The organism is Streptomyces griseiscabiei (assembly GCF_020010925.1).
Taxonomy (GTDB): domain Bacteria; phylum Actinomycetota; class Actinomycetes; order Streptomycetales; family Streptomycetaceae; genus Streptomyces; species Streptomyces griseiscabiei.
In genome coordinates, this window is record NZ_JAGJBZ010000002.1 from 920,085 (window position 1) to 977,755 (window position 57,671).

Sequence of the window (57,671 nt, forward strand, 5' to 3'; positions counted from 1 at the left end):
CCATGCGAATAGTTCGCTGGGGGGCGGCTCTGGGGCTCGGTGCGCTGTGGTGGTGGGGTGTGCTGCGACTCGCGTTGGTGCCGGACGCCGGCGCGGTGGAGGGGGCGGTCGCGGCAGGGGGGTGGGGGCTCAGCCTCCTGCCTGTCCACTGCGTGCCGAAGCGACGGGTGCCGGGACGGCAGGGGGGCGCGTCAGGGGGCGCGGGGGGTGGTCCTGTTCCGGGGGGCGCGGTGGGGGCCGCGGTCACCAGGGCATGGCCACCCCGCCGTTCGGGCGGAGGATCTGGCCCGTCGTGAACGCCGAGGCGTCGCAGGCGAGGTGCAGCACCGCGTGGGCGATGTCGTCCGGCTCGCCGACCCGGCTCAGTGGTGAGAGCCGGGCCATGAGCGACTCCGTGCGCGCCTGGGCCGCGTCGTCGTTGCGGTCGGTCATGGGGGTGCGGATCCAGCCCGGGGCCACGGCGTTGACCCGGATGCCGTGCGGGCCGGCCTCGGTCGCCAGGGTCTTCGTCAGCTGGACCACCGCCGCCTTGGTCACGCCGTAGCAGAGCAGTCCCGGGCCGCCGGTGTCGACGGCGCCGGAGGCCATGGTGACGATGCTGCCGCGCGTCCCGTCGGCGATCATCCGGCGGGCCGCCTCCTGGCAGGCGTGGAGAACGCCTTTGAAGTTGACGTTCCATACCCGTTCCAGGTCCTCGTCGCGGGTCTCCAGGACCGGGCTGCTGTGCATGATGCCGGCGATCGCCGCCATCACGTGCAGCTGTTCGCAGGCCGCCACCGCCCTTGTGAGCTGGGTCCGGTCGGTCACGTCGAGGTGGTGGGTGTGCGCGGTGCCGTTGCCGGCCTTGATCAGGGTCGCCGTCTCGTGCAGGCCCTGCGCGTCGCGGTCCGCGCAGTGCACCGTCGCGCCCGCCTCGGCGAGCAGGACGGCCGACGCGCGGCCGATACCGCTCGCGGCGCCGGTGACGAACGCGGTGCGGCCGGTGAGGTCGTACGCCGGGATGGGCATGAGGCGACGGTACGAGCGTTTCTGACGGTCCGTCAATTGGGTGTGCGGCGTTGAACTCCCGGGTTCGGGCGGGGTGTTCCCGGGGTTCCGGGATTTGGCGCCGGGCCCGGCTGGCAGGTGGGGCACCAGTAGGTGGGGCGTGCGCGCGAGCCGTCGCCCTGGTCGGCCGCGCGGACGGGGGTGTGGCAGCGCAGACAGGGGCGGCGGGCTCGGCCGTACACGAACAGGTCGTGGTGGCGGTGGCCCGTCGTGCTGCGGACCGGGCGGTCACGGTTGGCTTCGAGGAGCTTCTTGGCGAGGGCGGGCAGCCGGGCGGCGGTGTCCTCGGGGAGGGCGCCGACCGGCAGCCACGGAGTGACCTGGAGCAGGAAGCAGAGTTCGCTCTTGTAGACATTGCCGACGCCGGCGAGATTGCGCTGGTCGAGCAGGGCCTCGCCGAGGGGGCGCACGGGGTCGCTCAGGAGGTTCGTCAGGGCCCGGTCGGGGTCCCAGTCCGGGCCGAGCAGGTCGGGGCCGAGGTGGCCCACGGCCCGGTGTTCGTCGGTGGTGCGGATCAGCTCCAGTACGGGGAGGCGGTAGCCGACGGCCGTGCGGTCGGCGGTGCCGAGGATCGCGCGGATCTGGTGGGCGGGGCCGCCGCGCCAGCGCTCGTCGTTGCCGTACACCTTCCAGGAGCCGTCCATCCGGAGATGGGAGTGGAGGGTCAGGCCGCCTTCGATGCGGGTGAGGAGGTGTTTGCCGCGGGGGGTGACGTCCAGGACGGTACGGCCGGTGAGGTCGGCCGTGGCGTATTTCGGGACGCGCAGGTCGGAGCGGGACAGGACCTTGCCGGCGAGGGCGGTGTGGAGTCGCCTCGCCGTCTGCCAGACGGTGTCGCCTTCGGGCATGGGTCAAGGGTGGCACGTTGGGGGGTGGTGGGGGTGGGCGGCTGATGGGGCGGGGCGGGCGGTTGTCGTGCGGGTGCGGGTGCGGCTGCGGGTCCTTCCGTGACTCATGCTCGGATACGGAGGCCGCGCGGGGTGGCGATGAAGCCCGCGCCTTCCAGGAGGGGGCCGTGGGGGGAGGTGAGGGCCGAGGTGCCGTTGACGCGTTCGACGGTGACGGTGCCGAGGGAGCCCGCGCGGGCCGCCGCGGAGAGGGCTTCGGCGGCCGGGCGGAGGCGGGGGTCGTCCAAGGGGCGGGCTTCCGGGTCGGCGGGCCAGGCCAGCAGGGTCTTGCCGCCGCGCTCCATGTAGAGGGTCAGCTCGCCGTCGACCAGGACGACGAGGGAGCCCGCCTTGCGGCCCGGTTTGTGTCCGGCCTCGGTGGGCGGTTCGGGCCAGGGGAGGGCGGCCCCGTAGGCGTTCGCGGGGTCGGCGGCGGCCAGGACCACGGCTCGGGGGGAGGGGGCGGGACGAGAGGAGGCGACGGGGCCGGGAGAGCCGTCCCAGGGGGCCCGGGGCGTGCCGGGGCCGTCCGGGAAGCCGGTCGGGGTGGGGGCGGGTAGGGGCTCGTCGCGGTCGCGGGCGGTGGACACCGCGCGGAGGCGGTCCACGGCGCCGTCCATCGCGAACTGGGCGGCTCCCAGGCCCTCGACGACATAGCCGCGGCGGGCCTGGCCGCTCTCCTCGAAGACGGACAGGACGCGGTAGACCGCGGAGAAGCCGCCCTCGACGCCTTCCGCTCCCACCGCGCCCCGGGTCACCACGCCGTGGCGGTCGAGGAGGGTGCGGGCCCGGGCGTGGGCGCGGACGGTGGGGTCGGGCTCGTGGGCGGGCAGCAGGGACCAGCGGCCGGCGACCGTGGGCGGGCCCGTACGGGACTGGGGGCGCGCGGCGGCGGTCAGGGAGCCGTACCGGCCGCGCGGGATCGTGCGCTTGGCGCGGTGGGCGGTGGAGCCCGCGGTGCGGCCCGAGCCGAGGAGGGAGCGCATGGGGGCGAGGGTGTCGTTGGTGAGCCGGCCGGACCAGGCCAGATCCCAGACGGCGTCGGCCAGTTGGGGATCGGTGGCGTCGGGGTGGGTGGTCGCGCGGACCTGGTCGGCGATCTGGCGGAAGAACAGGCCGTAGCCGCCGGAGAGGGCGCTCAGGACCGACTCGTGCAGCGCCGTCGGCTCCAGCGGGTGCGCGGGCGGGAGGAGGAGCGGGGCCGAGTCCGCCAGATACAGGGAGACCCAGCCGTCCTTGCCGGGGAGGGCGCCGGCGCCGGCCCAGACGACCTCGCCCGCCGCGGTGAGTTCGTCGAGCATCGCCGGGTTGTAGTGGGCGACCCGGGAGGGCAGGACCAGCTTCTCCAGGGCGGAGGCGGGGACCGAGGCTCCCTGCAGCTGTTCGATCGCGCGGACCAGTCCGTCGACACCGCGCAGCCCGTGGCCGCCGCCGACGTGCTGCCACTGCGGCAGGAACTGCGCGAGCGCGGCGGGCGGCACCGGCTCCAGCTCATGCCGCAGAGCCGCCAGCGAGCGGCGTCGCAGCCGGCGCAGCACGGCCGCGTCGCACCATTCCTGGCCGATGCCCGCCGGGTGGAACTCGCCCTGGACGACACGGCCGCTCGCCGCCAGGCGGTGGAGGGCGCCGTCCGTGACGGCCACGCCGAGGCCGAAGCGGGCGGCGGCCGTGGCCGAGGTGAACGGGCCGTGCGTACGGGCGTACCGGGCCAGGAGGTCACCCAGGGGGTCCCTCACCGGCTCGGTGAAGGCCTCCGGGACACCGACGGGCAGGGCAGTGCCGAGCGCGTCGCGCAGCCGGCCCGCGTCCTCGATCGCCGCCCAGTGGTCGGTGCCGGCGATCCGGACCCGGATGGCACGGCGGGTCCCGGACAGCTCCGGCGCCCACTGCGGCTCGGCGCCGCGCTCGGCCAACTCGGCGTCCGTGAGCGGGCCGAGGAGCCGGAGCAGGTCGGCGACGCCTTCGGCGTCCTTGACGCGGCGGTCCTCGGTGAGCCACCGCAGCTCCCGCTCCAGCTCGGTCAGCACCTCGGCGTCGAGCAGCTCCCGCAGCTCCGCCTGGCCCAGCAGCTCCGCCAGCAGCCGGGAGTCCAGCGACAGGGCGGCGGCCCGGCGCTCGGCGAGCGGGGAGTCGCCCTCGTACAGGAACTGGGCGACATAGCCGAAGAGGAGGGAGCGGGCGAAGGGGGAGGGCTCGGGGGTGGTGACCTCGACGAGGCGGACCTTGCGGGACTCGATGTCGCCCATCAGCTCGGTGAGGCCCGGGACGTCGAAGACGTCCTGGAGGCACTCGCGGACCGCCTCCAGGACGATCGGGAAGGAACCGAACTCGCTCGCGACCTGGAGGAGCTGCGCCGCGCGCTGACGCTGCTGCCACAGAGGCGTGCGCTTGCCGGGGCTGCGGCGGGGGAGCAGGAGCGCACGGGCGGCGCACTCGCGGAAGCGGGACGCGAACAGCGCCGAGCCGCCCACCTGGTCGGTGACGATCTGGTCGACCTCGCCCTTGTCGAAGGCGACGTCCGCCGCGCCGACCGGGGCCTGCTCGGTGTCGTACTCCGTGCCCGCCTTCACGGGCTCCATGTCGAGGAGGTCCAGGCCCATCAGATCGGCGTCGGGCAGGCGCAGCACGATGCCGTCGTCGGCGTGCATGGCCTGGGCCTCCATGCCGTACCGCTCGGAGAGCCTCGCGCCGAGGGCGAGGGCCCAGGGGGCGTGGACCTGGGCGCCGAAGGGGGAGTGGACGACGATCCGCCAGTCGCCCAGCTCGTCGCGGAAGCGTTCGACGACGATCGTGCGGTCGTCGGGGACATGGCCGCAGGCCTCGCGCTGTTCGGCCAGATAGGACAGGACATTGTCCGCGGCCCAGGCGTCCAGCCCGGCGGCCAGCAGCCGCAGCCTCGCGTCCTCCGGGGACAGGGCGCCCACCTCGCGCAGGAACGCGCCGACCGCACGGCCCAGTTCGAGGGGGCGGCCGAGCTGGTCGCCCTTCCAGAACGGCAGCCGGCCCGGGACGCCGGGCGCGGGGGAGACCAGCACCCGGTCACGGGTGATGTCCTCGATGCGCCAGGAGCTGGTGCCCAGGGTGAAGACATCGCCGACCCGGGACTCGTACACCATCTCCTCGTCCAGCTCGCCGACCCGGCCGCCGCCCTTCTTGGGGTCGGAGCCCGCGAGGAAGACGCCGAAGAGGCCGCGGTCCGGGATCGTGCCCCCGGAGGTGACCGCGAGGCGCTGGGCGCCCGGCCGTCCGGTGATCGTGCCCGCGACGCGGTCCCACACCACGCGCGGGCGCAGCTCCGCGAAGGCGTCGGACGGATAGCGGCCCGCGAGCATGTCGAGGACGGCCGTGAACGCGGACTCGGGGAGCGCGGCGAAGGGGGCGGCGCGCCGGACGGTGGCGAGGAGGTCGTCGAACTGCCATGTGTCCATCGAGGTCATCGCGACGATCTGCTGCGCCAGGACGTCCAGGGGGTTGCCCGGGACCCGCAGGGACTCGATGGAGCCGCTGCGCATCCGCTCGGTGACCACGGCCGACTGGACCAGATCGCCGCGGTACTTGGGGAACACCACACCCGTGGAGACCGCGCCCACCTGATGCCCCGCGCGGCCCACACGCTGCAGGCCGGAGGCGACCGAGGGCGGTGACTCCACCTGGACGACGAGGTCCACCGCTCCCATGTCGATGCCCAGTTCGAGACTGGAGGTGGCGACCACGGCCGGCAGTCGGCCCGCCTTCAGGTCCTCCTCGACCAGGGCGCGCTGCTCCTTGGAGACCGAGCCGTGGTGGGCGCGGGCGAGGACGGGGGGCGCTCCCTGGGCCGCGCCCGAGCCGCCCATCAGCTCCGCCGGGGCGTGGTGCTCGTCCAGCGGTACGCCGGTGGCCCGCTCGTACGCGATCTCGTTCAGCCGGTTGCACAGCCGCTCGGCGAGGCGGCGGGAGTTGGCGAACACGATCGTGGAACGGTGGGCCTGGACGAGGTCGGCGATCCGCTCCTCGACGTGCGGCCAGATCGACGGACGTTCCGCGCCCTCGTTGCCGTCGGTGGCCGGGGAGCCGCCCAGCTCGCCCAGGTCCTCCACCGGTACGACGACGGAGAGGTCGAACTCCTTGCCGGACGGGGGCTGGACGATCTCCACCCGGCGGTGGGGGGAGAGATAGCGCGCGACCTCGTCGACGGGGCGCACGGTGGCGGACAGGCCGATGCGGCGGGCCGGCCTCGGCAGCAGCTCGTCGAGCCGCTCCAGGGTGAGGGCGAGATGGGCGCCGCGCTTGGTGCCCGCGACCGCGTGCACCTCGTCCAGGATCACCGTCTCCACGCCGGTGAGCGCGTCGCGTGTGGCCGACGTCAGCATCAGGAACAGCGACTCGGGGGTGGTGATCAGGATGTCCGGCGGGCGGGTGGCCAGGGCGCGGCGCTCGGCGGGCGGGGTGTCGCCGGAGCGGATGCCCACCTTCACCTCGGGCTCGGGCAGCCCCAGCCGCACCGATTCCTGGCGGATACCGGTCAGCGGACTGCGCAGGTTCCGCTCCACGTCCACCGCGAGCGCTTTCAGCGGAGACACGTACAACACCCGGCAGCGCTTCCTCGGGTCGGCCGGGGGCGGGGTCGACGTCAGCTGGTCCAGCGCGGCGAGGAACGCGGCCAGCGTCTTGCCGGAGCCGGTCGGGGCGACCACCAGCACGTCCGAGCCCTCGCCGATCGCCCGCCACGCACCGGCCTGGGCCGCGGTGGGCGCGGAGAAGGCCCCCGTGAACCAGCCGCGGGTCGCGGGGGAGAAGCCGTCGAGGGCCCGATCTGCGGAGCTGACCATGCCCCCATCCTGCACCCGACCACTGACAACGGCCCGGACCTGCGGAGACGGTTCGGGGAGGGGAGGGGAGGGGGAAGGGGGAGGGGAGGCGGGCGTCGGGGCGGGGGCCGGGGCCGGGGTGGGGGCCGAGGGCGCGGGAGGCCGGGGAGCCGGAGGCCGGCCGGTCTCGGCCGTTCGCCGGTGGACGCAGAATGGAGGCATGGCGGGTTCGGCGGAGCGGGCGAGGCACTGGCGGTACGCGGAGCTGCCCGGTGTCGATCTGCTGCGGGCGAGCTATGTCGAGAAGAGGTTCGTGCGGCACACCCACGAGAACTTCGTCATCGCGGCCATCGCCGACGGCGTCGAGGTGTTCCACCACGGCGGCGCCGATCAGTACGCGGGCCCGGGCACCCTCGCCCTGGTCAACCCCGACACCCCGCACACCGGCCGGGCCGGTGTACCCGAGGGCTGGCGGTACGGCGCGGTCTACCCGTCGCGGGACGTGGTGGCCGAGATCGCCGCCGAGACCACCACGATCCGCGGCACTCCCGGCTTCGTGACCCCCGTGCTGGAGGACCCGTACGCGGCGGGCCTCGTCCATCAGGTGCTGCGGGCCGTCGACGAGGGCAACGCGCTGGCCGCGGACACGCTGCTGCGGGTGGCCGTGACCCGTCTGCTGCGGCTGAACGGCGGACCACTGCCCCAGCGTGCCGTCCGCACGGCCGGCGGCCCCGTCGCGGCACGCGCGCGTGCCGTGCTCGAGGAACGGATGGCAGACCCCCCGACCCTGGAGCGGCTCGCCGCCGACCTCGGCACCAGCCCCTTCGCCCTGCTGCGGGCCTTCCGTACGGCCTACGGCATGCCGCCGCACACCTGGCTGACCGACGCCCGGGTCCGCCGGGCCCGCGCTCTGCTCGACACGGGCACGGCTCCCGCCGAAGCCGCCGTCGCCGTCGGCTTCACGGACCAGCCGCACCTCAACCGTCACTTCAGCCGGATCGTGGGCGTGCCGCCGGGGGCGTACCAGCGGGAACGTCTGGACGGATCCGGTGACGGCCGGGCGGGGACGGGCGTGGGCGAGGGGGAGGGGGACGTGAGTGGGCGCGCGGGCGGCGCACGCGGGTAGCGAGGGCGGCGTGTGGGGGCGCAAGAACGTACAAGACCCAGAAGTGCGGCTGCTCGTACCGTCCACGGCGTGGTGACTGAACAGACAGGTCTCGTGGAGACCGCGGAGACACATGACGGCGGCGGTACGAAACCCGACGGAGCCGTTGTCCGGGACGCCCTGGGGGTCGGGGTGGCGGTCGGACTGTCCGGCTTCGCCTTCGGGGTGACCTCGGCCGGCAGCGGGCTGAGTCTGCTGCAGACCTGCGCGCTGAGCCTCCTGGTGTTCACCGGGGCCTCCCAGTTCGCCCTGGTGGGCGCGCTCGCGGCCGGCGGCAACCCGTTCACGGCGGCGGCCGGGGCCTTCTTCCTGGGCGTGCGCAACGCGTTCTACGGGCTGCGTCTCTCCCAGTTGCTGGCCCTCCCGCGCGCGGTGCGGCCGTTCGCCGCCCAGTGGGTCATCGACGAGACCACGGTCGTCGCGCTCGGCCAGCCCACGCGACGTGCCGCCCGCCTCGGCTTCACCGTGACCGGCCTCAGCCTCTATGTGCTGTGGAACCTCACCACGCTGCTCGGCGCGCTCGGGGCCGAGGCCATCGGCGACACCGGCGCCTGGGGGCTCGACGCGGCGGGGCCCGCCGTCTTCCTGGCCCTCCTCGCGCCGATGCTGCGGACCACCGCGGAGCGGGCCGTGGCGGGCATCGCCGTCGTCCTGGGGCTCGGACTGCTGCCCGTACTGCCCGCCGGAGTCCCGGTCCTCGTCGCCGGGGTGGCCGCTCCGGTCGTCCTCTGGGCGGAGGGGCGTCGCGGGGCGGCGGACAAGCGGCCGGACGGTGATGGGCGGGCCGACGGCCGGAGGGACGACCGAGAGTCCGGAAAGTTCGGAGAGTCCGGAAAGTTCAGAAAGTTTGGAGAGTCCGGAGAAGCCGGAGAGGGCGAGGAGGGGCGATGAACGTCTGGATCGCGATCGGTGTCACCGCCGTCGGCTGCTACGCCGTCAAGCTCATCGGCCTGTCGGTCCCGGAGGGCGTCCTGGAGCGCCCGCTCGTGCGGCGGCTCGCCGCCCTGCTGCCCGTGGCGCTGCTGGCCGCCCTCACGGCCCAGCAGACGTTCGCCGACGGGCACGAGCTGGTGCTGGACGCGAGGGCGGCGGGGCTCGCCGCGGCCGGCGTGGCGTTGCTCCTGCGTGCGCCCTTCCTGGCTGTCGTGGCCGCGGCGGTGGTGGTCACGGCGGGGGTGCGGGCGCTGACGGGCTGACGTCGGGCCTACTCCGCCGCCGGCCGCCACGCGCGCGTGACGGCCGGCCGATCGGCCTCAGTCGATCGGGCGGCCGTACGCCCGCAACGTCCGCAGCGCCTCGATCGTCACGATCGGGCGGCTCTCCATGGCGGTGCTCGGAGCCCACTGGCGCCAGCGGATCGGCCAGCCGCCGTCCTCCGTCTGCTCGCCTGCCAGGAAGTCGAGGGAGCGGGAGATCTCCTCGTCGGTGAACCACGCGCGCGCGAGGGACTCGGGGGTGTGCGCGAAGTCGTGCGGGTAGTGGTGCTCGCCCGGCGCGTAACCGTCGGACACGGGGTAGTCGTTCGGGCGCCCCGGATCGAGCGTGGCCAGCCGGTGTTCGCGCACCAGGCGGCCCAGCCGGTCGGCGGCCGCCTGCGCGCGCGGGCGGTCGGGCACGGACTCCAGGAACGCCACGGCGGCGTGGATCTCGTAGGGGTGCGACTTCTCCAGGGACTCGACGGCCTGCCAGCAGAAGTCGGTGGCCCGGAACAGCCACGCGTGCCACACCTGGTTGCGGTGCAGCAGGCCCACCACGGGCCCGGTGGCCAGCAGATCGCTGGGCGGGTCGTCGACGATCGGCACGAACGGGGCCGCCGGATAGCCGCGTTGGGCGGGGTGGACCGCGGGAAGCGCGCCGTCCGGGGTCGACACCGACGTCAGATAGCGGCACACGCGCTCCACCCGCTGTCCGCCGCAGCGCCCGATCGAGTCCAGGACGCGCAGCGCGTGCCCGGTGTGCAGCGGCTGGCTCACGGGACCGCGCAGATCGGGTTCGAGCGCGTGGCCGTACCCCTCGTCGGTGTTGCGGTAGGCGGCCAGCGCGGTCTCCACCGCGTCGGCGCTCCCGTCCAGGAAGTGGTACGCGAAGCGGCGCTGCTCCAGCACGCGCGCGGTGAGCCAGACGAACTGTTCGGCGCGAGCCAGCGGGGTGTGCGCCGGGGACGACGAGGGGAGTGGGGATGCTCCGGTTTCGGCCATGGTTCCGACCGTAGGGCGGAAAGCGGTATCGGCAAGCGGTCCCGGCCAGGCCCACCCCCTGGGGCGGGATACTGGACTCATGCGGTTGACGGTCTTCTGGCAGCGGATGGCGGATCACTTCGGTGAGGGGTACGCCGACACCTTCGCGCGCGATCATGTGATGTCCGGCCTCGGCGAGCGGACGGTGCACGAGGCGCTGGACGCCGGCTGGGAGGCCAAGGACATCTGGCGCGTGGTGTGCACGACCATGGGCGTACCGGCCGAAAACCGCTGAAAAGTCCGGGACTTCATCGCGTGGACGCCGGTAGTTGGACCGGAAGATCCGGGGGCGGCGACTGATTGTCGGTGGCGTGGGCGAGACTTGGTCCGTGGCACCCAGAGACGAGACCGAGCGGTTCGACCACCCGGCGTCCCCGTCCGGCACGGCACCGCCCCCCGGCCCCCCGGCCGCCCCGGGGCCCGGTGCCGTGCCGAACGGCCGCATGCCCCGCTGGCTGCCGCGCGCGATGGTGCTCGCGCTCTCCCTCGTCGCCGTGTTCCAGCTGGGCAGTTGGGCGTTCCATCAGCTCATCGGGCTGCTGGTCAACATCCTCATCGCGTTCTTCCTGGCGCTCGCGATCGAGCCCGCGGTGAGCTGGATGGCCTCCAAGGGGTTGCGCAGGGGGTTCGCCACCTTCCTGGTCTTCCTGATCACGCTGATCGGGGCCGCCGGGTTCGTCACCCTGCTCGGGTCGATGCTCGCCGGCCAGATCATCAAGATGGTCGAGGACTTCCCGGCGTATCTCGACTCCGTCATCAGCTGGATCAACACGAGCTTCCACACGGAACTGAAGCGGGTCGACATCCAGGAGGGGCTGCTGCGCTCCGACTGGCTGCAGAAGTACGTGCAGAACAGCGCCACGGGTGTGCTCGACGTCTCCGCGCAGGTGCTGGGCGGCCTGTTCCAGCTGCTGACGATCGCGCTGTTCTCGTTCTACTTCGCCGCCGACGGGCCGCGGCTGCGGCGCGCGCTGTGCTCCGTGCTGCCGCCCGCCAAGCAGGCCGAGGTGCTGCGCGCGTGGGAGATCGCCGTCGACAAGACCGGCGGATATCTGTACTCCCGCGGTCTGATGGCGCTGATCTCCGGTGTCGCGCACTACATCCTGCTGGAGTACCTCGACGTGCCCTACGCGCCCGCGCTCGCGGTGTGGGTCGGGCTGGTCTCGCAGTTCATCCCCACGATCGGCACCTATCTGGCGGGTGCCCTGCCCATGCTGATCGCCTTCACCGTCAACCCCTGGTACGCGCTGTGGGTCCTGGTGTTCGTGGTCCTGTACCAGCAGTTCGAGAACTACGTGCTGCAGCCCAAGCTGACCGCCAAGACGGTGGACATCCACCCGGCCGTCGCCTTCGGGTCGGTCATCGCGGGCACCGCGCTCCTCGGCGCGGTGGGAGCGCTCATCGCCATCCCGGCCATTGCCACCTTGCAGGCATTCCTCGGGGCGTACGTGAAGCGGTACGACGTCACGGACGACCCCCGGGTGCACGGGCACCGCAGACGCGGCACGGGCAACCTCCTCGCCCGGGCGTGGGAGCGGCTGGAGCGGACGGTCGACCGGCGGCGGGGCCGGGGGGCCGGGGACGGACCGGGCCCCGAGGGCGGTGCCGGGCCCGAGAACGGCTCAGGCTCCGGGCCCGATGGCGGATCCTCGTAGCGCGCGGTCGCGGGACGGGGCCGGCCCGCCGGGTGTGGACCGTGCGGCGCGTGGGACCCGATCGTGGAAGTCCTCCGGATGTCCCGTGGTGTCGCTTGACACTAAAATCGAACATCCATTCTCATGGAGGCTCTGGTGAGGCCCTCGGCCGGAGTTCGAGAGGAGTTCGGCAGGGTTTTCGTGGAGAAGTGCCCGAGTTATCCACAGGCCGGGCGGGCGTCGGGGCCCATTGTCAGTGGCAGGCGTTAGCGTCTTTCACGTGAAGCGATCGACTCAAGCAAACCGGGTGGAACCCATGGCAGGAACCGACCGCGAGAAGGCGCTCGACGCCGCGCTCGCACAGATTGAACGGCAGTTCGGCAAGGGCGCGGTGATGCGCCTCGGCGAGCGGCCGAACGAGCCCATCGAGGTCATCCCCACCGGGTCGACCGCCCTCGACGTCGCCCTCGGTGTCGGCGGTCTGCCGCGCGGCCGAGTGGTGGAGGTGTACGGCCCGGAGTCCTCCGGCAAGACGACCCTGACCCTGCACGCGGTGGCGAACGCGCAGAAGGCCGGCGGCCAGGTGGCCTTCGTGGACGCCGAGCACGCCCTCGACCCCGAGTACGCGAAGAAGCTCGGTGTCGACATCGACAACCTGATCCTGTCGCAGCCGGACAACGGCGAGCAGGCCCTGGAGATCGTGGACATGCTGGTCCGCTCCGGTGCCCTCGACCTCATCGTCATCGACTCCGTCGCCGCGCTCGTCCCGCGTGCGGAGATCGAGGGCGAGATGGGCGACAGTCACGTGGGTCTGCAGGCCCGTCTGATGAGCCAGGCCCTGCGGAAGATCACCAGCGCGCTCAACCAGTCCAAGACCACCGCGATCTTCATCAACCAGCTCCGCGAGAAGATCGGCGTGATGTTCGGCTCCCCGGAGACCACGACCGGTGGCCGCGCGCTGAAGTTCTACGCCTCGGTGCGTCTCGACATCCGTCGTATCGAGACACTCAAGGACGGCACCGACGCCGTCGGCAACCGCACCCGTGTCAAGGTCGTCAAGAACAAGGTCGCGCCGCCCTTCAAGCAGGCCGAGTTCGACATCCTCTACGGCCAGGGCATCAGCCGCGAGGGCGGTCTGATCGACATGGGTGTGGAGCACGGCTTCGTCCGCAAGGCGGGTGCCTGGTACACGTACGAGGGCGACCAGCTCGGCCAGGGCAAGGAGAACGCCCGTAACTTCCTGAAGGACAACCCCGATCTCGCCAACGAGATCGAGAAGAAGATCAAGGAGAAGCTGGGCGTCGGTGTGCGCCCCGAGGAGCCCTCCGCCGAGCCGGGCGCGGATGCCTCGTCCCCGGCCACGGACGACGCCGCGAAGGCGGTGCCCGCCCCGGCCGCTGCCAAGGCCCCCGCCAAGACCAAGGCCGCGGCGGCGAAGAGCTAGTCCGTGACACGCAGAACGGACTGGGGCGAGTACGCACACCCCGGTACCCCCGGGGACCGGGGGCACGGAGGCACCGGCGGCCCGGGAGGATCCGCTGCGGACGGGCACAGGTACGGCTTCGGACCGTACGACGACGAGACACCGTCGTACGGCACGGGTGGTACGGGCGGCCCGGGTGGCACGGGTGGTGACAGGCGTGGCGGGCGGGGACGTCGGGGCGGCAGAAGGCGTGGCTTCGGGGAGTCGGGCGACGGCCCGGACGACGGGGGGCCGCAGGACGGGGGTTCGTCTTTCTCGTCGAGGGCCGAGAAAGGCGAGTCCTCAGGGGACCCGGCTGAGCGGGCGCGCGCGATCTGTCTGCGCCTGCTCACCGGGACCCCGCGCACCCGCAAGCAACTCGCGGACGCCCTGCGCAAGCGCGAGATCCCCGAGGACGTGGCGGACGAGGTGCTGTCGCGGTTCGAGGAGGTCGGGCTGATCAACGACGGCGCGTTCGCGGACGCCTGGGTGGAGTCCCGGCACCACGGCCGGGGCCTGGCGCGGCGGGCCCTCGCCCGGGAGCTGCGTACCAAGGGCGTCGACTCGACACTGATCGACGAGGCCGTCTCCCAGCTCGACTCCGAACAGGAGGAGAGCACGGCGCGCGAGCTGGTCGCCCGCAAGCTGCGCTCCACGCGGGGACTCGACCGGGAGAAGCGCCTCCGCCGGCTCGCCGGAATGCTCGCCCGCAAGGGCTACTCCGAGGGCATGGCCCTGCGAGTGGTTCGGCAGGCGCTGGAGGAGGAGGGGGAGGACACGGACGGGCTGGAGGACGACGGGTACTGAGTCGGCCGCCGCCGAGAGCCGGCGGGCGCCGAGCCGAGGGGGACGAGCGCGGGGACGGTTGCGGGGACGAGCGAGAGGGCTGGAAAGCGGGGGGATGAGGGCGGGAGACAGGAGCCCCTGCCGGATGACGGCGCCCGGGAGCCGCCGAGCGGCACGGACAGGGGTGAGGGGGCCGGGCTTCGGCGGAGTTCAGGGGGCCTGGCGCCGCCCGGGCCCGGGGGCGGCGACCTGGAGTCCGCTGGTCCGCCGGTGACTCTCTCCGTCCCGCCGGGGTGCGGGGCCGTCTGTGGCCTGCCGCAGGCTCACTGCCAGTCGGACGGGCGCTCCACGTGTTCCAGGCGCAGCACCTGTCCCGTGCGGCTGAAGCGGCGGATGCGGGGGAGGGGCGGGTAGTAGGCGTGGACGGAGATCGCGTGCTCCTCGGTGGACTCGTTGAGCACCTCGTGCACATGGTGGCGTCCGAAGGAGCGGCCCTTGCCGGCGGACAACCGCCGCTCGCGGTCGACGCCTTCGTTGAGTTCGAGGGTCTTCCAGCCGTCGGTGGGCAGCCGGGCGGCGAGCGAGTACTCCTTGAGCTCGCCCGCCGCGGTGACGAAGGCGCCCACCGAGTCGGCGTGGTCGTGCCAGCCGGTTCCGGTCCCGGGCGGCCAGCCGATGAGCCAGGCCTCGCTGCCGCCGGGGCCTTCGAGCCGCACCCAGGTGCGGCCCTCGGGGTCGAGGGGGAGCGAGGCGATCAGCTCGGCGTCGGCGGCGGCGCGACGGGCGAAGTCGAGCAGTTCCGCCTGCGTGGGGGCGGAGGCGGCCGACGCGGAGGCGGCGGGAACAACGGGGGACACAGACACGGGTACCGTCCTGAAGTGCGTTCGCTCGGGGGCACGCGATGGCACGGAGGCGGCGCGCGCGGAAGAAGAGGGATGCGAAGTCAGCAGGACGGACGACACACGCAGCCCGCGTAGCGGACGAGGTCCATATGGACCCTCCGCCACAGGCGCGTAGAGGTGTCGGTCACGGACCGGAGTAGACCATGACCGCGCGGAGGGGTCAACTGACCGTCACTATGTGGACACAGTGACGGTCACGAGGGCGTTTCGGCCGACCGGCCAGAGCCGTCAGCGCGAGCCCGAGGCCGCCGCCCCGGTCGCCTCGGACCGCTGCTCCACCCCGCCCAGCGCCGCTGCCGCCGCCGTGTACAGGTCGGCGGGGCGTACGCCGCTCAGGGCGGTGACGAGGTAGCCGTCGGGGCGGACGAGGAGGACGGTGTGCGCGCCCGCGCCCGGGTAGGCCTCCGCGACCAGCAGTTCGGCCGGGTGCGGCAGCGCGGCGACGGCGGCGGCGAGGCGCGGCATCAGCCCGGCGCTCATCCAGTGCTTGCGCTCCCACACCCCCGTCCCCGGCGCGATCAGCACCACCAGCAGCGCCCCGCGCCCGAGCCGGTCCCGCAGCGGTACGAAGGTGCCGTCCTCCGCGGTCACCTCCACATCCACGACCTGGGAGCCCGGCGGGGTGTCGACCGGAGTCTCTGCGGCGGCGGGTGGAGGCATCAGCGGGGAGTCGGCGTACGCCCCCGGCGCGCCCAGCGCTCCGCGCCCCAGATGGCCGTCGCTGAGCAGCGCGTCATGGCCCCGGGACGAGCCGGGGACGTACGCGCGCAGGCCCTTGCCACCGCGCAGCAGAGGAAGTACCTGGTCGGCGGCGCGCAATCGGGTGGCGACGACCGCGCGCCGCTCCGTCTGGTAGCTGTCGAGCAGGGCCTCGTGCGGGCCGTGGTGCCAGGCCAGCGCCAGTTTCCAGGCGAGGTTGTCGGCGTCCCGCAGTCCTTCGTCGAGTCCCTGGGTGCCGAGCGCCCCGAGCAGGTGCGCGGCGTCACCGGCGAGGAAGACCCGGCCGACCCGCCACCGCCGGGCGAGCCGGTGGTGCACGATGTGGACGCCGGTGTCCAGCAGGTCGTACGGGGGCGTGGAGCCGCCCGTCCAGCCGGCGAGGGTCTCGCGGACGCGGGCCACGAGGAGTTCGGGCGTGACGAGGTCCTTGCCCGGCGGCAGCAGCCAGTCCAGGCGCCAGACGCCCCCGTCGAGAGGCCGCGCGGTGATCTCCCCGCCGGACGGGCCCGCCGTGCGCCACGGCGGCATACGGTGCAGCAACGCTTCGCCGGGCCAGGGGAGTTCGGCGCGCAGGGCCGCCACGGCGTGCCGTTCCACCGCCGTACGGCCGGGGAAGCGGATGTCCTGGAGCTTGCGGACCGTCGAGCGCGGGCCGTCGCAGCCGACCAGGTAACTGCCGCGCCACCAGGTGCTCTTGGGGCCGCGGGTGTGGGCCGTGACGCCGGACTTCTCCTGCTCGATCGCGTCGAGACGGCTCTCCACGGCGACCTTGACGAGCCGTTCGCCGGCGATGGCCTCGCGGAGCGCGGCGGTCAGGACATGCTGCGCGATGTGCAGCGGGGGGAGGTCGGCGGAGCCCTCGACGAGGTCCTCGGGGCCGCCGCGGACGCCCTTCGCCCCGTCCCTGGGCGGGACCTCCGACTCGTCGAAGTCGGTTTCGCCGAAGCGGACCTGACGCATCACCTGCTTGCGCCGCATCGACCGCCATCCGGTCCAGCGGCAGCCGGCCGGGGAGAGGGGGACGCCGGACAATCGTTCCAGCAGGGCGGCCGTGTCCTCGTTCAGCACCACCGTCCGCGCGAGTCGCTGCTCGTCCTTGCCCGGTCCCTCGTCGAGGACCACGGACGGCACCTCCTGGCGCGCCAGCGCGAGGGCGAGCGTGAGCCCCACGGGCCCCGCTCCGACGATGATCACCGGGTCCACGGCGCGGCGCCCCCCGCCCGACGTGACGTCCCGGCGGACGTGGGTGAACAGGAAGTTGGAGCAGGGTGCACGATCACAGAACGTATGCAACCCATTGCCGGTGCTTGCGTCAAGTGACGGAGGGCAGTGGCGATCATGCCACTGCCCTCCGGGGAGCGAAACGGGGGACATCCTGGGCGGATGTCACCTGATCATCCGTCAGTTTCCGGAGCCCCCGCCGCCTCCGCCCGCGTCCCCGATGCCGATGCCACCGAAGGCGCCTCCCGCGCCGGTTGCCGCGGTGCCCTCGACTGCCGCCGGGCCGAGCACGGCGCCCGTCGACTTCTTGCCCCGCCGCAGCCGCTGCTCCAGCCAGCTCGCGAAGCTCGTGATGATGAAGTTCAGGACGATGTAGATGATCGCCACCACGACGAAGCTCTGGATGACGTTGGCGTAGACCGCGGCCAACGTCGCTCGCCCGCTGAGCAGTTCGGTGAAGCCGATCATCACGCCACCGAGCGCGGTGTCCTTCACGATGACCACGAGCTGGCTGACGATGGCCGGCAGCATCACGGTGACGGCCTGCGGCAGCAGGATGCTGCCCATCGTCTGGCCCTTGCGCAGACCGATCGCCTGGGCGGCCTCCGTCTGACCCTTGGGGAGGGCGAGGATGCCGGCCCGTACGACCTCGGCGAGGACCGAGGCGTTGTACAGCACCAGGCCGGTGACGACCGCGTAGAGCTGCCGATCCTCGGTGGTGACGTCCGTCGAGCGGGCGAAGACCTCGTTGGCGAACAGCATCAGCAGCAGGACGGGGATGGCCCGGAAGAACTCGACCACCGCACCGGCCGGGATGCGCACCCATCGGTGGTCGGAGAGGCGCGCGATGCCGAAGAGCGCACCGAGGGGAAGCGCGATCACGATCGAGAACGCCATGGCCTTGAGCGTGTTCGCGAGGCCCGGCAGCAGATACGTGGTCCACGCCTCGGAGGTGAAGAACGGCTTCCAGAGCTTCCACTCCAGCTGGTTCTTGCTGTCCAGCGCCTGCCAGAGCCACCATGCGAGCAGCGCCATCAGGATGACGAAGACCACCGTGAGGATCACGTTGCGCCGTTTGGCCCGAGGGCCGGGGGCGTCGTAGAGGACGGAACTCATCGCTTCACCGCCAGTCGCTTGCTCAGCCAGCCGAGGATCAGGCCGGTGGGCAGGGTCAGTACCACGAACCCGAAGGCGAAGATCGCGCCGATGAGCAGCGTCTGCGCCTCCTTCTCGATCATGCCCTTCATCAGGTAGGCGGCTTCAGCCACACCGATCGCGGCGGCCACGGTCGTGTTCTTCGTGAGCGCGATCAGGACGTTGGCCAGCGGGCCGATGACGGCGCGGAAGGCCTGCGGCAGCACGATGAGGCCGAGGACCTGGGTGAAGCTCAGTCCGATGGCACGTGCCGCCTCGGCCTGGCCCACGGGCACGGTGTTGATGCCGGAGCGCAGTGCCTCGCAGACGAACGCGGCGGTGTAGGCCACGAAGCCGAGAATGGCGAGCCGGAAGGCCTGGAGCTTGACGTCGCCGCCCGCGCCCATCGTCACCCGGAAGATGTCGGCGAGGCCGAGCGAGGTGAAGACGATGATGACGGTCAGTGGGATGTTCCGCACGACGTTCACGTAGATGGTGCCGAAGCCGCGCATCAGGGGTACGGGGCTGACCCGCATGGCGGCCAGCAGGGTCCCCCAGATCAGGGAGCCGATGGCTGAGAAGACGGTGAGCTTGACCGTCATCCAGAACGCACCCAAGAAGCTTGGGTCGTTGTAGTTTGAAAGGAAGTCGAACACTGTCTCCCGCGCTTCCGGGTGTGTGGCGTACGAGGCAGGCGCACCGCGCCGCCGCCTCTACCGCGCTCTGCGGCGGGCGGCGGCGCGACTACGAGAACCGCGCTGGGTGCGGGTACCCGCTTACTTGACGATGTCGCCGATCTTCGGGGCGGGCTCGTTCTTGTAGTTGGCCGGGCCGAAGTTCTCCTTGACCGCGGTCTCCCAGGCGCCGTCGCTGACCATCTTCTCCAGCGCCGTGTTGATCTTGTCCACGGTCGCGGAGTCGCCCTTCTTGACGCCGATGCCGTAGTTCTCGTTGCTGAGCTTCAGGCCGGCGAGCTTGAACTGGCCCTTGTAGTTCTCCTGGGCGGCGAAGCCCGCGAGGATCGAGTCGTCGGTGGTGACCGCGTCCACGGCACCGCTCTGCAGACCGGCGATGCACTCCGAGTAGCCGCCGTACTCCTTCAGCTGCGCGTCCGGAGCGATGTCCTTCTTGACGTTCTCGGCCGAGGTGGAACCGGTCACCGAGCAGAGGATCTTGCCGTTGAGGTCCGTGCCCTTGCTGATGTCCGAGTCGGCCTTCACCAGCAGGTCCTGGTGGGCCAGCAGGTACGGGCCGGCGAAGTCGACCTTCTCCAGACGCTCGTCGTTGATCGAGTAGGTGGCCGCGATGAACTTGACGTCGCCGCGGGACAGCGCGTTCTCACGGTCGGCGCTCTTGGTCTCGACGAACTCGATCTGGTCGGGCTCGTAGCCGAGCTCCTTGGCCACGTACGTCGCCACATCGACGTCGAAACCGGAGAAGGAACCGTCGGGGTTCTTCAGGCCGAGGCCTGGCTGGTCGTACTTGATACCGATCTTGATCTTGTCGCCGCCACCGGAACCGGAACCGGAGCCCGAGCTCTCGTTGCCGCTGTCGTCGCCGCCACAGGCGGTGGCGGTGAGGGCGAGGACGAGGGCGGTGGCCGCTGCGGCGGAGACCTTGCGGAGCTTCATGGTGAACATCCTTTGACTGGTGAAGAGATGCGGACCGTCATGGTGCGGGTGCCGGACGCCGCGCGGGCGTCGGCAGGGCCGTCAGTGGTGCAGGATCTTCGACAGGAAGTCCTTGGCCCGGTCGCTGCGGGGGTTGCTGAAGAACTGGTCCGGCACAGCCTCTTCGACGATCCGGCCGTCCGCCATGAAGACCACCCGATTGGCGGCGGACCGGGCGAAGCCCATCTCGTGGGTGACCACGACCATGGTCATGCCGTCCCGGGCGAGCTGCTGCATGACCTCCAGGACCTCGTTGATCATCTCGGGGTCGAGCGCCGAGGTCGGCTCGTCGAAGAGCATGACCTTGGGGTCCATGGCCAGCGCCCGTGCGATCGCGACACGCTGCTGCTGACCGCCGGAGAGCTGCGCCGGGTACTTGTCCGCCTGGGTGCCGACGCCGACCCGGTCGAGCAGGTTCCGGGCCTTCTCCTCGGCCTGCTTCTTGTCGGCCTTACGGACCTTGAGCTGCCCCAGCATCACGTTCTCGAGCACGGTCTTGTGCGCGAAGAGATTGAACGACTGGAACACCATGCCGACGTCCGCCCGCAGCCGTGCGAGCGCCTTGCCCTCCGCGGGCAGCGGCTTGCCGTCGATCGTGATGTCGCCGGAGTCGATCGACTCCAGCCGGTTGATGGTGCGGCACAGGGTGGACTTACCGGACCCGGAGGGTCCGATCACCACGACGACCTCGCCCCTGGTGATCGTCAGATCGATGTCCTGGAGTACGTGCAACGCGCCGAAGTGCTTGTTGACGCTCTTCAGGACGACCAGGTCGTCGGCCGCGGGCACCGCGTCCTTGACCACCGAAACTTCGGTCATCGCTTTGTGGCTCCGTCCTCCTCGGTTTCGGAGGACAGTAGTGACCGGCGACGACCAGCGTCATTACATCTGAGCGAGAATTGAGCATAACGATCTGGTAGCCGGACGGACACTGCACGTGACGGGCCCGGCCGGGGCGTTTCGGCTGGATAACGGAACCCGTTGGGAACTCGTACGGCCTTGACGGCGTCCTCACTCATCAGTGTGACTGCGAAGAGGCCGACGCGCGCGTCCCGAGATGCGAATCCGCGTAATGTGTGCCAGCCGAGGCGTACAGATGACCGAAACACGCCACTCGTCAAAGCGCGACCAGCGAACCGGAAGGGGCCGGAATGAGGCTGCTCCTCGTCGAGGACGACAACCATGTCGCCGCCGCCCTGTCCGCGGTCCTGGCCCGGCACGGCTTCGACGTCACGCACGCCCGCAGCGGCGAGGAGGCGCTCCAGGCGCTCGTCCCCGAGGGCAACGGCTTCGGGGTGGTCCTGCTCGACCTCGGTCTGCCCGACCAGGACGGCTACGAGGTCTGCGGCAAGATCCGCAAGCGCACCAGCACACCGGTGATCATGGTGACGGCCCGGTCCGACGTACGCTCCCGCATCCACGGCCTGAACCTCGGCGCCGACGACTACGTGGTCAAGCCGTACGACACCGGTGAGCTGCTCGCCCGTATCCACGCCGTCGCCCGGCGCCGGGCGCCCGACGAGGCCGCGGCCTCCGGTGACAGCGGGCTGCGCCTCGGGTCCGTGCTGATCGAGCTGCCCACGCGCCAGGTCAGCGTGGACGGCGCCGTCGTCCAGCTGACGCGCAAGGAGTTCGATCTGCTCGCGCTGCTGGCCCAGCGGCCCGGGGTGGTCTTCCGCCGGGAACAGATCATCAGTGAGGTGTGGCGGACCAGTTGGGAAGGGACCGGCCGCACCCTGGAAGTGCATGTCGCCTCGCTGCGGTCCAAGCTGCGGATGCCCGCCCTGATCGAGACGGTGCGCGGGGTCGGCTACCGGCTGGTCGCCCCGACGCCGTAGCGTGCCTCGCGTGCGCACTCGTCTTCTTCCGCTGCTCATCGTCCTGATGGCCGCCGTGCTGCTGGCCCTCGGCATCCCGCTGGCGGTGAGCCTCGCGGCGGCGCGGCAACAGGAGGTGGTCGTCGACCGCATCGACGACACGGCGCGCTTCGCGTCCCTGGCCCAGTTCGTCACCGCGCGGCCGAGCGGCTCCCGGGTGGACACGACGGACGGCCGCGGCGAGACCCTGCAGCGGGAGCTGGAGCAGTACTACAAGGTGTACGGCATCAAGGCCGGCGTCTTCTACCGGGAGAAGAGCCAGCCCGCCATGGCCAACGCTCCGCACGACTGGGGCCGGCCCACCGAGGGGGAGGGGCTCGCCGCCTTCGAGGAGGCGCTGCTGGGGCGCCGCCCGCACGACCCGAAGCAGGTGTGGCCGTGGCAGGAGGGCCGGCTCGTCGTCGCGTCGCCCGTCATCCACGACGGTGACGTCGTCGCCGCCGTCGTCACGGACTCGCCCACCGACCAGATGCGCTCCAAGATCCTGCGCGGCTGGCTGATCATCGCCGCGGGCGAGTCCGCCGCGATGCTGCTCGCCGTGGGCGCCGCGCTGCGGCTGACCGGCTGGGTCCTCAAGCCCGTCCGCGTCCTCGACGTCACCACCCACGCCATCGCCTCCGGACGCCTCAAGTCACGGGTCGCGGTGGCCAGCGGGCCGCCCGAACTACGGCGTTTGGCACGGTCGTTCAACGAGATGGCCGACAACGTCGAGGACGTGCTGGAGCAGCAGCGCGCCTTCGTCGCGGACGCCTCCCACCAACTCCGCAACCCGCTGGCCGCGTTGCTGCTGCGGATCGATCTGCTCGCGCTCGAACTGCCCGAGGCCAACGAGGAGATCGCCTCCGTCCGCACCGAGGGCAAGCGGCTCGCCTCGGTCCTCGACGATCTGCTCGACCTGGCGCTCGCCGAGCACGCGGACTCCGATCTGCGGCTGATCGACGTGGGCGAGCTGACCGCCGAGCGCGTCGCGTCCTGGTCGCCGCTGGCCGACGACAAGGGCGTGACACTGGCCGGCACCTGCCCGGCCACCACCGCCTGGGCCGATCCCATCGCCCTGTCCAGCGCCCTGGACGCGGTGATCGACAACGCGCTGAAGTTCACGCCCGCAGGCGAGACCGTCGAGGTCCGCGTCGCCTCCAACGGCGAGGCCTCCACGGTCGTCGTCACCGACGGCGGGCCCGGCCTCAGCGACGAGGAGCTGGAACGCGTCGGCGACCGCTTCTGGCGCAGCACCGCACACCAGAACATCAAGGGCTCGGGCCTCGGGCTCTCCATCTCCCGGGCGCTGATCGCGGCGGGCGGCGGCTCCATCGCGTACGCCCACCACGAGCCGCACGGGCTGCGGGTGACGGTGACGGTGCCGCGCTCGCGTCCGCCGAGCTGACGGCAGCCCTCCCGGAGGGCCGCGCCCCGCCCCGCCGGCTACGGCTTCACGGACAGGTAGTACGCCGCCGCGCCCTTGTGCAGCGGCAGCGGGTCCGTGTAGATCGCGGTGCGCAGATCCACCACCTGGGCCGCGTGGACGTCCTCGCCGATCTTGTCCCGGCTCTTCAGGACGACGCGGGTCAGCCACTCGACGAGCCGGGGGTTCACGTCCTCACGGGTGATGAGCAGATTGGCCACGGTGAGGGTCGGCACGGCGTCCGTGAGGATGGTCGGGTAGGCGTCGACGGGCATCACGGACGTCCGGTAGTGACTGAAGACACCGCCCTGGTCGTGCAGGTTCGTCACCAGATCGCCGCTGATCGGAACGAAGCCGAAGTCGTACCCCTGCTTCTCCGCGAGGTTGGTCAGCCCTCTCGTGGGGAGCCCGCCCGACCAGAAGAAGGCGTCGATCTTGCCGGTGCGCAGCGCATCGGGACTTGTCGCGATGGTGTCCGGCCGCGCGTCTATGTCCTTGTCGATGTCCAGTCCGTCGGCCGCCAGCAGACGTTCGGCGATCAGCCGCACGCCGGAGCCCTCGGGGCCGACGGCGACCCGTTTCCCCTTCAGCTCGGAGACGTTCCGGATGGTCGAGTCGGCGGGCACGACCAGCTGTACGTAGTCGTCGTACAGCCGCGCCACGCCCCGCAGCTTCTCGGCGCCGGGACGGCCCTCCTCGATGTACGTCTGCACGGCGTCGGCCGCGGCGATGGCGACGTCGGCCTCTCCGGTGGCCACCGCGCGGACGTTGGTCTGGGAGCCGTTGCTGTCCTGCAGGGCGACCTTCAGGCCCGGCATGTCCTCGACGATCGCGGTCCGCAGCTGGTTGCCGTACTGCTGGTAGACACCCCGGTCGGCCCCGGTCATGAACCTGATCGTTCCGCTCGGTGGCTCCTCGCGCGGCCACAGCCACCACGCGAGCAGCCCGAGGACCACCAGCGAGGCCACCGAGCCCAGCAGCACGTGCCGCTTGCCGATGCGGGGGAGTACCTGGACCATGCGACGAGATCCTGCCAGGTCACCGGACGGGCGGCCAGGGCCGGACCCATCCGGTGCGAGCTCGTGACCTCGCTGACGCCCTGTGGTCAGCGGCCGGTGGCCACCGCCGTGCGCAGACGCTCCAGCTCTCCGTACATGACCTCGCCCGGGCACTCCGTCGCCATCCAGTCACGGTGGCCGCTGATCTCGGCGACCTCCTTCTTGGTGCCGTTGACCGGGTTCGTGTAGGTGACGCGGGCCTGCGGGTCGACACCGTGCTGGCGGACCAGGACCTTCACCAGGCGGGTCAGCGCGGTGCGGGCGGCCTCCTTCGGACCCTGCTCGGTGAAGGTGCCCAGCAGCGCGATGCCGAGGTTGCCGGAGTTGAATCCGCCGACGTGGAAGGCGGTCACCACCTTGCCGTCGGCGTCGTGCGCGGGCAGACCGTCGTCACCGGAGTAGCGGCCCTCGTAGATACGGCCCGCCTCGTCGATGAGGAAGTGGTAGCCGATGTCGCCCCAGTCGTTGGTGACGGCGTGCAGCTGGTAGATCGCGCGGACCGTGGCGGCCGGGTCCGGGTCGTCGTTGGCCATGGCCGTGTGGTGCACGGTGATCGTCTGGAACGGGTAGAACGCGGTCGGCGAGTTCTCCGAGCCATCCGGCTTGAAGCGCAGCGACTCGTCGGCGCCCCAGGCGGCCCGAGTGAGGAACTGGACGCCCCGGACCCGGGTCGGGTCGCTCGGCACCCGCACTTTACGGTCCGGCCCGTGCGCGCAGTCGACGGCCAGTGAGCGCAGTCCGGTGGCGCCCTCGGGCGCCTTCAGCTCGTACCCGGCGGCCCCGCCGGCCGCGATCAGCGCACCGCCGCCGTTGGCCACCGAGCAGCCGCCGTCGCCGAGGGACTTCCAGTCGCCCCGGGCGCCGTCGGCGTCCGTCAGCCGGATGCCGCCGCCGGTGGTCTCGTCGGTGCCGCCCCAGCGGACGCCGATGTAGCCGATGGGGAAGGCCGCCTCGACGGGAGCCTCGCCGGTGGCGGCCTCGCTGCGGGTCTTCGGGAAGGTCTCGGTCGTCGTACCGGCCTTGGTGTCCGCGGTGCCGGAGTCCGTGGCGTCCGCGGCGCCGGAGTCGCCGGTGGTGGCCATCACGGTCGGGGTGATCACGGCACCGGCCGCGACCGCGCCGGCCGCGCCGATCACGGTACGGCGGGTCATCCGGGACTTGACGCGGTGGGTGGGGGAGGCGGGGGAGGTGGGGGGAACGCTCACGATGGGTCCTCAATCGTTCTGGGTGGTACGTGAAGGCGTTGATGCTGGAAAGCGTTGATGCTTGACAGCGCTGGTGCTCAAGGGGTGGTGCTTGAAGTCACAAGGAAGAGTACGGAGTGGAGTCACCGCTTCCGGCAGCGCCCCCCTTTACTGGCATGGAGTCAAAGGTCGGTCACGTACGGGGACTTGGGTGGGTCGGTAGGGTCGTCCGATGAGTACTTCTCCCGCTCGCCTGGTCCGCGAGTTCCATCGGGCCTTCGGCCTCGACGCCCGTACCGCGCCCACCGAGGTCTCGCCCCAACTGGCCGCCCACCGGGGTGAGCTGCTGGCCGAGGAGGCCGCCGAGGTCGCCGAGGTGGCGGTCGACGGGCCGCTCGACCGGCTGGCCCACGAACTCGCCGACGTCGTGTACGTCGCGTACGGCACCGCCCTCGTGCACGGCATCGACCTCGACGCGGTGATCGCCGAGATCCACCGTTCCAACATGACGAAGCTGGGTCCCGACGGGCGGGTCGCCCGCCGGGACGACGGCAAGGTGCTCAAGGGGGACCACTACCGGGCGCCCGATGTGTCGGCGGTGCTGCGCGAGCAGGGCTGGGCCGGCTGAGCGGCCCGGCCGCACCGACGCTCGGGACCTCGGGTGCTCAGAAGCGGCCGGAGAGGAACTTGTCCTCCGAGTCGCCGGCGACGGCGGTGACGGTGTAGAGGTCGCGGCCCGCGTCACGTCCGCCCTCGGCGTGGTCGTACTGCACCTTGAAGACATAGGTGCCGGCGGCGAGGGTGACTCCGGACTTCAGGGTGAAGACGTAGCCCAGTTGGTCGCTGGTGGAGTTCTGGCCCACCGCGATCCTGTCCCCCAGGGAGGTCCAGGTGCCGGTGCTGGACACGCCGCCGGTCTGGATGACGCGGACGACCACCTTGAGCGAGGCGATCGGCTTGGTCGACCTGACGGTGATCGTGCTCTGGTCCCAGAAGGCGTTGGAGTCGGCTTCCACGCTTCCGTCGGCCCACAGATAGCCGGCCGCCGGCTCGGACTCGGTGTTCTTGGTGGTGGTCTTCTGCTCACCGGTGCCCGTCGAGCCCGATGAGCCGGACGAACCGGACGCGCCGGTGGTACCGGACGAGCCCGTCGACCCGGAGGTGTCGCCCGTGGTGCCGTCGGCGTCGGACTTCGTCTCGGCGCCCGGGGTGTCCCCCGAGGTCCCGGCGCCCGCGCCGCCCGAGACGGGGACGTAGACGACGTCCGGGTCGTCGCCGCCCTTCGTCCGTTCCCGCGGCGACGGGGCGGCGGACGCCCGGTCGGCGTCGCCCTGGGAGGACTCCTGGCGGGTGGGCTCCTCGGCCGCCGTGGTCACCTTCCCGGCGGAGCCGCTGTCCCAGTCGATGGCGGCCACGGCCGTGGCGGACCCGGCGATCACCAGGACCGCGGCGGCGGACCCGCCGACCGCGTTCCACACCCGGCGGCCGGGCAGGAAGCCGCGGAGCGGGGTGCGGGTCTTCCGGGCGAAGAGGTCGGCGAACTCGCCGTCCCTGCGGTCGCCGGGGGTGGGTGTGTGCGGCATGGGGCGGTCCTTAGCAGGTTGTCCGTGGGCGGGGCGGTGCTGGGATGCGCTGGGCTGGGCTGCGGTACGGGGGTCGCGACGGGTGGCTCAGAGGCTCTGCGGGATGTCCTCCGGCCTGAGCGTCATCACGTCGGACTCCGTGGCGTCCGGCAGCTCGGCGATCCGGTAGGCCTGGCGTTCCGTCATGGCCTGGAACAGCTGGCGGGCCGTCCGGCCGTTGCCGAAGCCCCGGTCCCGGGGCATCGCGTCGAAGCGGGCGGTGAGCGACTGCCGGGCATCCGGGGCGAGTTCGTACTGGTGCTGGGCGGCCTGGTGCTCGACGATGCTGACCAGTTCCGCGCTGCCGTAGTCCTCGAAGAGCAGGGTGCGGTTGAAGCGGGAGGCGAGGCCGGGGTTGGAGCGGACGAAGACCTCCATCTCCTTGAGATAGCCGGCGACGATCACCACCACGTCGTCGCGGTGGTCCTCCATCAGCTTCAGCAGGGTGGCGATGGCCTCCTGGCCGAAGTCGTTCGAACCGGTGTACTGGGTGAGGGAGTAGGCCTCGTCGATGAACAGCACACCGCCCCGGGCCTGCTGGAAGACCCGGGAGGTCTTCGGGCCGGTGTGGCCGACGTACTCGCCGACCAGGGCCGAGCGGTCGGCCTCGACGAGATGGCCGCGCTCCAGCAGTCCCACGGCGGCCAGGATGCGGCCGTAGAGCCGGGCCACGGTCGTCTTGCCGGTGCCGGGGTTGCCGGTGAAGACGAGGTGGCGGCTGAGCGGGGGCGGGGCGAGGCCCATCTCCTCGCGGCGGCGGACCATCCGCATCAGCTTCACCAGGGACGAGACGTCCTGCTTGACGCGGTCCAGACCGGCCAGGCCGTCGAGTTCGGCGAGCAGGTCCTCGATCGTGTCCTCGGGCGGCGCCTCGGTCTCCCGCGCGGTCGAGGCCGGGTCCGCGCCCGGGCTTCCGGCCGCCGCGAGGGACTGGTCCGCGCCGGTCGGCAGGGAGGGGTTCTGCACGTCCCGGGAGAGGCAGTCGTCGAACACCGGGCGGGCGCCCTTCTCCAGCGCCACGTCCTCCTCGGTGTCCCGGACCAGACAGCCGCGCAGCACGGGGGCGCCGCCCGCCGACACGTGCAGCGCCGGGAAGGCCGCGCCCTCGCTGCCCGCCCCGGCGAAGACACAGTCCTCGAAGGTGCCGCGGGCCTTCTCGCCGACGAACAGGCTGTTCTTGCCGGTCCGGGCCACCGTGACGGACCTGACCCGGGGTTCGGCGCCCGGGCCCACCACCAGACCGGAACCGGCCGCGTCCCGCACCGTGCAGCCCTCGACACTGGGCGCGGCGCGCTCGCCGATCACCAGGCCGGCCGTGCCGGAACCGCTGATCCGGCAGTCCCGCAGCACCGGGGTCGTCCCCGTGCCGCAGGAGATCCCGGCCCGCTCGGCGTCGGTGACGTCGCACTCCTCCAGGACCACCGTCCCGGTCGACTCGGTGGTGATCCCGGCCCGGCCGCGCACCACGGACAGGCCGCGCATCCGGGCCTCGGCCGCGCTGTCGATCCGTACCCCGGACAGCCCGCAGTCCGTGACCCGCCCGCCCTCGACGGTGAGCCCGGCGCGGTCGGTGGCCCGGATCCCGTGCTCGGCCGTCGAGGCGATCCGGCACGCGGTGAGGGTCACCCGGGAGTCGTCGCAGGCGTGCACCGCGCTGAACGAGCAGTCCGTGAGGTCGCCGGAGGCCACCCGGACTTCGGAACGGTCGCCCGCCAGCAGGCCGTTCGCCCGGCTGCCGGTCACCGAGGTGCCCTCGGCGGTCAGCCGGGCCGTGCCCCGGGCCACCAGACCCGAGCCGTGCGCCCGGTCGACCTGGCAGTCCACCAGCTCCACCCGGCTCTCGCCGTCCGCGCTCACCCCCGGCCCCGAGCCGTCCCGCAGCCGGCAGTCGCGCAGCAGGACGTCCCCCGTGCCGGAGACGGCGACCCCGTCCGTGCCGGTGCGCAGGATCTCGCAGCGGGTGAGCAGGACACCGCCGTCGCCTTCCCCGCCGGGGTTCTCGGGGCGCGGCGAACTGCCCAGCACCCGCACGCCCTCGGCGGCCGTCTCCGTCACCCGGCAGTCCAGCGCGGTGACGGTCGCCTCGTCCTCCACCAGCAGACCGCTGCGGCCCGGCCCGGAGATCCGGCACTCGCGCAGCAGCGCGCGGGCGGCGCCCCGGACCCGGACGCCGGAGCCGGTGACCCGCCGTACGGTCAGTTCGGCCGCCTCGGCGACGGCTCGGGCGCCGACGACGACGCCGGTGCCCTCGACGTCCTCGACGACGACCCGGGTCAGCAGGGCCGGGCCGGTGGTGTTGAGGTGCACGGCGGCCAGCTCGGTGCCCGACACCCGGCAGTCGGTCAGTGTGAGCGAGGCGTCGCCGCCCGCCTCCACCCGGCCGCCGGAGATCTCGCAGCCGTCCAGCTCCAGCGCGCCGGCGGCCGCCAGCACGGCGGGCAGCGCCGGGTCCTGGCCGGTCAGGACGAGACCCTCGACCCGTACGCCCGGGGCGGCGGCCTCCAGCACGGGGCGGCCGGGGGACGCGGCCAGCAGCCGTACGGAGTGCGCGGGGCCGTCGGGCAGCAGGTGCACCGCCCGGTCCAGGAGCAGCTGTTCGACGTACGCGCCGGGGGCGATGCGGATCTCGTCGCCGTCGCGGGCGGCGCGTACGGCGGAGGCGATGGTGCGGTGCGTGCCGCGGCCCTTGGGGGCGACCCGGTGCACGGTGGCGGTGGGGGTCACAGGAGCTCCGTTCCGTCGGGGAGGGCGGCCGGATCGAGGGTCAGCGGCTGCGGGGACGCGGGGGCTGACGGGGCAGCCGGCGCGGTGGGGGTGCTGCTCGCGGGCGGGAAGGCGCGGGACGGCTGGATGTTGGCCGTGTCCCGGTTGTTGAGCCCGTAGTTGAGGGTGCCCGCGCCGAGGGCCTCGGCGGCCTGCCAGATCAGCTCGCCGGGGCCGCCGCGGTGGAAGATCCGCGAGCCGGCGGTGGCGTGCCAGGTGTAGCGCAGGAGCCCGCTGGTGATGCCCGAGAACGCCGAGCCGGCGGCGCCCCAGGCACCGGCCTCCAGGGCGTCGAGGCCGGTGCGCTTCTGCCCGTTCACCCCGAACACGGCCGCGTTGACGGCGTTGTTGACGAATCCTGTGAGGACACCGACGCCCAGGCCGTTGAAGAAGTCGTAGGAGCCGGAGCGCCAGCGGGTGGGGTTCTCGAACACGGTCCACTCGCCGTCCCAGTCGTCGCTGGAGGCGAGCGGGTGGCGGTGCCAGTCCTGGCCCTGGTCCAGGTTGGTCAGGCCGTACTTGAGGTAGCCGAGGCGGGTGGTGTCGTAGGCGACGTTGACGCCGACGCGGATGCCGCCGCCGATGGCGCCGTTGAGGGCGGCCCGCTGCAGGGCGACGGTCGGATCGAACGGTGTGTTGCCGAGGTCGGCGGTGATCGCGGAGACGGCGAGGCTGGTGCCGAACTCGATCAGATAGCCCATGGTGAAGTCCGTGACGGCCTTGCGCACCTGGTGCCGCCACATCGGCATGGCGGCCGAGGCGCCGTCCTCGACACCGGTCCAGATCTCGTGGAACACGTCGCGGAACTCACGGTTGAAACCGCGCAGTTCGGCCGTGTAGCCGCGGAAGTCCGTCTCGCGTCCGACGAGCCGCCAGCTGCGGTGCCCGTCGAGGCCCACGTCCCCGCCGACCTTGGGGAAGCTGCTGATCTCGGGCAGTTTGGCGATGTCGAGGTTGGACCAGCGGCCGAAGGCGTCGGTGACCCAGACCCGTCCGGTGATGGTGCGCTGGGCCACCAGCCGGCCGTCCTGGTACTCGCGCCACTGGTTCCACAGCGACTCCGACTCCCGGTACCGGCCCTCGACCCCGTCCACCGGGTCACGGCGGTGGAGCACCTTGCCCATGTCGAACTCCTGCCAGACCTCCCGGTCCACGGTGGCCGAGACATCCGGTTCGAAGTGCCGTGCGGACCGCGAGAGCAGATCGGAGAGGGTGACCGGGCCGGGGTCCACGGGCGCCGGGACGACGCCGTCGTTCACCGTGTACGCGTACTCGCGGACCCGGCCGCCGTCGCGGAACCGTACGACGTCGGTGCCGATGTGGTCGCTCCAGCGCCCCTGGGCGAGGTCCTGGTAGGTGCGGACGCCCTTCGAGGTGACCGTGCCGTCGGCGCCGGTCCGCTGCCAGGACCAGGTGCCGTCCGGCCCCCGGGTGGCGTCGACCCAGACGGAGCCGTCGCCGGTGGCGTTGCGCTCCCGGATCGCGTCGCCCCGGCGCCCGTTCGGCAGCTTCTCGAAGTCGGTGAACGAGTCGTCCCAGGTCCGGGTCCGCACCAGCGAGCCGCGGTTCTGGATACGGACGCCCTCGCTCACCTCGCCGTCCGGGCCGGTGGCCTTCCAGGTCCAGTGGTCCTTGCGGGGGTTGCCGTGCGCCTCGACGTACAGGTCGCCCCAGTGGTCGCGGCGGCCGGTGATCTGCAGCTGGGTGTTCTTGTCCACCCAGACCCCGGAGACGTCGTCGGCGCCGATGCCGCGCGCCGGGTTCTCGCCCAGGTACTCGCGGACCCCGGTGCCCTGCGAGCGCAGCGACAGCAGTTCGTTGCCGTCCGCGTCCTTGAACACGTCCACGAAACCGCCGTCGGCGGAGATGTGCCGGGTGCCGGTCGTACCGCTCTTGGTGTCCAGCCACGGCAGTTCGTAGGCGTCCGCCGTGCCGTTCCACTTCGGGGCCGTGCCCCACTGCTTGGGGTCGGCGGCGCTGCGGCCCACCTCGATGACGTTGCCGTTCTCCAGGGTGCGGGTCTCCCGGACGATCCGGCCGAACTGGTCGATGTCCTGCCAGCCCCGGCCGCCGTGCGCGGCCAGCCGGACGCCCTTCAGCGTGGTGCCGTCGGCCGCGGTCTCCGTCCACTTGGACACCTGGAACATGGAGTCGCCGGTGACGAAGTTGCGGAAGAAGCCGTCGAACCGGCCGTGGCCCGCGCGCGGGTACCAGGCCGCCGCCGGGAGCCGCTGGTCGGAGATCCGGGCGACGTGCAGGGTGCCGCCGTCGGCGAGCTGGGTCATCTCCTCGGTCAGCTCGTCGATGAAGTCGATCGGCTTGTTGTTCGGGCCGACGGCCGTGTGCACCAGGGGGTTCGCCCGCATCCCGCCGGGCGCGGGGCCGGACAGCACCGGGTGCTCCAGATACTGGCGGGAGCCGTGGTAGCCGTCCAGCGGCCAGACGTCGCCCCGCCGCTGGGCCACGGCCCGCTGCCCGGTGGCCGGGTCGGGATAGGTGTCCTTGTAGCCGATCCGGGTCCAGGACCAGTCACGGGTGCCGTGCAGCACCTCGGTGCCGTTCTTGTCGAAACGGGTCCAGACCCAGTCGCCCTTCGCGTTCTTCTCCGCCCGGATCAGACCCCCGTCGAGGGTCTTGGTGTACGTCCGCACGTCGAGGACGTCCATCGGGGCCCAGCGGTACGGCAGTGTGTCGTGGAAGGTTCTGCGGTCACCGTCGAAGATCCGCTCCCCGGCCCGCAGCTTGTTCCCGGCCTCGTCGAACTCGGTCCAGCGGGCCCGGCCGGTCCGGTCCAGGTCGAGGTGGAGGACATGGCCGTCGCCGAGCACCTCGCGCTCGAACAGGGTCACCTTGCCCTCGCCGATCAGCTTGATCTCGCCGGTGGCGGACCTCTCCAGCGTGGCCGTGTCGAAGCGGCCGGTGAGCGGGGTGCCGGAGGAGTCGAGCCGTACGGCCCTGCCCGTCGCGTGGTCGATCTTCCAGAGCCGGCCGTCGGCCTTGCCGCCCTTGACCCGGACGGCGACCGTCTCCTCCAGCAGCCGGCCCGCCGGGTCGAACACCGTGCGCTCCAGGGGGTGGGCGCCCTTCGCGGTGGGGACCAGGGCGATCCGGCCGTCGCCGAGCGACTCGGCGCGGAAGCCGGGCAGTTCACGGCCCGCCCGGTCCAGCACCTGGGGCACACCGCCGGGGGAGCCGGCGTCGAAGCGGAACATGCCCCGGTCGCCGGGCAGCTGGACGTCCTGGAAGGTGTGCACGCCCTCGGGGCCGTAGTGCCAGTGGGTGGTGCCGGCCGTGTCGGTGAGGGTGAGGCCGCCGTGCGCGTGGGTGCTCGGGGCGGCCGTGAAGAGGTCGTCGGCCGGGCGGGTGCCGGCGAAGTCGACCGCGGTGGGGGTCCACGGCCCGCCCTCCGCCGAGCGGCCGGTGACGCCGAGCCTCAGCCCGTCCAGGTCGGCCGGGCCGCCGCGCAGGAACACCTCCTGGTAGGTCGGTCCGCGGTTCGCGTCGAAGCCCAGCGTGAGGTCGGAGGGGGTGTGGTGCACGGTGTAGCGGCTGCCGCCGGGGCCGCCGTGCGGGGTCGGTGTGACGGTGAAGTCGCCGAGGACGCGGCCCGCCGGGGGGACGGCCTGGAGGTCGTCGAGGCGGGTCGCGAGCGGCAGGTCCAGATAGTCGCCGAGCGCGGCGGCCGACTGGCGCCGCAGGACCAGGCGGGCCTGGGCGGTCAGCTCCCGCAGCTGGTCGCCGAGCAGTCCCGGGCGCAGACCGAGCCCGTCCAGCGACACGGCCGCCTCGTCGGCGAGCCGCTGGACGCCGGGCAGGTCCAGGCCCTGGAGGGCGGCGGAGTCGGGCGTCGCGTGCAGGAAGTCCATGGCACCGGTGATGCCGGACATGTCCGCCGGGGCGCCCTCCGGTGCCGTACGCGGACCGCCGGCCTCGTCGAGCGTCCGGTCGAACATGTGGGCGAGGTCGGAGTCGTCCAGGGTGTGGCCGGGACCGGTCGTGCCGCCGGTGTCGCCCAGCTCGTCGAGCCGGACCGGTGCCGTGTCGGCGCCCTCGGTGAAGCGCAGGAAGCCGGAGCCGTCCGGGTCCGGCAGGTCGCGCAGCGCGAGACGGCCGGTGTGGTCGAAGTGGAAGCGCGAGCCGGTGAGGGTGTCGGTGAGCGTGAAACCGCTGGGCAGGCGCTCGGCGAGCGGACCGGTCGTCGGGGTGAACCGGACGGAACCGGCGGCGCCGGTGGGCACCAGCAGATCGACGTCGATCCGCCCCGCACCCTGCGGCCCGGGAACGACGGTCACCGTGACCCGGATGCCCTCCGGCAGCCCGTCCAGGGCGAGGACGGTCTCCCGCCCGAGGAAACCGCCGTCCGGCCCGAAGGTGAACCGGGTCGTGCCGGCCGGGTCGACGATGGCGAACCTGCCGCTGTCGTCCAGCAGTTCGATCGTGAAGTCCGCGGCACGCACCGTGCCGGTTCCGGTCCCGTCGGGGACGTGGTCGGGGGTGCGGTCCGCCTGGTCGAGACGGTACGAGCCCCGCGGTGCCTCGTCGGTCGCGGGGAGGCGGGTCACGCGCAGGTCGAACTCCGCCAGGTCGTCCACCCCGGACAGCGGCACACGGATCGGGTCGCCCGTGCCCCGGACGCCGTCGGCGAGCCCCTCGTCCATCTGCCGGAGGGCGTCGAGGCGGGCCTGCAGCGCGTCCAGGTCGGTGTCCGACAGGTCGCCGCGTTCCGGGAGCGGGTCGGTGCGGGGTGAGTCCGGGTCCATGACGCGGTTCAGTTCGTCGGCGGACAGGGGGCGGGCGTCCTGGGGCACGTCCTTCCAGAGGTCGTCGATGAGCGCGCGCTCCTCCGGGCTGAATCCGTCCGGTGCCCGGAGCGGGGCGCTGCCCGGCGCGTCCGGGCCCGGAAGGCGGTCGAGGCCGTCGAGCGGGCCGGGGCGGTCGAGCGGGCCGAGGCCGCGCAGGCCGCCCGCCTCGTCGAGGGTGCGCTCGAAGATCCGTGCCACATCGCCCAGGTCACCGCCGAAGTCGCCGGGGCTGCCCAGGTCGTCGAGCCGGACCGGCGGGGTGCCGGGCGCGGCGTCCTCGGTGAAGCGGAGGAAGCCGGAGCCGTCCCGGGCGGGCACGTCCCGGATCGTGAGCCGTCCGCCGGCGTCGAAGTGGAAGCGGGAGCCGGTGACGGTGTCGGTGACCGTGAAGCCGTTCGGCAGCCGCCCGGCGAGCGAGCCGTCCATCGGGCCGAGCCGGAAGGAACCGGTGAGGTTCGCAGGCCCGGTCAGTTCGAGGACCCTCGTCGTGGTGGAACCCGTGCCCGGGGTGATCGTCACCTTGACGCCCAGGCCCGCCGGACCGTCGAGGCCCGGCAGCGTGAGCGGCAGCTCCTGCCCGCGCAGGGTGCCGCCGGGTTCGAACCGCCACACCGCGGTGGGCCCGCCCGGATCCGCCACCGGCACCCGCACGGTCAGCTCGGTCAGCGTTCCGTCGGCCGCCCGGACCGGCGTGAGCGTCGCCCCCTGGACCGGCACCCCGTCCGGGCCGACCACCCCCGGCATCGGGTTCAGGGCGTCGTCGGTGAAGCGCAGCGCCAGATCGGTGCCGGTCAGCGGCAGTTCCCGGTGCTCCAGACGCCCCAGGGCGTCGAACTGCCAGAGCACACCGCCCTGCGGACCCGTGATGCTCAGCCCGCCGCCGTCGCGGAGGGCGACGTGCACGTTCTCCAGCCGAACCGGGCCGCCCGGGGCACCGAAGTCCAGCACGTCGATCCGGAACGACGCCGGCGCGAGATCGGTCGCCGGGAACTCCGTGACCCGCAACCGCAGGTTCGTCAGCTCGTCCGCGCCGGACAGGGTGACGCCGTCGAACCGGGAGGGGTTCGGCGGGGTCGGGACGCCCTCGCCCCCGGTCGACGTGAACCGGGCGTTGAACGTCGTGGGTTGCGGCGTCGGGTCCGCGCGCGGCAGGTCGGGGAGCGTGAGCCGGTTCAGTGCGCCTACGTCACCCAGCTCGTCCAGGCGAACGAGGTTCCCTATGTCACCGAGGCGGGTGAGATCGCCGGGGTCGCCCAGGCGGCCGAGGTCGCCGGCCCCGTCCAGGTCACCGAGGCGTCCCAGCTCACCGGCGCCGCCCGCGTCGCCGAGCCGGCTCAGGTCGTTCAGGTCGTTCAAGCCGTTCAGGCCGTTCGCGTCACCGAGACCGTCGAGGTCCGAGGGCAGGGACACCGCCGAGTCCGGTGTCGCCGAGCCGGACACGTCCAGCCGTATCGGGGGCGAGCCGTCCGCCGGGAGGTCCACGAACCGGCCGCCCCGGTCGAACACGAACCGTCCGCCCGTCGCCGTGTCGGTCACCGCGAAGCCGCCCGGCAGCCGCTGGGCCAGGTCCCCGTCCAGTCGTACGACGTCGAAGGTGCCGCCGGCCGAGCCCGGCACGGTGAGCCGGAACGTCGCCGACTGGCCGCCGCCCGGCAGCGAGGTGAACGTCGTGGTCAGCCGGGACCCGGTCAGCGGGCCGCCGACCGGGCCGGACAAGGTCAGCTGTTCGGACAGCCGTGTCCCGTCCAGGTCGAAGCGGCCGATCCAGGCACCGTCGAGCGACTCCACCCGCACACCCGTGACCACGCCCAGCGCACCCCGGACCGGCTCGATCGTCGCACCGCCGGGCAGGGGTGTCCCGTCCGGACCGACCACCCGGGGCAGGGACCCGGGCCCCGCCTCGGCGTCGAAGCGGACGAAGCCGTCACCGCCCGGCAGCCGGATGTCGGTGAACTGCCGGACCTCGTCGGCGCCGAACACGAGCCGGACGTCCCCGACCTGGTCGGTGAAGGTGAACCCGCCGCCCTCCAGCGGGGCGCGCTGCCACTCCGTCCGGAAGCCGGTGGTGCCCGCGAAGTCCGCCGGGTCCACCACCACGGTGTCGGTCCGGGGCGCGGGCGCGTCGAAGCGGTCGAAGGTGAAGTCGTCCGACAGGTAGCCGAGGTCGTCCAACTGGCTGCCGAACGAGTCCAACTGGCTGCCGAACGAGTCTAGTTGGCTGCCGACCGAGTCCAGTCGGCCGCCGGCCGAGCCCAGCGGGCTGCCGATCGCGTCCAGGCCGCCGGCCCCGTCGAGGGAGCCGAGGTCGTCGAGAGCCCGGGGCCCGCCCAGATCGAGCTGGTCCAGCAGCCGCAGCTGGTCGTCGAGGGACAGCCCCTGGAAGTCCAGCGCGCTGAGGCCCGAGGCGCCCTCCCCGGCGCCCCTCGGGGCCAACGCCAGTTCGGGGAAGGGGTTGCCGCCCCCGAAGTTGGGGTTGGGGATCCATTCGAGGAGGTTGTGCTGGGCGTCCATCCGGTACGCGCCACGGATGAACTCCGAGGCGATACCGCCGGGGAAGGCGATCTCGTTCTCCGAGGCCCAGCCCGACGCCCGCCAGGCGTCCGTGCCCAGGGAGCGTTCGAAGGTCCGGCCCACGTCGATACCGCCGGAGGCCTCGATCTCGAACTTGAAGACGCCGTCCCAGATCAGATTCCGGTCGGTGGTGGTGCTCAGGAACGCCGACGGCTGGCCGGTCCTGACCATGACGTCGAGGCTCGTCTCCAGGGGGTCGCGGACGGTGAACCCCTCGCTGAAGATCTGGTCGAGGGGCCGTGTGCCGCCGATCCGCCACAGCGTCTCGTCGGTCGTCCGCCAGACCGGCGCCGGGGTGATGGCCTGGATGTCGACCGAGCGGTCGGCGGCGAACGCCAGCCGGTCCAGCCGCTGCGGCGACGGCAGGGCCACCTCGTCCAGCAGCCCGGTTCCCGGCAGCCGGGGGAGCGTGACCGATCCCGGGTCGCCGAGGACCGCCGGCCTGCCGTCGGCGCCGAACCGGGTGACGACGCCCTCGGGGCTCGTGACGGTGAACACGCCGTCGACCATCCGCACCTGTACGTCCGGCACGACCCCGGCGTCCGACCTGAGCACCCAGGTGACGGCCGGCCCGGGCTCCATCGTGATCCACTGCCCGGTGGGCCGACCGACGCCGTCCAGCAGCCGGAGCTCACCGGTGGGCAGTGCGGCTCCGGGACCGTCGACGCGGGCCATCATCACCGTGATGTCCCGGCGGACGGTGTCCAGGTTCATCCCCAGCCGGTCGAACGCGATCCTGGACCGGTCGAAGTCGAGCCGAGCGGCGCTCAGATCCAGCTCGGCCTTGGCGCGGCTCAGCGGCGATACGTCGGTCAGCGCGTCGAGTTCGCCGAGCCCGCGTCCGGCGGTGTCCAGCTGGACCTGGGTGGTCTGGGTGCGCAGCCAGGCCTGGAAGCGTTCCGTGGCGAGCCTGCCGGTGGCACCGCCGGTGACGATGTCCCGCAGGGTCAGCGGGGCGAACGTGGTGCTTCCGCCGACCGGGGTGGTCGGGTCCGTACGGACCGGCCCGAGGCCGAGCAGTTCGCGTGCGCCCCGGGAGCCGTCGGCGGTGTCGGGGATCAGCCGGGTGAGGTCGTCGAGCCTGATGCCCAGTTCGCCGAGGCGGTCGGTGCCGGTGCCCGAGTTCCAGGCCGGGACGCGGGGGTCGGCCGGGCCGATGGCCTCGACGGTCACCCCGTCCTTCAACCGCACCCGGACGTCGACCGGATCGGTCGTCCCGACGCGCAGGACGACCCCGTCCGGGGTGACGTTCACGAGGTCGATCTCGCCGTCCAGGATCCTGCCCACCTGGAACTCGGTCAGCCCGCCGAGCCTGCCGTCGAGGCTCAGCCCCGCCGGCCCGGACAGGTCGTCGAGGGGCTTGAGCAGTCCGGTCGCGGTGCGCTCCACGCCCGTCAGCTCGTCGAGGTCCCGCAGCTGGTCGAGCGTGGTGCGCTGCGGCAGCAGGGTGGTGGGGGAGGCGGGGGCGAGGGGGGCGCCGAACTCGTCCACCTGGTCGAACAGGCCGAGCGTGGTGCGCGGCCGGAGCGATGTCAGATCGTCGGCCACCCGGCCCGTCAGGGGGTCCAGCACCCGGAGCGGCTGTCCACCGGGGACCGTGCCGACCGGCAGACCCACCGTGTCCAGGGTGTCCAGAGTGCTCAGCCGGAGGCCCAGTTCGTCGAGGCCGGAGGGCATACGGGGGGTGCCGGGGCCGGTCAGGGAGCTGAAGGCGGGGGTGCGCGGGGTGGCCACCGGTGTCACGTGGATGTCGGCCAGCTCGTCGAGCGTGGTGGTGAACTCGGGGGTGCCGGGCACGGCGAGCCGGTCGGTGTCCGTGCCGGTCACCGGGCGCAGGCCGCCGCCCCGGTCGAGGTTGCGGCCCGTCAGATGGGTGAGGTCCGCGGCCAGGGAGCCCGTTCGGCCGAGCGGTCGCAGGGCGCGCGGGGTGAAGTGCAGACCGCGCTCGATGAACCCCATACGGGCGGCGCCCCGGTAGCCGAACCGGGCGATCTCGGAGTACCGCATGGGCAGCAGGGCCGTCATCGTCAGCCGGCCCAGGCTCATGACGCCGAAGACACCGAGCCGGCCGGCCGTGCCGCCGCCGACGAACGCGGTCGACTCGACGAAGTCACGGGCCAGCGCGGACCAGCCCTGCCGCCAGGTGCTCCGGGCGAAGCCGCCCATGAACCGCAGGGCCGACCCCAGCATCGCCGGTGTCTTCGACAGGACCCGGGGCAGTGCCATGAACCCGCTCGCGGCCCGGCTGCCGAGCCCGCCGCCGAACCGTACGAGGCCCTGTCCGGCCAGCGACAGCAGTCGGCCGGGGGAGGAGAACAGCATCCTGCCGCCCCGGAACAGCAGCCGCCCGCTCGCGGACAGCGCACCGCCGAGGGCCTTCGCGCCGGACGATGCCATCCGGGCCAGCCCGCCGAGCGTGGTGAGCCCCTTCGTCGACGGGAACAGGATGCCGAGGAAGGCGAGGCCCAGGCTGAGGGCGTTGCCGTTGCCCGTGGCGTAGTCGACGAGGGCCTTGGCGAAGAGCACCGCGCCGAGGCCGAAGGCCACGAGTCCGAGCGGGCCGCCGATCACGGCCGCGACGAGGGTGATGACCAGCGCGACGATCTCCAGCACCTTGAAGAACGTCGACACGAACCGTTTCCAGAAGCTCTTCTTCGGCTTCTTCACCGGCCGCGACACCAGCCGGGCCGCCTCGCGCAGGGTGTCCTCCAGGATCTTCGCCTCGGCCTGGACGGCGTCGATCTCGGCGTCCACCTCGCCCCGGGCGCGGGTCATCTCCGGGTCGTTCCCGGCGAGCGGCGTACCGCCGACCCGTTCCAGCGCGGCGACGGTGTCCGCGGCGTTCTCGGCCCGGTCCTGGGAGTCGCCGAGGGCGCGCGCGTAGCGTGCGGTGGCGTCGGCCGCCATGTCGAACGAGCGGTTGACGTTCGCCATGAACGTCTTCAGCTCGTCCTTGACGTAGTTGCGCAGCGCGTCCGCGGTCCGTCCCTCGAAGCCGCCGTCCTCCGCCTTGGCCAGCAGGGTGTCGAGGCCGTTGCTGACCCGCCCCGAGAGATCGCTGAGGTCGCGCAGCTCCTTGGTGACGCCCTCCAGGACACCCGGATTCCCCGTCACCGGATTGCCGGTGAAGCCGACTCTGCTCCACTCGTCGGAGGTGGCCAAGGAGTCCTCCAGTCGGGTCCGGGACTTGGGGTACCGAAAGCAGACGTAGCGAGGCGGCCCAGGAGTTCAAGAAAGTGGCGCACGCCACAGTTCTGGCCGGTCAGCGCGGTGCGGACGAAATTTCTTTGAACCATCCGGACCCGAGTCCTCGTCTACAGGGCGGTTCGGCACCGACCGGTTCCCCTCACCGACCGGCTCGCCTCACCGATCCGCCCGCTTCACCTCACCGACTCGACCCCTCCAGGAAGGACGGCGGACATGGTGCGCGTCTCCTACGACTACGACCTGATGACCGTCCTCGCCCGCCATCTGTGGCACCTGCGCGACGAACTCGACACCGCGTCGAAGACGGACAAGACGTTCGCCGCCGGGGACATCGGCCCGCGCCGGGAGACGGCCGAGGCGCTGGAGGACTTCTACGGCGCCTGGAAGAAGTCGTTCGGCGAGGGCTGGCAGGCCATGACGGACCTCGGCAACCTCCTCGACCGGGCGGGCAAGGCCTTCTACGACCAAGACGCCTCGCACGCCGCCGGCGCGGCCCAGCAGGTCACCGGCCAGGTCCGCGACGAGGCCGCCCGGCAGAACGAGACCCGCAAACAGGCGCTGAACGGCAAGCTCCGCGCCCAGGAGGCCGCACGGCTCGAAGCCCGCTACAAGACCCAGCAGGCGCGTCTGAAGAAGGAACAGGACGCGCTGGTCGAGAAGCGGAACAGGATCGACGCACAGACCGCGGCCCAGCAGAAGCGCCAGGAGGAGCTGAACAAGGAGCAGGAGGAACTCGCCGAGCGGCGCGCCCCCCTCCTCAAGGAGCAGGACGAACTCCAGGCCAGACAGCGGCGGCTCTGGCAGGAGGAGAAGGAACTCCTCAAGGAGCGCGAGGAGAAACTCAAGGTCGAGCGGGACGAGCTGCAGAAGGAGTACGAGGCCCTCCGCAAGGAGCAGGAGCCCCTCCTGAGGCAGCAGGAGGATCTCCAGCGCAGACAGCAGGAGCTCTGGGCCGACGAGAAGGCCCTCCGCGAGGAACAGGACGCGGCCCTGGAGCAGAAGGCCACCGACCTGGAGCGGGAGCAGAAGGCCTACGACGAGAAGCAGGACGCCCTCCAGGCGAGACAGGACGCCCTGTGGGAGGAACGGACATCCCTGCTGAGCGGCGGGAATGCCTCCCGGTCCGACCTCGACGACTGGCAACGCAGACAGGACGCCCTGGACAAGGAGCGCGACGACCTGTGGGAGTCCGAGGGCAAGGGACTCTCCGCGCGCTGGGACGCACTGGAGCAGGAACAGCGCGACCAGGAGAAGGCGTTCGAGCCGTTCCGCGCCCGGCAGAAGGAACTCGACGACGAGCGGGACGCCCTGAGCCGCGCCCAGGAGCCCCTCTCCGAGCGGCAGGAGGGCCTCCAGGCCCGGCAGAAGGAGCTCTGGGCCCTGGAGAGATCCACCCAGCGGGAGGTGGAGGACGCCCTGAGGACCGAGCGGGACGACCTGGAGGCCGATCGCGCCGACCTCCAGACACGGCTGGACCCCCTGGACCGGGAGTCGGACGACCTCCAGGACCGCCAGAAGGAGCTGTGGGACGACCAGTCGGCCACCGACAAGGAGCAGACCGCGCTCTCCGAGGAGGAGAAGCCCGTCCAGCAGCGGCAGCAGGACCTCCAGGACACCTTCGGCGACGAGTACGACAAGCTGCGCGACTGGGACCCGGACAAGGACGCCGACGTCGGCCGGCTCCGGGGCATGCGCGGCCAGTTGGACGACCTGCCGCCCGAGGCCTTCGTGCCGAAGGGCTACACGATCGACGACGGCAACAGCACCACCACCGTGTCGTACCAGCTCGACGAGAACGGCGAGATCAAGGTCGACGAGCACGGCGAGCCCGTCGAGACGACCACCACGGTCACCAACAAGAACACGGGCCTGACGTACTCCGAGACGTATCACCCGCTGTCCCGTGACGGCGACTCCGTGACCACGATCCGCAGCTCCGACGGCTCCGCCACCAAGGTCTACATGGACGCCGACCCCGAGGGCGCGCCCGACGGGTGGATGAAGCGCTATGTCACCGACGAGACCGGCCGGGACACCCTCCAGATCTGGACGAAGCGGCCCGGTGAGGACTGGTCGTTGACGATGGACAAGCAGGAGTACCTCGACTCCGAGGCCGGCAAGGAGGACGCCCAGCAGTTCCTGGACCGGCCCCCCGCCTACCTCACGGTGGAGAAACCGCTGGTCGACTCCGGTGGCCGGCCCGCGGACGCCACCGCGCCGGGGACGACGACCACCGTGCAGGAGGGCGTCACCCGCACCGACTACACCGGTGCCGACGGCTCCGTCACCAAGGTCGTCACCAACGAGAACACCGGACAGCGCTTCGTCGCCGACGCGAGCAACGAGATCCAGGAGATCTGGCAGCGCGCCGAGGACGGGTCCTGGTACCTGCGGGAATCCGTCACCCAGCACGAACGCAGCAGCGCCGAACCACCCCTCGGCTCCCTCGGGGAGAACTGGCGCTGACCCACGCGGCGCGCCCCGCGCCCACCCCCAAGCTCCCTGCGCGCCTCCCGCGCCGCCGGGTCCCATCAACACCGCATTCACACAGAACGAGGTGCACCATGCCGAAGAACGTCATCGACGACGAGGAAATCGAGAGCACTGCCAAGAAGCTCGACTCCGCCGTCAGCGACACCCTGGTCCCCCAGCTGTCCTCGCTCCAGGCCGATGTCGAGAACCTCCTCCAGGGCGGCCTGCTGCTGACGGCGACCAGCCCGAAGATGCAGACGTCCTACGCGAACTTCAACAAGTCGCTGACCGAGGCCGTGAACAACATCACGCAGTTCTCCAAGCAGTTCCGGGACATCTGCAACGCCGTCAACAACCTGGACTCGCAGATCGCCGGCGGCATCCCCAGCTGATCCGGGTCCACCCCGAGCCGGGACACCGACCCGGACTCCCCCTTCCGTCGGTGTCCCTTGCGCAGGGGTGCCGGCCCACTCCCCCGGGCCGGCACCCCTGTTCGCCTTCTCTGTTCACCTTTTCTGTTCGGTTTTTCGGACAACTCGCCGGTAACCTCAGGTTCCTCTCAGGAACCCTTGAAAGCTGCAGAACCGCTCATAGACTCCCTCTTGCGGAACCTCGCATTCCACCCATGAACCGCGAGGTCGTCCCGGGTACCCGTGCTCAGCCCCGCGCAGCCCTGCTCTGCCCAGCCAACGCCGCCGCCGCGGCGCCCGACCGGACCGGCACAGAAGACTCACGCCGGCCCTGGGGGAATCCATGAGAACGTCCATACCCAGTCCCGTCGTGACGGGGAGCGCTCCCGCCTCGGGCGAAGCGCCGCCCGTTACCGGCGATACGCCGCCCGCCGGCGACGGCTCGATCCGCAGACTCTACGAAGAGCACCACGGCCCGCTGCTGCGCTATGTCTCCGGACTGGTCCGCGGAGACCGGCAGCGCGCCGAGGACTTCGTCCAGGAGACCCTGGTCCGCGCCTGGCAGAGCACCGCGAGCCAGCCCCCGGGCTGGGCGCCGTCCCGGGCCTGGCTGATGCGGGTCGCGCACAACCTGGTGATCGACTGGGCCCGGCGCGAGCGCCCGCACCACGAGGTCACCCAGGAGCACACCCTGGAGCACCACGCCGAGACCGTGGACCCGATGAGCGAGGCCGACCAGCGCCGCTTCCTGGTCCACGCCCTCTCCCGGCTCTCGCACTCCCACCGCGAGGTGCTCTTCTACGTCTACGTCCTCGGCTGCAGCGGCCCTGACGCCGCCGACGCGCTGGGCATCCCGCCGGGCACGGTGAAGTCCCGCACCCACCACGCGATACGGGAGCTGCGCCGCCGGCACCCCGAGCACACCCGGGCGGCGGCGTGACCACGCCCACCGGACCCGGCTCGGCACACGGCTCGGTCCTCGCGCTGGGCAAACCGAACGACTCGCTCCTCACGGTCCTCATCGTGGGTGTCGTCGTCCTGCTGCTGCTCTTCCTGCTGCTCCGGCACCTGGTGCGCAAGCGGGGCGGCTGGCGGCGCTTCCGGCGTCGGCTCGGCCGTGAACTGACCCTGACCCGGCGGGCGTTCGGCGAGCCCCTGCGCGGCTACCGGCGCCACCGGCGCGGCGTGCGCGCCCTGGCCCGCCATCTGTCCGACCCCCGGGGCGGTCTGCTCGTACGGCGGCTGCTGGACGCGGCGGCGACGGCTCTGGCCGACGCGCCCGGCGCGGTCCCGCACGCCGTGCGCACGGAGGCCGGACTCGCCGCCGTGCAGATCGCCGCCCGTCCGCTGCCGGAACCGCCCGCTCCCTGGGAACCGGCCGACGAGCCGGGCCCGCAGCGCTGGGAGCTGCCCCTCGCGGAGGCGGACGGACTGCCGCAGGGCCGCCCGCGCACCGGTGCGCGGATCCGTCCGCTGCCGGTCGCCGTCGGCATGGCGGACGACGCCTGCGTCCACCTCGATCTGACCGCCGGACCACGGCTGATCACCGTCGAGGGCGACACCGCCGCCCGGACCCGGCTGCTCCAGGCGCTGGCCGCCCAGCTGGACCGGCCCGGCAGCGGGGCCTCGGTCATGGTCACGGACGGGGTCCATCCGCAGTACCGGGGGGAGCGGCTCGACGCCGTCCTGCGCGAGCTGGAGGAGACCGAGGAGGGGCCCGAGGGCGCCGGCGAGTTCGACGAGTCGGGGCGCGCCGCCACGACCGTGGTCGTCTGCGCCGCCCCGGGCTCGGACCAGGCACGGCGGCTCGGCGCCCTCGCCGCCTCGGGCGCCGTCGTCTGCCTGATCGACGGCCGGGTCGCGGGCCACAGCTGGGCCCTGCGCGTCGACGGCCGCGGCCGGGTGGTCGCGCCCGAACTGGAGCTGGACGTGGACTCGTCCCCGCTCGGCGGAGCCGTCGCCGTCGCCGTCCGCGCGGACCGCCGCCGCCTGCGCCGTGAGGCGTCGCCCCGCCGGGGCACCCCCGCCCCGCCCCGCTCCGCCCACCGCGAACCCCGGCCGCGGGAGGCCGAGGAGATCAGGGAGATCGAGGAGCTCCGGGAGATCGAGGCTGCCCGGCCGGTACGGACGGCCCGGCAGACCGAGGCCACCCGGACGCTCCCGGCCGTCGAGGAGCCCCCAACGCTCCCGGAGGCCGAGGCACTCCGCGAGGAGACGCCGGCCCCCGCCCTCCAGGCCCCGGTCCCCGCCCGGACCACCACCGCCTCCGAACTGCTCGCCGAACCGGCCGTGGCCCGGGACCGCACGACCGCCGCCTCCTCCGGCGTCCGGGAGGACTGATGTCCCGGGTCGTGTCCGCGCTGTCCCGTCGGCCGTGCGATGTCGTGTCCGCGCTGTCCCGTCGGCCGTGCGACGCCGTGTCCGCGCCGCCGCGCCCGTCGCGCGAGACCTGGCGCGAGGCGCCCCGGGCCCGCCCGCCGGGCTGGCCGCGGCTCCGTGCGCCCGGCCTCCGGCCCGTGACACCACCCCCGTTCCGCACACCGTCCCGCCCCCGGTCCAACGGCTTCGGTCGGCCCCGGGAGGACTGACGTCCGCCGGTGGGGCTCCGGGCCCCGCCCCCACACCGGCCTCCGGCCGTCACCCCGCACCCGAACCGCCCACCCCCGAGCACCCCCAAGGGGCGCAGTGAAACTCCTCATCACCACGGTCGCCGACGGCGACGCCACCGGCCGCCAGGACGTGCTGCTGAGCGCCTCCGGAAGCACCCCCGTCGAGGACGTCGCCGCCCAGCTGGCCCGGCTGCGCGCCGGTGACCCGGACGGGACCGGATCCGCGCCCGCCGCGTCGGGTCCGGCCCCGGCTTGCTTCCTGGGCGACGAGGCCCTCGCCCCGGGCACCCCGCTGGCCGCGACACGGCTGATGGACGGCAGCGTCATCGCCCTCGGCGCCCCGCAGCCATCCCCGGCCACCGCCTACGGCCCCGAACGCGACGCCATGCCGCAGCCGCACCGGGCGGACCACTCCCCGGTGGTCGAACTCCAGGTGGTGGGCGGCCCCGACGCCGGACGGGTCCACCGGCTCGGCCTCGGTACGCACGGCCTCGGCCCGCTCGCGGACGCCGCGGTCCCGCTGGACGGGCGGGGCATGCCGGGCGAGGGCGTGCGGGTGACCGTACGGCCGGACGGTTCGGCCGTGGTGGAGCTGCCCGAGGGCGGTCCGGCGCGGCTGTCCGTGCCGGAGCCGCCGGAGCACCGGGGCCGCCCCAACACCCCGCTGCTGCCGCTCGCGGAGCAGGACGAGGAGGACGAGGACCCCGGGGAGGCCGACGACGACAGCGCGGAACTCCCCGACGGCTGGGTGCTCTGGCCCGGCGGCGCGGAACTGTCCGTCGGCGACCATCTGCTGCGGCTGACCGAACCGACCGTCAGGGACGCCGCGGTGGTGCCGTCCGAGGGCGGGGGCGGCCTGGACTACAACCGCCCGCCGCGCATCCTGCCGCACCTCGCGCCCGAGCGGTTCCGGCTCCCCGGCCCGCCCGATCCGCCCGCCCGCCGCCCGATCCCGCTGCTCGTGGCCCTCGCCCCGATGGTCTTCGGCGTCAGCATGATGTTCTTCCTGAACTCGTACTTCTATCTGATCTTCATGTTCCTCTCGCCGGTCCTGATCGCCGCGAACTACGTCAGCGGACGACGCCAGGCCCGCAAGGACTACGAGGAGAAGTCCAGCGTCTACCGGCAGCGCCGGGCCTCGCTGGAGGAGGACGTACGGCAGAAGGTCGCCACCGAGCGACGGCTGCGCACCGAGAGCGCGCCCGACCCCGCCGTGGCCGGTCTCTGGGCGGTGGGCCCCGGCCGCAGGCTGTGGGAGCGGCGCCGGGGCGACCCGGACCACCTGTCCCTGCGGATCGGCACCGCCCCCCAGCCGTCCCTGCTCGGCATCGACGACACCGCCCGCGAGGACAACCACACCGCCGTCCACTGGACGATCCCGGACGCCCCGGTCGGCGTCGACCTCGTCGAGAGCGGCGTCGTCGGTCTGGCCGGTGCGACCGCCCCGGTGCAGGCGCTGGCCCGCTGGATGACGGCCCAGGCCGCCGTCCTGCACACCCCGCGCGATCTGCGGATCGTCGTCCTCACCGACAAGGCCGCCGAGGACTCCTGGCACTGGACGCGCTGGCTGCCGCACTCCCGCGAAGGTCTGCCCGGCGTGCGCGGCGGCGCCGTCACCCTGATCGGCAACGACCCGGAGACGGTCGCCAACCGTGTGGCCGAACTGGTCTCCACGCTGCGCACCCGCCAGCGGGCCGCCGAGTCCACCATGAGCAAGGCGCTGCTGAGCGAACCGGACGTCCTGGTGGTGATGGACGGCGCCCGGCGGCTGCGCGACGTGCCCGGTGTGGTGTCGATCCTCAAGGAGGGCCCGGCCGTCCGGATCTTCCCGCTCTGCCTGGACCAGGAGGAACGCCTCCTGCCGGAGGAGTGCACGGCAGTCGTCCGCCACGAGAACCACCGGCTGACCCTGCGTCGCACCGGCCGCCCCGACATCGCCGACATCCGCCCCGACCTGGTCGAACCCGAGTGGTGCGAACGCGTGGCCCGGGGCATCGCCCCGATCCGCGACGTCACCCCGGACGCCTCCGAGGGCCTGCCCACCGAGGTCGGGCTCCTCGAACTCCTCGGCCTGCCCGAGCCGAGCGGTGAGCAGATCGCCGCCCGCTGGGAGCGGCGGCCCGCCTCCACCGGCGTCCTGCTGGGCGCCGGCTACGACGGCCCGATCGCCTTCGACCTGGTCAAGGACGGTCCGCACGGTCTGGTCGCCGGAACCACCGGCTCCGGCAAGTCCGAACTGCTGCAGACCTTCGTGGCCACCCTCGCCGCGGTCAACCGGCCCGACGAACTCACCTTCGTCCTCGTCGACTACAAGGGCGGCAGCGCCTTCAAGGACTGCGTCGACCTCCCGCACACCCTCGGCATGGTCACCGACCTGGACAGCCACCTCGTCCAGCGCGCGCTGACCTCGCTCTCCGCCGAGCTGACCCGCCGCGAGCACATCCTGGCCGACGCGGGCGCCAAGGACCTGCCCGAGTACCAGGGCACGCGCCGCCGCACCCCCGAACTGCCGCCCGTGCCCCGTCTGGTGATCGTCATCGACGAGTTCGCCACCCTGTACCGGGAGATCCCCGACTTCATCCCCGGCCTGGTGAGCATCGCCCAGCGCGGCCGTTCCCTCGGTATCCATCTGGTCCTCGCCACCCAGCGCCCGGCCGGTGTGGTCAGCTCCGACATCCGGGCCAACACCAATCTGCGGATCGCGCTCCGGGTCACCGACAGCTCCGAGAGCATGGACGTGATCGACACCAAGGACGCCGTCAGCATCTCCCCGGCCACCCCCGGCCGCGCCCTCGCCCGCCTCGGCCACGGCACGGTCGTCCCCTTCCAGACCGCCTACGCGGGCACCCCGATGCCCGGCGTGAAGTCCGCCCCGGAGGCCCCGGAGCAGCGGGCCCCGGAGGAGTCCCGTATCTGGAGCACCGAACTCCACTGGCAGCGTCTCGGCCGCGCCGCCGGACTCCCGGGCACGGCGGAGGGGGAGCAGGGTGGCGACCCGGCGTCGGACACGGCGGGCGACGAGGTCCCGACCGACCTCAACGCCCTGGTCGCGGCGGTCTCCGAGGCGTCCGCGCTCGTCGGCTGCGCCCCGCAGCCCAGCCCCTGGCTCCCGGCCCTCGGCCAGCACCTCCTGATCGACGACCTGCCCCAGCCCGACGGGACCGGCGGCGCCCGCCTCGCCCCCGTCTCCTGGGGCCTGTCGGACCTGCCCGAGGCCCAGGCCCAGCTGCCCGTCCGCCTCGACCTCGCCGAGTTCGGACACCTGTACGTCATCGGCATCCCGCGCTCCGGCCGCTCCCAGGTGCTGCGCACCATGGCCGGCGCCCTCGCCCGCGGCCACTCCAGTGCCGACGTCCACCTCTACGGCATCGACTTCGCGGGCGGCGCCCTCACGGCGCTCGGCGTGCTGCCGCACTGCGGCGCGGTCGTGCCCCGGGGCGACATCGAGCGACTCGAACGACTGTTCGCAAGGCTCGACGGTGAACTGGAACGCCGCCAGGAACTCCTCACCGACCGGCACGCGGGCAACCTCACCGAACTCCGCGAGACCGTCGGCGCCGGCTCCCGCCCGCCGCACATCATGCTGTTCATCGACGGCTGGGACGCGCTGATCGAGGCCGTCGCCGACCACAACGGCGGCCGCCTGGTGGAACAGCTCAACCGCTTCCTGCGCGAGGGAGCCGCCGCCGGACTGCATGTCGTCGCCACCTCCGAACGCGCCCTGCTGTCCGGCCGTGCCACCGCCCTCAACGACAACAAGCTGCTGCTGCGCCTGAACGACCGGACCGACTACCACGCCGTCGGCAAGCGGGCCCGTGACATCCCCGACCTGATCCTCCCGGGCCGGGGCTTCACCTCCGACGGCGGCACCGAGATCCAGGTCGCCCTGCTCGCCCCCGGCGCCACCGGCCAGGAACAGGCCGAGGCGCTGCGCGCGATCGGCGCCGAGGCCGACCGCCGCGACGCCGGACTCCCCGCCGACCGCAGGCCCGTCCGCATCGGCACCCTGCCGGTGAAGGTCACGTTCACGGACGCGTACGAGAAGGTGGGGGAGGAGTTCCGGCGGCCGATGTGGGGTCTGCTGGGCCTCGGCGGCGACGACGTCTCCCCGGTCGGCGTGGACTTCGCGGAGACCTCGCCCACCTTCTCGGTCGTCGGCCCGCCCGGCTCCGGCCGCAGCACCACCCTGGCCGCCCTCGCCGTCTCGCTGCTCGCCTCCGGCACCCGGCTGGTGATCCTCGCCCCACGCGAGTCCCCGCTGCGCACCCTCGGCGACCACCCCGGCGTACGGCTGATCACCGCGACCGAACCCACGGTCGAGGAGTTCACCGAGGCCCTGGAAGCCGGGGACGGGCCCCGGGTCGTCATGGTGGACGACGCCGACCTGTTCGTCCTGCCGGACATCGACCAGAACCTGCGCTCCCTGGCCCAGTCCGGCCGGGACCACGGCATCGGCGTCGTCATCGCCGCCACCGCCGAGACCATGACGGGCGCCATGGGCTGGCTCAGCGCCCTGAAACGGCACCGCAAGGGCGTCCTCCTCGGCCCGCAGAGCATCCTGGAGGGCGACACCATCGGCGCCCGCCTCGCCCACGCCCACCTCCGCGGCCGTAAACCCGGCCGGGGCCTCACCGTCGACCCGCGCACCGGCGAACTGATCAACGTCCAGATCCCGGAGACCGTGCTCGACACGGACCACTGAGACCGCGGCGCCCGGGGGACGAGGGCTCCCCGGGCGCTGCCTTAGGCTTACGGAGTGACCAACAGCAGCGACCGGAGTCAGGCAGTGGACGTCAAGACATACGAAGTGCGTACGTATGGATGCCAGATGAACGTCCATGACTCCGAACGCCTGTCCGGCCTCCTGGAGGACGCCGGCTACGTCCGCGCCCCCAAGGACGCGGGCGAGGGCAACGCCGACGTCGTGGTCTTCAACACCTGCGCCGTACGGGAGAACGCCGACAACCGCCTCTACGGCAACCTCGGCCGCCTCGCCCCCATGAAGACCGCCCGCCCCGGTATGCAGATCGCCGTCGGCGGCTGCCTCGCCCAGAAGGACCGGGACACCATCGTCAAGAAGGCGCCCTGGGTCGACGTCGTCTTCGGCACGCACAACATCGGCAAGCTGCCCGTCCTGCTGGAGCGCGCCCGGATCCAGGACGAGGCCCAGGTCGAGATCGCCGAGTCCCTGGAGGCCTTCCCCTCCACCCTGCCGACCCGCCGCGAGAGCGCCTACGCCGCCTGGGTCTCGATCTCCGTCGGCTGCAACAACACCTGTACGTTCTGCATCGTCCCGGCCCTGCGCGGCAAGGAGAAGGACCGCCGGACCGGCGACATCCTCGCCGAGATCGAGGCCCTGGTCGGCGAGGGCGTCTCCGAGATCACCCTGCTCGGCCAGAACGTCAACGCGTACGGCTCCGACATCGGCGACCGCGAGGCGTTCAGCAAGCTGCTGCGGGCCTGCGGGAAGATCGAGGGCCTGGAGCGTGTCCGCTTCACCTCGCCCCACCCCCGCGACTTCACCGACGACGTGATCGCCGCCATGGCCGAGACCCCGAACGTGATGCCGCAGCTGCACATGCCGATGCAGTCCGGCTCGGACACGGTCCTCAAGGCCATGCGCCGCTCCTACCGCCAGGAGCGCTACCTCGGGATCATCGAGAAGGTCCGCGCCGCGATGCCGGACGCCGCGATCTCGACCGACATCATCGTGGGCTTCCCCGGCGAGACCGAGGAGGACTTCGAGCAGACCATGCACGCGGTCCGCGAGGCCCGCTTCACCAACGCCTTCACCTTCCAGTACTCCAAGCGCCCCGGCACACCCGCCGCGACCATGGAGGGCCAGATCCCCAAGGCGGTCGTGCAGGCCCGCTACGAGCGGCTCGTCGCCCTCCAGGAGGAGATCTCCTGGGAGGAGAACAAGAAGCAGGTCGGCCGCACGCTGGAGCTGATGGTCGCCGAGGGCGAGGGCCGCAAGGACGGCGCCACCCACCGGCTCTCCGGCCGCGCCCCCGACAACCGCCTCGTCCACTTCGACAAGCCGGACCAGGAGGTCCGCCCCGGCGATGTCGTGACCGTCGAGGTCACCTACGCCGCCCCGCACCACCTCCTCGCCGAGGGCGCCGTCCTCGGCGTACGGCGGACCCGGGCGGGCGACGCCTGGGAGAAGCGGAACGCCCTTCCGGCGGAGAAGCCGGGTGTGCTGCTCGGGCTGCCGAAGATCGGCGTCCCCGAGCCGCTGCCGGCCGCCACCGGTGGGTGTGGGGTTCCTCAGTAGCTCTCGGCAGTGGGTTCGGCTCGGTTCGTTCCGTTGTCCGCGGGCTGCCGGTGCGTGGGGGTTGTTCGCGCAGTTCCCCGCGCCCCTGCAGGGCGCGGGTGTCACCCCCGGGCCTGCGGAAGTTACCCTGCGCAGCATGCTTGTCGCCGCCGCCGTCTGCCCCTGTCCGCCGCTGCTCGTGCCCGAGGTCGCCGAGGGCGCCGCGCCCGAGCTGGACGCGGTGCGGGACGCGTGCGCGGACGTGCTCGGGGTGCTCGCCGCCGCCCGGCCCGACCGGCTGGTGGTCGTCGGTCCCGCCGCGCGGGACGAGTCGTATCCGGAAGGCGCGCGGGGCTCGTTCCGGGGCTTCGGCGTGGACCTCGACGTCCGCCTCGGGGACGGCGACGGTACGGCCGCCCCGTTGCCCGCCTCCCTCGCCGTCGCCGCCTGGCTGCTCGACCGCACGCGCTGGGCCGACGCCCCCATGGAGGGGCTCGGCGTGGCGGAACCCATCACCGTCGAGCGGTGTGTCCGAGTCGGAAGGGACATCGCCGGGTCGGCCGAGCGGGTGGCCCTGCTGGTGATGGGCGACGCCAGCGCGTGCCGCACGCTCAAGGCACCGGGGTATCTGGACGACCGCGCGGCCGGCTTCGACGCGCAGGTGGCGCGGGCGCTCGCCGCCGCCGATGCCGAGGCTCTCAAGGCGCTGGACGCCGGGCTCGCCCGGGAGGTGCAGGCCTCCGGCCGCGCCCCCTGGCAGATCCTGGCGGGCGCCGCCGAGGACGCCGGGCTCTTTGGGACCCTGCTGTACGACGACGCGCCGTACGGCGTGGGCTATCTGGTGGCCGCCTGGTCGTAGCCGCCGCGGCTTGGGAACGCCGGGGCGGACACGGCGGACGGCCGGGAGCACGAGGCTCCGCGGCCGTCCGACGATGTGCTGGTGCTCAGGAAGCCGGAGGCGGAGGTGTGCGACCGCCGTCGTCGTCCTGGTGCGCGAGGCGGCCCATGGCGTCCTTCGCCTTGCCCGTACCCGACTGGATCCTGTCGCTGTACTTGCCCTTGGTCCTCCGGTCGACCGTGTGCGCGGCCTTGTCGAGACCGTGCTGGATCTTGTCCTCGTGCTTCTGCGCGAGGTGCGAGACCTTGTCCTTGGCCGGGGAGAGTTTGGATTTCAAATTATCCAGCAGACCCATGGTTCACCTTCCCGCGCGGGTCAGTCACTTGCGGGCGCTCTCGCCGGCCTCGGTGTCGGCCGCCTGCTCGGCGGTCTGCTGCTTGGGGATCTCCACGTCGTCCGCCGCGTCGACGGCCTCCGCCACGGCCTCGGCCGTCTCCTCCGCCGCCTCGGCCCCGTTCTCGGCCTCCGCTTCGGGCTGTGCGGGCTCCGTGGATCCCTTCGCCTCGTCCGACTTCTCCGCCTCCGTCCGGGCGGCCGGTTCGGACGCCGTCACGGCGGCCTCCTCCGCTGCCTTCGCCTTACGACGGAACAGTGAGAAAACGCCCATATCAACCTCAATGCTAATCATGCGGGCTAATTCCCGCGCTCTCCCGGAGCGTCCCATTGCGTCATCCGGGCCGCCGGCACTCGAAACCGGCGCTTCGAACTCGCAACACGCAACGACCCCGGCTGCCCCGCGTCACGTAGCTCGTTCGAGAAGAGGCCCCGACATTTGCGAGACTGGGTCGGTGAGTAGCGCAGTTCCCCCTCCACGAGTCATCGCCGTCGTCGGACCGACCGCGGCCGGAAAGTCCGATCTGGGCGTCTTCCTCGCCCAGCGTCTAGGCGGCGAGGTCGTCAACGCCGACTCCATGCAGCTCTACCGGGGGATGGACATCGGCACCGCCAAGCTGACCCCCGGGGAGCGCGCCGGGGTCCCGCACCACCTCCTGGACATCTGGGACGTCACGGCCGCCGCCAGCGTCGCCGAGTACCAGCGGCTCGCCCGCGCCCGGATCGACGCCCTGCTCGCCGACGGCCGCTGGCCGATCCTGGTGGGCGGCTCCGGGCTGTACGTCCGGGGGGCCGTCGACAACCTGGAGTTCCCCGGCACCGACCCCGAGGTCCGCGCCCGGCTGGAGGAGGAGCTGACCCTGCGCGGCTCCGGCGCGCTGCACGCCCGGCTCGCCGCCGCCGACCCCGAGGCCGCCCACGCGATCCTGCCGAGCAACGGTCGGCGGATCGTCCGCGCCCTCGAAGTGATCGAGATCACCGGACGGCCGTTCACGGCGAACCTCCCGGGGCATGACTCGGTCTACGACACCGTCCAGATCGGTGTCGACGTGGCGCGCCCCGAACTCGACGAGCGCATCGCCCGCCGCGTAGACCGCATGTGGGAGGCCGGTCTGGTCGACGAAGTGAGTGCACTGGAGGCGCAGGGATTGCGCGAGGGGCGTACGGCGTCGCGTGCGCTCGGCTACCAGCAGGTCCTCGCGGCGCTCGCCGGGCAGTGCACCATGGACGAGGCGCGAGCGGAGACCGTGCGCGCCACCAAGCGCTTCGCGCGCCGCCAGGATTCCTGGTTCAGACGCGACCCGCGGGTGCATTGGCTCAAGGGGGGTCTCGCCGACCTGACGGAACTCCCGCAGCTCGCACTGGCGTTGGTCGAACGACCGGTCACAGCCTGATCACGTCATGGCATCGGGTCGCCCCGGCGGTCATCCCGGCCTCCGGGGGCGTGCCATCATCGAGCTTCGATCGACCAAGTGGAGTCCGAGTTGGGAGGGCGCGTGGCGATGGAGGCCGGCCCTCGTGACACCGCACCAGGCACGGAGCAGGGCGCCGCGGAGGACGTGGAGCAGCTGGTTACCGAGGGGTACGCACTGGATCCCGACGGCGAACCGCTGAGCCCCGACGGCCCCGACGACCAGGTGTCCGGCGGTGTGAGCGACGACGGACCGGAACCGGACGAGATGTCCGGCCCGGAGGTCGAGGTCGAGCTGCGCCCCCAGCGCAGGCTGCGGATCTGGCAGCTCGCGCCCATCGTGGGCCTCGCAGCGGTCGGCTCCCTGATGTTCGCCTTCCCGCTCGCCTTCGAGTTCGGTGACGGCGGCGCCGTGGTCGCCATGCTCGGCCTGCTGATCTGTGCCACCGCCGCCGGCTGGGGCATGATGGCCGCCCGCCGGGTCGGTTACACGTGGCCCGGCCTGCCCGCCCGCGGCTCCGGCCGCCGCCCCGACTGGCGCCTCGTCCTCGGCTACGCCCTGGTCCTCGCCGCGGTCGCCTTCCTGGCCGTCTGGCGGGTCGCCCGGCTCCGCTAGGCCACCCCGTAACATCGAGGAATGAGCACGCGCATCGCCTTCCTCAAGGGGCACGGGACCGAGAACGACTTCGTGATCGTCCCCGACCCGGAGAACGCCCTCGACCTCTCCCCGGCCGCCGTCGCCGCCCTGTGCGACCGCCGCGCGGGCATCGGCGGCGACGGTGTGCTGCACGTCGTACGGTCCGCCGCGCACCCCGAGGCGAAGGGGCTCGCGGCCGATGCGGAGTGGTTCATGGACTACCGCAACGGCGACGGATCGATCGCCGAGATGTGCGGAAACGGCGTCCGGGTCTTCGCGCGCTACCTCCTGCACGCCGGCCATGTCACCGAGGGCGACCTCACCGTCGCCACCCGGGGAGGCGTGAAGAAGGTCCACATCGACAAGGACGGCGACGTCACGGTCGGCATGGGCGGCGCCCGCCTCCCCGAGGGCGACGTCACGGTCAGCGTCGGCGCGCACAGCTGGCCCGCGCGCAACGTCAACATGGGCAACCCGCACGCGGTGGCGTTCGTCGACGACCTCGCGGACGCCGGTGATCTGTACACGGCGCCGCCCTTCAGCCCCGCCTCCGCCTATCCGGACGGCGTCAACGTCGAGTTCGTCGTCGACCGCGGCCCCGGGCACGTGGCGATGCGCGTGCACGAGCGCGGCTCCGGCGAGACCCGCTCCTGCGGCACCGGCGCGTGCGCCGTCGCCGTGGCCGCCGCCCGCCGCGACGGCGCCGACCCCGCCGTCACGGGCACCCCGGCGACCTACACCGTCGACGTCCCCGGCGGCACGCTCGTCATCACCGAACGACCCGACGGCGAGATCGAGATGACCGGTCCCGCGGTGATCGTCGCCGAGGGCGAGATCGACGCCAAGTGGCTGGAGAACGCGGGGCGTTGAGGTGTGGTAGGGCTTGACATGACGGCGTTCGGAGTGCGGACGCCGTTGGCATCCAAGCCAACACGGCGTTCAGGCGTGCGAATCCATGGCGCACCCCGGTCGGGGTGGCTCGAAACCGTAAACCTCGGAACCTTCGCTCGAATGGGTGATCCGTTTCACGCTCGGCGAGAGGCGGTCGGACGAGCGTGGTGGGCTCGGTAGCATCAAGCACCGGCACGGACGGGGGAACGACACGGACCCCTGAGCCGCCGCACGCCATGGGGCACCCGTCCGCCGGTCCACGCAGCCGGAGGTGCCCATGAGCGCGGAGGCCACGAACCCCGCCGTATCGCCCGCCCCTGCGCCGCCACCAGCGCACCGCAGGAAGGGCCGACCTCGTATCGACCTGCGCCGTCTGGGCCGCGCCGCACTCCTGGGCCCGACGACCCGCGGCCGGGTGCCCGACGCGATCAGCCATCTCGCCGACGCGCACCGCGCCCACCACCCCGACGCCGATCTCGACCCGCTGCGCCGGGCGTACGTCCTCGCCGAGTCCTCGCACCGCGGTCAGATGCGCAAGAGCGGTGAGCCGTACATCACCCACCCGCTCGCCGTGACCCTGATCCTCGCCGAACTCGGCGCGGAGACCACGACCCTGACGGCCTCTCTGCTCCACGACACCGTCGAGGACACCGATGTGACCCTCGATCAGGTGCGCGAGGAGTTCGGCGCGGAGGTGTGCTTCATCGTCGACGGCGTCACCAAGCTGGAGAAGGTCGACTACGGCGCCGCCGCCGAGCCCGAGACCTTCCGCAAGATGCTCGTCGCCACCGGCAACGACGTCCGCGTGATGTCGATCAAACTCGCCGACCGGCTGCACAACATGCGCACCCTCGGCGTGATGCGCCCCGAGAAGCAGGAACGCATCGCCAAGGTCACCCGGGACGTGCTGATCCCGCTCGCGGAGCGGCTCGGGGTCCAGGCGCTCAAGACCGAGCTGGAGGATCTCGTCTTCGCGATCCTCCACCCCGAGGAGTACCGGCAGACCCGCGCACTGATCACGGAGAACGCGGAGCGGGAGACCGACCCGCTCGCCGAGATCGCCGACGAGGTGCGCGGCGTCCTGCGCGAGGCGGGCATCCAGGCCGAAGTCCTCATCAGGCCGCGCCACTTCGTCTCCATGCACCGGGTCTCCCGAAAACGCGGACGGCTGCGCGGCACCGACTTCGGACGGCTCCTCGTCCTCGTCGCCGAGGACGCCGACTGCTACGCGGTCCTCGGCGAACTGCACACCTGTCTCACTCCCGTGGTCTCGGAGTTCAAGGACTTCATCGCCGTACCGAAGTACAACCTGTACCAGTCGCTGCACACCGCCGTCGCGCGCGGTGACGGCCAGGTCGCCGAAGTCCTCATCCGCACCCACCAGATGCACAAGGCCGCCGAGGCCGGCGTGGTCGCGCTGGGCAATCCGTACGCCGCACCCGCGGAGGAGCAGACCGACGGACAGCGCCCCGACGGCGAGGGCGAGCGCGTCGACCCCACCCGTCCCGGCTGGCTCTCCCGCCTCCTCGACTGGCAGGAGGCGGCCCCGGACGCGGACATGTTCTGGTCCACGCTCCGCGAGGACCTCGCCCAGGACCGCGAGATCACCGTGT

40 protein-coding genes (1 of these 40 only partly in view) are annotated in these 57,671 nt (G+C 72.5%); 22 read left to right on the forward strand and 18 right to left on the reverse strand.

Annotated features, from left to right (window positions below):
- The first annotated feature begins 2 nt into the window (after positions 1 to 2).
- A complete protein-coding gene (locus J8M51_RS21530; RefSeq protein ID WP_267299393.1) occupies positions 3 to 296 on the forward strand; it encodes a hypothetical protein in 294 nt (97 codons plus the stop codon).
- Here the strand turns inward: J8M51_RS21530 and J8M51_RS21535 are convergent.
- The 3 genes from J8M51_RS21535 to J8M51_RS21545 all read right to left on the reverse strand — a co-directional run bounded on the left by J8M51_RS21535 (position 244) and on the right by J8M51_RS21545 (position 6,745).
- Entirely contained in the window at positions 244 to 1,008 is a 765-nt protein-coding gene (locus tag J8M51_RS21535; RefSeq protein ID WP_267299394.1) for an SDR family NAD(P)-dependent oxidoreductase, read from the reverse strand. The genes J8M51_RS21530 and J8M51_RS21535 overlap by 53 nt on opposite strands.
- Before the next feature lie 32 nt (positions 1,009 to 1,040).
- Positions 1,041 to 1,895: an Fpg/Nei family DNA glycosylase gene (locus J8M51_RS21540; RefSeq protein ID WP_267299395.1), complete on the reverse strand. Its 855-nt coding sequence runs from the start codon at positions 1,893 to 1,895 to the stop codon at positions 1,041 to 1,043.
- Between the two features lie 104 nt (positions 1,896 to 1,999).
- Positions 2,000 to 6,745: an ATP-dependent helicase gene (locus J8M51_RS21545; protein ID WP_267299396.1), complete on the reverse strand. Its 4,746-nt coding sequence runs from the start codon at positions 6,743 to 6,745 to the stop codon at positions 2,000 to 2,002.
- A 199-nt stretch (positions 6,746 to 6,944) separates the two neighbouring features.
- Between J8M51_RS21545 and J8M51_RS21550 the strand changes: the two genes are divergently transcribed.
- From J8M51_RS21550 to J8M51_RS21560, 3 genes are all read left to right on the forward strand, one after another.
- Positions 6,945 to 7,850: an AraC family transcriptional regulator gene (locus tag J8M51_RS21550; RefSeq protein ID WP_267299397.1), complete on the forward strand. Its 906-nt coding sequence runs from the start codon at positions 6,945 to 6,947 to the stop codon at positions 7,848 to 7,850.
- 72 nt (positions 7,851 to 7,922) lie between these two features.
- The gene (locus J8M51_RS21555; protein WP_256966113.1) at positions 7,923 to 8,780 is read left to right on the forward strand and encodes an AzlC family ABC transporter permease; all 858 of its coding nucleotides are present in this window, start codon (positions 7,923 to 7,925) and stop codon (positions 8,778 to 8,780) included.
- The gene (locus tag J8M51_RS21560) at positions 8,777 to 9,085 is read left to right on the forward strand and encodes an AzlD domain-containing protein (RefSeq protein WP_216590845.1); all 309 of its coding nucleotides are present in this window, start codon (positions 8,777 to 8,779) and stop codon (positions 9,083 to 9,085) included. Before J8M51_RS21555 ends, J8M51_RS21560 begins: the two co-directional genes overlap by 4 nt.
- Before the next feature lie 57 nt (positions 9,086 to 9,142).
- Here the strand turns inward: J8M51_RS21560 and J8M51_RS21565 are convergent, their stop codons facing one another.
- On the reverse strand, positions 9,143 to 10,087 hold the full coding sequence (locus J8M51_RS21565) for a hypothetical protein (RefSeq protein WP_086761682.1): 945 nt from the start codon (positions 10,085 to 10,087) through the stop codon (positions 9,143 to 9,145).
- Between the two features lie 79 nt (positions 10,088 to 10,166).
- Between J8M51_RS21565 and J8M51_RS21570 the strand changes: the two genes are divergently transcribed.
- The 4 genes from J8M51_RS21570 to recX all read left to right on the forward strand — a co-directional run bounded on the left by J8M51_RS21570 (position 10,167) and on the right by recX (position 14,029).
- Positions 10,167 to 10,361 carry a DUF3046 domain-containing protein gene (locus J8M51_RS21570; RefSeq protein ID WP_086761684.1) on the forward strand — a complete coding sequence of 65 codons (195 nt, stop codon included), beginning with the start codon at positions 10,167 to 10,169 and terminating at the stop codon, positions 10,359 to 10,361.
- Positions 10,362 to 10,569: 208 nt separating this feature from the next.
- Positions 10,570 to 11,781, forward strand: a complete 1,212-nt coding sequence (locus J8M51_RS21575; RefSeq protein ID WP_267299696.1) for an AI-2E family transporter — start codon at positions 10,570 to 10,572, stop codon at positions 11,779 to 11,781.
- A gap of 295 nt (positions 11,782 to 12,076) precedes the next feature.
- The gene (gene recA, locus J8M51_RS21580) at positions 12,077 to 13,204 is read left to right on the forward strand and encodes a recombinase RecA (protein ID WP_086765096.1); all 1,128 of its coding nucleotides are present in this window, start codon (positions 12,077 to 12,079) and stop codon (positions 13,202 to 13,204) included.
- A 3-nt stretch (positions 13,205 to 13,207) separates the two neighbouring features.
- Entirely contained in the window at positions 13,208 to 14,029 is an 822-nt protein-coding gene (recX, locus tag J8M51_RS21585; RefSeq protein ID WP_086765099.1) for a recombination regulator RecX, read from the forward strand.
- Between the two features lie 302 nt (positions 14,030 to 14,331).
- Here recX and J8M51_RS21590 read toward each other — a convergent pair whose 3' ends face one another.
- The 7 genes from J8M51_RS21590 to J8M51_RS21615 form a co-directional block, all read right to left on the reverse strand.
- Positions 14,332 to 14,871 carry a cupin domain-containing protein gene (locus J8M51_RS21590; RefSeq protein WP_216590842.1) on the reverse strand — a complete coding sequence of 180 codons (540 nt, stop codon included), beginning with the start codon at positions 14,869 to 14,871 and terminating at the stop codon, positions 14,332 to 14,334.
- An 80-nt stretch (positions 14,872 to 14,951) separates the two neighbouring features.
- Complete coding sequence (locus tag J8M51_RS46290; protein ID WP_309506048.1) at positions 14,952 to 14,999, reverse strand: hypothetical protein; 48 nt, start codon at positions 14,997 to 14,999, stop codon at positions 14,952 to 14,954.
- A gap of 139 nt (positions 15,000 to 15,138) precedes the next feature.
- Entirely contained in the window at positions 15,139 to 16,833 is a 1,695-nt protein-coding gene (locus tag J8M51_RS21595) for an FAD-dependent monooxygenase (protein ID WP_267299398.1), read from the reverse strand.
- A gap of 198 nt (positions 16,834 to 17,031) precedes the next feature.
- Positions 17,032 to 17,967, reverse strand: coding sequence for an amino acid ABC transporter permease (locus J8M51_RS21600; RefSeq protein WP_086756238.1), 936 nt, complete (start codon positions 17,965 to 17,967; stop codon positions 17,032 to 17,034).
- A complete protein-coding gene (locus tag J8M51_RS21605; protein WP_086756240.1) occupies positions 17,964 to 18,641 on the reverse strand; it encodes an amino acid ABC transporter permease in 678 nt (225 codons plus the stop codon). The genes J8M51_RS21600 and J8M51_RS21605 overlap by 4 nt, the downstream gene beginning before the upstream one ends.
- 120 nt (positions 18,642 to 18,761) lie before the next feature.
- Positions 18,762 to 19,616 (reverse strand): glutamate ABC transporter substrate-binding protein, encoded by an 855-nt coding sequence (locus J8M51_RS21610; protein ID WP_179203124.1) that lies wholly within the window; start codon positions 19,614 to 19,616, stop codon positions 18,762 to 18,764.
- Positions 19,617 to 19,697: 81 nt separating this feature from the next.
- Entirely contained in the window at positions 19,698 to 20,474 is a 777-nt protein-coding gene (locus tag J8M51_RS21615; RefSeq protein ID WP_086756243.1) for an amino acid ABC transporter ATP-binding protein, read from the reverse strand.
- A gap of 332 nt (positions 20,475 to 20,806) precedes the next feature.
- Here J8M51_RS21615 and J8M51_RS21620 point away from each other — a divergent pair, with 332 nt between their 5' ends.
- Positions 20,807 to 21,493 (forward strand): response regulator transcription factor, encoded by a 687-nt coding sequence (locus J8M51_RS21620; RefSeq protein ID WP_216590837.1) that lies wholly within the window; start codon positions 20,807 to 20,809, stop codon positions 21,491 to 21,493.
- 10 nt (positions 21,494 to 21,503) lie between these two features.
- Positions 21,504 to 22,916, forward strand: a complete 1,413-nt coding sequence (locus tag J8M51_RS21625) for a HAMP domain-containing sensor histidine kinase (RefSeq protein WP_086759158.1) — start codon at positions 21,504 to 21,506, stop codon at positions 22,914 to 22,916.
- 38 nt (positions 22,917 to 22,954) lie between these two features.
- On the opposite strand, the gene J8M51_RS21630 is transcribed toward J8M51_RS21625, so the two are convergent.
- Positions 22,955 to 23,953, reverse strand: a complete 999-nt coding sequence (locus J8M51_RS21630; protein ID WP_086759156.1) for a TAXI family TRAP transporter solute-binding subunit — start codon at positions 23,951 to 23,953, stop codon at positions 22,955 to 22,957.
- 86 nt (positions 23,954 to 24,039) lie between these two features.
- Positions 24,040 to 25,197 carry a peptidoglycan recognition protein family protein gene (locus J8M51_RS21635; protein ID WP_267299399.1) on the reverse strand — a complete coding sequence of 386 codons (1,158 nt, stop codon included), beginning with the start codon at positions 25,195 to 25,197 and terminating at the stop codon, positions 24,040 to 24,042.
- Positions 25,198 to 25,408: 211 nt separating this feature from the next.
- Between J8M51_RS21635 and J8M51_RS21640 the strand changes: the two genes are divergently transcribed.
- A complete protein-coding gene (locus J8M51_RS21640; protein WP_086755680.1) occupies positions 25,409 to 25,804 on the forward strand; it encodes a pyrophosphohydrolase domain-containing protein in 396 nt (131 codons plus the stop codon).
- 37 nt (positions 25,805 to 25,841) lie between these two features.
- On the opposite strand, the gene J8M51_RS21645 is transcribed toward J8M51_RS21640, so the two are convergent.
- From J8M51_RS21645 to J8M51_RS21655, 3 genes are all read right to left on the reverse strand, one after another.
- Positions 25,842 to 26,759: a hypothetical protein gene (locus J8M51_RS21645; protein ID WP_086755681.1), complete on the reverse strand. Its 918-nt coding sequence runs from the start codon at positions 26,757 to 26,759 to the stop codon at positions 25,842 to 25,844.
- An 87-nt stretch (positions 26,760 to 26,846) separates the two neighbouring features.
- Complete coding sequence (locus tag J8M51_RS21650) at positions 26,847 to 29,522, reverse strand: right-handed parallel beta-helix repeat-containing protein (protein WP_086755682.1); 2,676 nt, start codon at positions 29,520 to 29,522, stop codon at positions 26,847 to 26,849.
- Entirely contained in the window at positions 29,519 to 40,096 is a 10,578-nt protein-coding gene (locus J8M51_RS21655) for a scabin-related ADP-ribosyltransferase (protein WP_267299400.1), read from the reverse strand. Before J8M51_RS21655 ends, J8M51_RS21650 begins: the two co-directional genes overlap by 4 nt.
- 258 nt (positions 40,097 to 40,354) lie before the next feature.
- Here J8M51_RS21655 and J8M51_RS21660 point away from each other — a divergent pair, with 258 nt between their 5' ends.
- The 7 genes from J8M51_RS21660 to J8M51_RS21690 all read left to right on the forward strand — a co-directional run bounded on the left by J8M51_RS21660 (position 40,355) and on the right by J8M51_RS21690 (position 52,747).
- Complete coding sequence (locus J8M51_RS21660; protein ID WP_086763177.1) at positions 40,355 to 42,607, forward strand: hypothetical protein; 2,253 nt, start codon at positions 40,355 to 40,357, stop codon at positions 42,605 to 42,607.
- Between the two features lie 98 nt (positions 42,608 to 42,705).
- Positions 42,706 to 43,005 (forward strand): hypothetical protein, encoded by a 300-nt coding sequence (locus J8M51_RS21665; RefSeq protein ID WP_086748184.1) that lies wholly within the window; start codon positions 42,706 to 42,708, stop codon positions 43,003 to 43,005.
- A gap of 361 nt (positions 43,006 to 43,366) precedes the next feature.
- The gene (locus J8M51_RS21670; RefSeq protein ID WP_086763179.1) at positions 43,367 to 43,963 is read left to right on the forward strand and encodes a sigma-70 family RNA polymerase sigma factor; all 597 of its coding nucleotides are present in this window, start codon (positions 43,367 to 43,369) and stop codon (positions 43,961 to 43,963) included.
- Entirely contained in the window at positions 43,960 to 45,363 is a 1,404-nt protein-coding gene (locus tag J8M51_RS21675) for a hypothetical protein (protein ID WP_267299401.1), read from the forward strand. The genes J8M51_RS21670 and J8M51_RS21675 overlap by 4 nt, the downstream gene beginning before the upstream one ends.
- 345 nt (positions 45,364 to 45,708) lie before the next feature.
- On the forward strand, positions 45,709 to 50,334 hold the full coding sequence (locus J8M51_RS21680; RefSeq protein WP_267299402.1) for an FtsK/SpoIIIE domain-containing protein: 4,626 nt from the start codon (positions 45,709 to 45,711) through the stop codon (positions 50,332 to 50,334).
- 54 nt (positions 50,335 to 50,388) lie between these two features.
- Entirely contained in the window at positions 50,389 to 51,909 is a 1,521-nt protein-coding gene (miaB, locus tag J8M51_RS21685; protein ID WP_086760537.1) for a tRNA (N6-isopentenyl adenosine(37)-C2)-methylthiotransferase MiaB, read from the forward strand.
- 136 nt (positions 51,910 to 52,045) lie between these two features.
- Complete coding sequence (locus tag J8M51_RS21690) at positions 52,046 to 52,747, forward strand: class III extradiol dioxygenase subunit B-like domain-containing protein (protein WP_086760536.1); 702 nt, start codon at positions 52,046 to 52,048, stop codon at positions 52,745 to 52,747.
- Between the two features lie 85 nt (positions 52,748 to 52,832).
- Here J8M51_RS21690 and J8M51_RS21695 read toward each other — a convergent pair whose 3' ends face one another.
- A complete protein-coding gene (locus tag J8M51_RS21695; protein WP_086760534.1) occupies positions 52,833 to 53,081 on the reverse strand; it encodes an antitoxin in 249 nt (82 codons plus the stop codon).
- A 24-nt stretch (positions 53,082 to 53,105) separates the two neighbouring features.
- On the reverse strand, positions 53,106 to 53,339 hold the full coding sequence (locus tag J8M51_RS21700) for a hypothetical protein (RefSeq protein WP_256965870.1): 234 nt from the start codon (positions 53,337 to 53,339) through the stop codon (positions 53,106 to 53,108).
- 235 nt (positions 53,340 to 53,574) lie between these two features.
- Between J8M51_RS21700 and miaA the strand changes: the two genes are divergently transcribed.
- The 4 genes from miaA to J8M51_RS21720 all read left to right on the forward strand — a co-directional run.
- Positions 53,575 to 54,513 carry a tRNA (adenosine(37)-N6)-dimethylallyltransferase MiaA gene (gene miaA / locus J8M51_RS21705; protein WP_086760530.1) on the forward strand — a complete coding sequence of 313 codons (939 nt, stop codon included), beginning with the start codon at positions 53,575 to 53,577 and terminating at the stop codon, positions 54,511 to 54,513.
- Between the two features lie 102 nt (positions 54,514 to 54,615).
- Positions 54,616 to 55,146 (forward strand): hypothetical protein, encoded by a 531-nt coding sequence (locus tag J8M51_RS21710; RefSeq protein ID WP_398856618.1) that lies wholly within the window; start codon positions 54,616 to 54,618, stop codon positions 55,144 to 55,146.
- A 21-nt stretch (positions 55,147 to 55,167) separates the two neighbouring features.
- A complete protein-coding gene (gene dapF / locus J8M51_RS21715) occupies positions 55,168 to 56,037 on the forward strand; it encodes a diaminopimelate epimerase (protein ID WP_086760526.1) in 870 nt (289 codons plus the stop codon).
- A gap of 298 nt (positions 56,038 to 56,335) precedes the next feature.
- Positions 56,336 to 57,671, forward strand: the 5' portion of a protein-coding gene (locus J8M51_RS21720) for a RelA/SpoT family protein (RefSeq protein WP_267299403.1). 833 nt of this gene lie beyond the right edge of the window; the window shows 1,336 of its 2,169 coding nt (coding positions 1–1,336); it begins with the start codon at positions 56,336 to 56,338; its stop codon lies beyond the right edge, outside the window.

Coding starts and splice junctions, on each gene's coding strand:
- J8M51_RS21530 (WP_267299393.1), top strand. CDS start 3: ATGCGAATAGTTCGCTGGGGGGCGGCTCTGGGGCTCGGTGCGCTGTGG.
- J8M51_RS21535 (WP_267299394.1), bottom strand. CDS start 1,008: ATGCCCATCCCGGCGTACGACCTCACCGGCCGCACCGCGTTCGTCACC.
- J8M51_RS21540 (WP_267299395.1), bottom strand. CDS start 1,895: ATGCCCGAAGGCGACACCGTCTGGCAGACGGCGAGGCGACTCCACACC.
- J8M51_RS21545 (WP_267299396.1), bottom strand. CDS start 6,745: ATGGTCAGCTCCGCAGATCGGGCCCTCGACGGCTTCTCCCCCGCGACC.
- J8M51_RS21550 (WP_267299397.1), top strand. CDS start 6,945: ATGGCGGGTTCGGCGGAGCGGGCGAGGCACTGGCGGTACGCGGAGCTG.
- J8M51_RS21560 (WP_216590845.1), top strand. CDS start 8,777: ATGAACGTCTGGATCGCGATCGGTGTCACCGCCGTCGGCTGCTACGCC.
- J8M51_RS21565 (WP_086761682.1), bottom strand. CDS start 10,087: ATGGCCGAAACCGGAGCATCCCCACTCCCCTCGTCGTCCCCGGCGCAC.
- J8M51_RS21570 (WP_086761684.1), top strand. CDS start 10,167: ATGCGGTTGACGGTCTTCTGGCAGCGGATGGCGGATCACTTCGGTGAG.
- J8M51_RS21575 (WP_267299696.1), top strand. CDS start 10,570: ATGCCCCGCTGGCTGCCGCGCGCGATGGTGCTCGCGCTCTCCCTCGTC.
- recA (WP_086765096.1), top strand. CDS start 12,077: ATGGCAGGAACCGACCGCGAGAAGGCGCTCGACGCCGCGCTCGCACAG.
- J8M51_RS21600 (WP_086756238.1), bottom strand. CDS start 17,967: ATGAGTTCCGTCCTCTACGACGCCCCCGGCCCTCGGGCCAAACGGCGC.
- J8M51_RS21610 (WP_179203124.1), bottom strand. CDS start 19,616: ATGAAGCTCCGCAAGGTCTCCGCCGCAGCGGCCACCGCCCTCGTCCTC.
- J8M51_RS21615 (WP_086756243.1), bottom strand. CDS start 20,474: ATGACCGAAGTTTCGGTGGTCAAGGACGCGGTGCCCGCGGCCGACGAC.
- J8M51_RS21620 (WP_216590837.1), top strand. CDS start 20,807: ATGAGGCTGCTCCTCGTCGAGGACGACAACCATGTCGCCGCCGCCCTG.
- J8M51_RS21630 (WP_086759156.1), bottom strand. CDS start 23,953: ATGGTCCAGGTACTCCCCCGCATCGGCAAGCGGCACGTGCTGCTGGGC.
- J8M51_RS21640 (WP_086755680.1), top strand. CDS start 25,409: ATGAGTACTTCTCCCGCTCGCCTGGTCCGCGAGTTCCATCGGGCCTTC.
- J8M51_RS21645 (WP_086755681.1), bottom strand. CDS start 26,759: ATGCCGCACACACCCACCCCCGGCGACCGCAGGGACGGCGAGTTCGCC.
- J8M51_RS21660 (WP_086763177.1), top strand. CDS start 40,355: ATGGTGCGCGTCTCCTACGACTACGACCTGATGACCGTCCTCGCCCGC.
- J8M51_RS21665 (WP_086748184.1), top strand. CDS start 42,706: ATGCCGAAGAACGTCATCGACGACGAGGAAATCGAGAGCACTGCCAAG.
- J8M51_RS21670 (WP_086763179.1), top strand. CDS start 43,367: ATGAGAACGTCCATACCCAGTCCCGTCGTGACGGGGAGCGCTCCCGCC.
- J8M51_RS21690 (WP_086760536.1), top strand. CDS start 52,046: ATGCTTGTCGCCGCCGCCGTCTGCCCCTGTCCGCCGCTGCTCGTGCCC.
- J8M51_RS21695 (WP_086760534.1), bottom strand. CDS start 53,081: ATGGGTCTGCTGGATAATTTGAAATCCAAACTCTCCCCGGCCAAGGAC.
- dapF (WP_086760526.1), top strand. CDS start 55,168: ATGAGCACGCGCATCGCCTTCCTCAAGGGGCACGGGACCGAGAACGAC.